Below are 55,333 nucleotides of genomic sequence, written 5' to 3' on the forward strand. Positions count from 1 at the left end.
GGTCCATCCTTTAAAGGGTTTGCGCTGGCGATCTGGTTAGACAGCTTCAACGTGGTCAACGACCAAGAAGTCGTTTGCTTCCAGGTGTGCTATCCATTTCCTGCAAGCAACCGCAACTCGCGTCCCGGTGCACATCAATAGAGAGGGCGTCAGCTTAGGCTGCTGGGGCGCTCAGTATGGCCGCACAGGTGCTCAGCCGGGGGCGGTGTGTTTACTTGACCTGGGTGTGCGCCTTCCCGTCTTCATGCACATGGTTTTTGGAGGAATGGCCTGTTCGATGGTCTGAAGGTGCCTCAGCGGCCTGGTGGCCGCCGTGGTGCTCCGTGAGAGACACCGGTTCTGAATGCGCACTTCCACGGTCATGACCTTCCTCAGCCATGCCATGGCCCGTTGTGGCCTCACGGGTACCTTGTTCGGACTTGGCACTGCCGTGTTGACCTTCATGGTCATGCATATCGCTCTCGCCACCGCCATGCTGGTGGCCGCCACTGGAGGCGACCATCGCTTGGTACTCCTCGGCATTGAGTTGCGGGAGCTTATCCAGAAAGGCGACGATCCCCCAGATGTACTGGTCTTCCATGCTTTTGCCCCATGCTGGCATGCCGGTGGCCTTGATACCGTGCTTGATTATCCAGAACGCAGTTGCGGGGCCGCCGCTTACGCCGCTCTTGCTGAGGTTGGCAGGTGCTGGGTATAGCGCTTGGCTGAGTTCAGTTTTCTGCAGGCCTGGAGCGAGATGGCAACCGATACACATGGCGTTGTAGTTACCTGCTCCGGCCTTGACCAGAGCGGGGTCTTTCAAATTCGGCACCTTGATGTTGCGTGCTCGAACTTCGATCGAGCGATCACGCGCCATGGCCAAAAACGCATGGACAGCCGGGAAGTGCGGATCATCCGCGCCTACGTTCACGAGACCGAAGTAGGCCGAGCCCAGAACTGCCGCGCTACCTACGGCACCTATCGACAACAGCGTTGTAATTGTTCTTTTCATGTCGAGTTCTCAAAACCACATGCGAATGCCGGCAACGAAGCGCGCTTCGTTCACGTCCCCGCCTTCATCACGGATGAAGTCGGCGGTTTTGCCGTAGGAACGACTCCAGGTAACGCCTATGTAGGGTGCAAACTGGCGGACAATTTCGTACCGTAAGCGCAGTCCGACTTCGGTGTTGGCCAGGCCAGTGCCGACCCCGCGTTGCAGATCGTTCTTGCCATAGAAGTTGGCCTCAGCGGTTGGCTGAAGGATCAAACGATTGGTCAGCAGAATGTCGTACTCACCTTCCAGGCGGGCCGCAGTCTGACCGTTCTCACCTATGAAAGCCGTCGCTTGCGCCTCGAAATCGTACAGCGCCATGCCCTGGATACCGAATGCTGCCCAGGTCTGGGGCGATTGGGGTTGGAAGTCCTGCCGCAGACCGGCGACCACATCCCACCATGGGCTGATCGAGCGGCCGTACAGGAGCTGCAGCTGCGCATCTTCAGTTACCCCGTTGGTGCGCTCGCCCTCCGCGCGAATCCAGAGCCGGTTGACGTCGCCGCCCACCCATCCTGATGCGTCCCAGGCAAGCGTGCTGCCTTCATCGGCGTTTTGGTATTCCAGCTGGTCCAGCAAGAAAAACCCGTTGATCCCGCTGTCATCCATTTTGTGCCCGTCGAGCGGGGGGAAGGCAGCCTGGCGGTCGGCGTCCGTCAGCACGGGGATCGGCGTGCGGCTGGTCGAGGCAGGCGAATCGGCCTCCCCGTGTTTCATGTTGGAATGATCCATCGCATCATGGTCCATGTCCTTCATGCTTGTAGGGGCCATCTTGCTGTGGTCCATTGAGGCGGGTTTGGCTTTAGGCTGGCTGTGGCCCATTGCCGAGTGATCCATCCCGGAATGATCCATTTCAGCGGCGATGCTGGGCGAAACGCCCAGCACGCCGAGAAAAACGCTCAATGTCAGCAACGATGGTCGTACAACGCTATTGGCCATTTTTCCCTGCCTTGGCTTTGTCGCTACCCTGTGATTCCATCATTTTGCTGTGGTCCATGCCCTCCATCGAATGATGGTCCATACCTTCCATGGCACCGTGGTCCATGCCTTCATGGTTCATGCCATGGGCTTGCTTGCTCTTTGACGCGTTCGGCTGCGCTGCATCGGGCGACTTTTGCGTGTGCTGATCATGATGCTCACTGGACCAGGAAGTTGGTGGATAAACCGCGAGCAGGCCGACCATCGCGGCACTGAGGAAAAAGGCGCTTCGTTTCATTGGTTTGCTCATCTCGTCTCTCCTGTTCATTCGTCTACGCGCACTTCTCGGAACATGCCCGTTTCCATGTGGTACATGAGGTGGCAGTGATAGGCCCAACGCCCTAGCGCATCGGCGGTTACCCGATAGCTTCGTTTCGCGCCGGGAGGCATATCGATCGTGTGCTTTCGGACCATGAAGTTGCCATTCTCATCCTCCAGGTCGCTCCACATGCCGTGCAGGTGGATGGGGTGAGTCATCATGGTGTCGTTGACCAAGGTGATGCGCAGGCGCTCGCCGTATTTGAGCCGCAGCGGCTGGGCATCAGAGAACTTGATGCCGTCGAACGACCAGGCGAACTTTTCCATATGGCCGGTGAGGTGCAGTTCGATAGTCCGGCCCGGTTCACGGCCATCCGGGTCGATGAAGGTGCTTCGCAAATCCGAATAAGTGAGCACACGACGGCCATTGTCACGAAGCCCGATTCCTGGGTCGTTCAGCTTGGGCGTCGGGGTCATGGTCTGCATGTCGACCAGCGGGTTGTTTGTTTCCGAGGCGGGATGGCTTTGCATGGCACTGCCAGTCGTCATGCTGCCGTGATTCATGCCGGCCATGCTGTCATGGTCCATACCCGCCATATTGTTGTGCTCCATGCCGGCCATGTTGCCGTGGTCCATCCCCATGTCGCTCATGGAGATCAAAGGCCTTGGGTCTAAAGCAGGCACCGGGCCTTGCATGCCCTCGCGAACAGCCAGGGTGCCTCTGGAATAGCCAGTGCGATCCATGGATTGGGCAAAGAGGGTGTAAGCCTGCTCGTTTTCAGGCTCGACAATGACATCGTAGGTTTCGGCAACCGCGATGCGGAATTCATCGATCGACACAGGCTTGACGTACTGCCCGTCGGCTGCGACGACCGTCATCTTCAAGCCGGGTATACGCACGTCGAAATAGGTCATGGCGGAGCCGTTGATAAAGCGCAGCCGGATTTTCTCGCCTGGCTTGAATATTCCAGTCCAATTGTCATTGGGCGCCTTGCCGTTCATGAGGTAGGTGTAGGTATACCCACTCACGTCAGCAAGATCGGTTGGGCTCATCTTCATCTCAGCCCACATCTTCCGATCGGCTACAGCGCCAGACCAGCCTTTCTCACTCACGTCATCGACGAAATCGCCAACCGTCCGCTTGTGGAAGTTGTAGTAGTCCGACTGTTTTTTGAGCTTGGACATGACCTGCGCCGGATCTGCGTCGGTCCAGTCGCTGAGCATGACGACGTAGTCACGGTCGTAGGTGAAAGGCTCTGGATCCTTCGCATCGATCACTAGCGCACCGTAAACACCGATCTGCTCCTGCAAGCCCGAGTGGCTGTGGTACCAGTAGGTGCCGTTCTGGTGAACCTTGAACCTGTATTCATACATGCCATCCGGGGCGATGCCATGGAAGCTCAGGCCCGGTACGCCGTCCATGTTTGCCGGCAGAATGATCCCGTGCCAGTGGATGGACGTATCCTGTTTCAAGCGATTGCGCACGCGCAGCGTGACTGTGTCGCCCTCTCGCCAGCGAAGAATCGGTCCCGGCAGCGAGCCGTTGATGGCCATTGCCGTACGCGCTGCGCCGGTAATGTTCACCGGGAGCTCACCGATGTACAGGTCAAAATCGGTGCCGGTCAGTACGTTGGGTTGGCCAGGGCTGGTCACGGCCCAGACCGGCGTGCGCCACATGCCCAGCCCACCCAGTAGTCCGGTAGCAGCGAGGCCCGTGACGAATGAGCGTCTCGTGGTTTTGCTTTGCATGCCGTTGCGTCCAGTCAGGTAGATCACTGATATCCAGGCTGCGACTTGGGCAACCATCCCGTTTCAATTGAGCTCTCACTCCGCCTGATAGGCGCTGGTCTCGGGTTCAGGCTAGCTACCGGGCGCTGTCAGCAAGCTGAGCCCGACATTACTTTTCCGTCAGCTTCTGGTTGAGTGCCATTCTTGTTGCACACTGAAGGGCAACCAAGGGGGGAAAGGTCTGACCTAACTGGAGCGCGCACAAAACGTTGAAGACCCATTCGATGCCGATTCGGCGGTATTCAAAGTGAGCAGGCCATGAGCACGACTGATTTCGAACATAGCCACAACTTCTTGGGCACCGCCCACGATGACAATGCCAAACGAACATTGTGGGTAGTGATGCTCACCGTGGTGATGATGGTCGGTGAGATTGCCGCAGGCTATGTCACGGGATCGATGGCGCTTTTGGCAGATGGTTTCCATATGGCAACCCATGCGGGCGCGCTGGGGATTGCCGCTGCGGCCTATGCTTACGCCCGCAAGCATTCGGCAAGTGCTGCCTACAGCTTTGGCACCGGTAAAGTGGGTGACCTTGGAGGGTTCGCTTCTGCGTTGATTCTTGGTTTTGTCTCGTTAGGCATCGGTATCGAGTCGGTTCTGCGACTATTTCAGCCTACCCAAGTGCAGTTCGGGATGGCGACCCTGATTGCGATCGTTGGTTTGCTGGTCAATATCATCAGCGCCCTTCTTCTGGCCGGCGGCGGTCATGATCACAGCCATTCGCATGGGCATCACACCCATTCGCATGGAGATAACAACTTGCGGTCGGCTTACCTCCATGTGCTCGCCGATGCGGTCACGTCGGTCATGGCGATCGTCGCGCTGCTGGCCGGTAGATACCTTGGCTGGATATGGCTCGATCCGGTCATGGGGATCATTGGCGCTGTTGTGATTGCACGCTGGGCGTGGTTGCTGATGAAGGATACTGCGGCCGTATTGCTTGATAAGACCGATAACCCTGTCGCCGAAGAAATCAGGGAGTTGCTTGGCCAAGCCGGCGATTTTCAGATCACCGACCTGCATGTTTGGAAAGTGGGGCCTCAAGCGCATGCTGCCATCGTCAGTGTGCATGGCCCAGAGGTGCTCTCTGCCGATGACGTTCGGGCTGCATTGACGCCTGTACATGAGGTCACTCACCTCACGGTCGAATACAGGGCAGTGGCCTGCGGCGTTTTCAAAGGCTCAGGCGCACCGCCAACGCTGCCAAGGTCACCAGCAACACCGGCACAGTCAACAACACCCCAACCTTGAAGTAATACCCCCAGCCGATGGTCACGCCCTTGCGCGCCAGCACATGCAGCCACAACAGCGTGGCCAGGCTGCCGATCGGGGTGATCTTCGGCCCCAGGTCGCAGCCGATCACGTTGGCATAGATCATCGCTTCGCGCACCACACCCTGCGCCTCGCTGGCATGAATCGACAGCGCCCCGATCAGCACGCTGGGCATGTTGTTCATGACCGACGACAGCAGCGCCGCAATCAGCCCGGTACCCAGCGAGGCTGCCCATAGCCCGTGCCCGGCCAGCCAGCTCAGCACATTGCCGAGCGAGTCGGTGAGGCCGGCATTGCGCAAGCCGTAGACCACCAGGTACATCCCCAACGAAAACACCACGATCTGCCACGGTGCCTCGCGCAGCACGCGGCGGGTGGAGATCACATGGCCCCGGGCGGCAACGGCGAACAGTACCGCCGCGCAGGCTGCGGCCACGGCACTGACCGGAATGCCCATGGGCTCGAGCACGAACAGGCTGGCCAGCAATGCCAGCAGCACCGCCCAGCCGACACGGAACGTTGCGCGGTCGCGCACGGCCATGGCCGGCACCTTGAGGTCCTCGGTGGCATAGCGCAGCGCAATGTCGCGGCGAAAATACAGCCACAGCACCAGTAGCGTGGCTGCCACTGCTACCAGGTTCACCGGCACCATCACCGCGGCATAGGCGTTGAACCCCAGATCGAAGTAGTCCGCCGAGACGATGTTCACCAGGTTGGATACCACCAGTGGCAGGCTGGCGGTGTCGGCGATGAAGCCTGCACCCATGACGAAGGCCAGGGTCGCCGCCGGGGAGACGCGCAGCGCCAGCAGCATCGACATGACGATCGGGGTGAGGATCAGCGCCGCGCCGTCATTGGCGAACAGCGCCGACACCGCCGCGCCCAGCAGCACCATGAAGGCGAACAGGCGGCGCCCGTCCCCTCGCGCCCAGCGCGCCACATGCAGCGCCGCCCATTCGAAAAAGCCCGCTTCGTCCAGCAGCAGGCTGATGACGATCAGGGCGATGAATGTGGCGGTGGCGTTCCAGATGATGGCCCATACCGTGGGGATGTCATGCAGCGATACCACGCCGAACACCAGGGCCAGCACGGCGCCGAGTGTGGCGCTCCAGCCAACGCCGAGGCCTTTGGGCTGCCAGATGACCAGGGTCAGGGTGAACAGGAAGATTAGAGCGGCTGGGAGCATGGAAACGCTGTCTCATCTCAGGGGAGAGGGGCAAAAGTGACTGTACACGGGCTGGCTACGCGTCGGAAAAGTTCCGGTGCAAACATGTAAGTTTCGTAAATAAGATTTAAACCCATTTGAGAATAACTATATTTACCAACCCTGTTGGCCCCCGAATAGTGTTTGCGAGGCCGGTGGGCGCGGGCCTTCCGGCTTCCTGGCAGGGATGTGCCCTTCGCTTACCCATCGCAGGAGATGTGTCAATGCAGTGCAGAACTTCACCCAACAGCCTGGCCCTGGCGTTTGTCGCGTTGGCGTCACCGGCCATGATGGCGACCGCCGCTGAAACAGTGGAGCGCAGCCCTGGTGAGGTGCTGGAAATGCCGGTGGCCGACGACGCACTGGTGATCCAGGACACTCTGGTCACTGCAGAGCGCGAGGCACGACAGGCGCTGGGTTCGTCGATCATCACTGAAGAAGACATCAAGCGTCGCCCGCCGGCCAACGACCTGTCCGACATCATCCGTCGGGAGCCGGGGGTCAACCTGACCGGCAACAGCGCCAGTGGTGCGCGTGGCAACAACCGACAGATCGACCTGCGCGGCATGGGCCCGGAGAACACCCTGATCCTCATCGACGGCAAACCGTCCAGCGCGCGCAACGCCGTGCGCTACGGCTGGAACGGCGACCGCGACACCCGCGGCGAAACCAACTGGGTGCCGGCCGAGGCGGTCGAGCGCATCGAAATCCTGCGCGGCCCCGCGGCGGCGCGCTACGGCTCGGGCGCCATGGGCGGGGTGGTGAACATCATCACCAAGCGGCCCACCGAGGCGTTCAAGGGCAGCCTCAACCTGTTCACGCAAATGCCGCAAGACAGCGCAGAGGGTGTCAGCCGTCGTGCCAACTTCAACCTCAGCGGTGGGCTTACCGACAACCTCGGTTTCCGTTTGTACGGTGGCCTGGCCAAGACCGACGCCGACGACCTGGACATCAACGCCGACCACGCCAACAGCGCGCTGGTCGCCGGTCGTGAGGGCGTGCGCAACAAGGACATCAACGGCCTGCTGAGCTGGCGGCTCAACGACGAGCACCGCCTTGAAGCCAGCGCCGGTTACAGCCGCCAGGGCAACCTCTATGCCGGCGATACCATGAACAGCAACGGTGGCAGCAATGTCGACCTGATCTCCAGCCTGTATGGCCACGAGACCAATGTCATGCAGCGCAACACCTATGACCTGACCCACCTTGGCGATTTTAGCTGGGGCACCAGCAAGACCAGCCTGGCTTACGAATACGTACGCAACTGGCGTCTCAACGAAGGCCTGGCCGGTGGCCCGGAAGGTGCGATCAACGACAGCGGTGCAGCCATGTCGCGGCTGCGCAACACTCGTCTGAGCAGCGAAGTGAACCTGCCGTTTGCCATGGGCAGTACTGAACATGTGCTGACCCTGGGCGGTGAGTACCTGTACGAATCGCTCAACGACCAGGGCTCGTTCCGCCCCCAGAGCTTCGACCCCAGCGGCGGTGGCAGTGACGTCATCAGTGGCTTCGACCGCAGCAACTCGAAGATGACCGCCAAGAGCTACGCGTTGTTCGTCGAGGACAACATTGTGCTGGGCGACACCACCGTCACCCCGGGCCTGCGCTTCGACCACCACGAAACCTTTGGCGACAACTTCAGCCCCAGCCTCAACCTGTCGCACAAGCTGACCGATGCGCTGTCGGTCAAGGGCGGTATCGCGCGGGCCTACAAGGTGCCGAACCTGTATCAGTCCAACCCCAACTACCTGCTCTACAGCCGCGGCAACGGCTGCAGTGTGCAGCAGAGCAACTCCGGGGGCTGCTACCTGCAGGGCAATGCCGACCTCAAGCCGGAAATCAGCGTCAACAAGGAAATCGGCCTGTTGTACGACCGCGGCACCTGGCGTACCAGCGCGACGTACTTCCGCAACGATTACAAGAACAAGATCATCGGTGACACCGATGTGCTTTACACTGTCTAGTCCTGAAATAGGTTTACACCAGCTCAGGTAGGCCGACAGGCCTCAAACGCCCGATGCACCGCATCGGGCGTTTTGTTTTTCAGGGCCATATGAGGCCGTTCTGTGTTGTAAATCTGCACTGCCTCGTCAACCATCTGTCTCGCTTGCTCCAGATCTTCAGGGCTGCTCAACAGAAGTTCCATCTTGAGGATTCCATTGACTCGCTCGGCCAGCGCGTTCTGGTAACAGTCATACCCATCAGTCATGGAGCACTGAACGCCGTGCCGTTGATGCAGTGACTGGTATAGCGCTGAGCAATATTGGATTCCTCGATCCGAATGGTGGACCAATGGCTGGCGACGACCTCGCTTTCGTAAAGCCTGCCTGAAGGCTTGCGCTACTGACTCGGCGTGCAGGCTTTCATGGACGTGGTGGCCAACAATTTTCCTGGAGTACGCATCCGTTACCAGGCTCAGGTACAGCGGCCCGTTACGTGCGGGCAGGTAAGTGATGTCGGCAACCCAGACGTGCTCCGGCCTTGTCGGAACGACCTGGCTTGGGCCGGGCTTGAGTAAGTTGGGATGGCGGTAGAAGCGATGAAAGCTCTGTGTTGTCTTGTGGTAGGCCCGCTTAGGCAGCACTAGCAAACGGCGCTCTCCCAAGACCTGGAACAGCCTATCTCGGCCGACCTGGAATCGTCTGTCAGGTTGGCAATGCAGCAGATAGTGCAGCTTGCGTGTGCCTAGACGAGGCTGGCGCATCCGGACTTGCCGTACAAACTCAACCACCTGGTCTGCCTGGCGTTCTTTGTCATCGGCAGCTCGATTACGTTTGTAGTAAGCCTGTCGACTGATACCTAGAAACTGACAAGCCCTGGCAATGCTCAGTCCTGCGACTTGACCTTGCGAGAGGACTTGCCGGATCGCTTTTTTACGATCGAGACACCATAGTCATTTTTCAGAACATCAACGACAGTTTCAAAGAACTGGGCCTTCTGGCTCATCAGCTCAAGCTGCTGCTCAAGCTCTTTGATCCGCTGCTCTGGAGTGAGCGTTTTGGGGTCAGACATCGCGCAGCTCCTCTCGTCGCGGATCGAGGCCCCCTGGCTCCAATCCTGCCGACCGTGCTTACGCAACCATACCAGAACCGTCGACCGCCCCTGGATGCCGTACCGCACCTGGGCCTGCTTGTAGGTCAGTTCGCCTTTTTCAATCTGATCAACCACCGCCAATTTAAAAGACAGCGAGTAATCACGCTGTGTGCGCTTTACACCTTGTTCCATCTGACTCTCCGGAAATTCGGGATGGGAGGTGTAAACCTTATTCAGGACGGGACACACCATCAACAGCGGCCGCCGCGTGACCCAGTGGGAGAACGCCGGCGAGGCACGTGTGGAAGGCATCGAGGGCAACCTGTTCGTCGAACTGACCCCGGTACTGGACTGGAACACCAACCTGACCTGGATGCTCGACAACGACAACCGCGAGACGGGCGAGCCGCTGTCGGTGATCCCCGAATACACGGTCAACAGCACCCTGGACTGGCGCGCCACCGACAAGCTTTCGTTCCAGGTGGCCGGTACCTACTACGGCAAGCAGAAGTCGCCGACCTACAACTACCGCACCGAGGAGAGCTACGACGCCGAGGCGCAGCAGGATGTCGAGGCTTACGGGCTGGTGGATGTCAGCACCGGGTACAAGTTCAACGCCAACTATGACGTGCGGGTGGGCGTGAACAACGTGTTCGACAAGCAGATCTATCGCGGTGGCAATGCCAGCAGCTCGGGTGCCAACACCTACAACCAGCCGGGACGTGCGGTGTTTGCTTCCTTGAATATCTCGTTCTGATACTGGGGCCGCGCTGCGGCCCATTCGCGGGGCAAGCCCGCTCCTGCAGATACCCCACGGGCGCAAGCGCAGTGGCGTACCTGGGGAGCGGGCTTGCCTCGATGTGACTACCAGGAAATACCCCAATGAACACTAAGACCGCCTGGTTGCAGATCCTCTCGCGCAGCAGCGCCGCGCTGTTGGGCGGCTACGCGCTTACCTATGCCGCCAGCGCCTGCCTGGCCCGGCTATTGCCGCTGTCACCTGCCGATGCAGTCATCGTCGCGACCCTGCCGGCCTTCATTTTCTACACCGCAGCCATCCTATGGGCCTTTGCCAGCCGTGACGCGGTGCGCGCCTGGCTACCGCTGGCCCTGGCTGCGCCCCTGGCGTTGATCGGCTTCTGGCCTCAGGCGCTGGAGTGGCTGGCATGAAGAACACCTTCACTCAATCGATGGCCTGGCTGCACACCTGGGGCGGGCTGATCTTCGGCTGGCTGCTGTTCGCCATCTTCGTCACCGGCACCCTGGCGGTGTTCGACAAAGAGCTTAACCACTGGATGCAGCCGGAAATCCCGGCCAGTGAAGTGACCCAGGCCGATGCAGCGCGGCGCGCCATTGCCTACCTGCAAGCCCATGAGCCGCAGGCCGGCAACTGGGGCGTCAGCCTGCCCACCGATCGTTCGCCCGGGCTGCGGGTGTCTACCGGTGAGCGGCGCCATGGCGGCGGCGTACAGCTCGACCCGCAGACGGGCGAGGCCATCGAGGTACGCGACAGTGTCGGCGGCAATTTCTTTTTCCGCTTCCATTTCACCCTCGACCTGCCGCGCAACTGGGGCATCTTCGTGGTCGGTGCACTGGCGCTGGTGATGCTGGCGGCGCTTGTCACCGGCATTGTCATCCACAAGAAGATCTTCAAGGAGTTCTTCACTTTCCGGCCGAACAAGGGCCAGCGCTCCTGGCTGGACTTTCACAACGCCAGTGCAGTGCTGTTGCTGCCGTTCCACCTGATGATCACCTACACCGGGCTGGTGATCTTCATGCTCATCTACATTCCTGCAGGTGTCGATGCGCTGTTCGCCGGGGACAACCGGGCCTACTTCAAGGCCCAGGGCAACGCCCGCCTGGAGCAGCCAAGGGGCATGGCCAGGCAGCCCGCGGAGCTGGCCGATGTGGTACCGCTACTGGCCCAGGCGCAGGCACGCTTGGGGCCCATAGCCGGTTTCAATATCCGCAATCCCAACACTGCCGGGGCACGTATCGAGGTCCGCCCTGAACTGGGTAACCGCATCGCCCTGTCCAAGGGGCAGGCCATGGTATTCGATGGTGTCAGCGGCCAGTTGCTCAGCGATGTGACCGAGTGGCGTGCGGCCCCCTTGACCCTGCGGGTCATGGTCGGCCTGCATTTTGCCCAGTTTGGCGGGTACCCGATGCGTTGGTTGTACTTCGTTTGTGGCGTTATCAGCTGCGTTATGATCGCCAGTGGCCTGGTGCTGTTTTGCGTGAAGCGTGGGCGCAAGTACGCCAGCGCCAGCGCGCAGTTGTCGGCGCGGCGTTGGTACCGGGTGGCCGAGGTGTGCAATGTCGGTTTCGTTGCCGGTTTGCTGCTGGCCTGTGACGGCTTGCTCTGGGCCAGCCGCCTGCTGCCGGTCGAGCTGGTACAGCGCGAAGCCTGGGAGGTGCGGGCGTTCTTTGGTGTATGGCTGCTGGCGCTGTTGCATGCGGGTATCAGGCCTGCGCGCCGGGCGTGGGTGGAGCAGTTGGGACTGACGGCACTGCTGTGCATGGGCCTTGGGCTGTTCGGTGGGCTGGCGGATGCCTTGCGCCTGGGCGTGGCAGCTTGCGCACTGGTGCTGGGGGTATTGCTCGGTGTGGTGGCGTGGCGCGTGCAGAACGCCGAGCCGGCGCCGCTTGCACGCAAGGCAGGGCGCAGCGTGGAGGCAGGCGCATGATGATGCTGATCGCGGGCGGCACGCTGTTCGCCTATGCCGGCATGCTTGGCCTTTGCCAAGGCCTGGAGCGGCACTACAAGCAGGTATGGCAGCGGGCTTGCCCGCGGCCATTGCGCGTGGTGCTGCGTGGCGCTGGCTGGCTGGCACTGATGATCAGCCTGTTGCTCTGTGCCCAGGCCTGGGGCTGGGCCATGGCGCCGGTGGCCTGGTTGGCGATGATGTCGCTGGGGGCAATGCTGCTGGTCGTGCTGTTGCCGTATTGGCCGCGGCTGGCGGTCGGGCTGGCGGGGTTGGTGCCGGGGTGGGTGCTGCTGCAGCTGTTTGCCTGAGCGGGCCCCATCGCCGGCTTGCCGGCGGCAGGGTCAGAGCAAACAGGCCTCTTTAGCCGGGTTTTTGGTTCAGCACGTTGCGTTGCCCAAGCCAGCGCTCGAAGCTCTGGAATGTTTCGATGGCCGCCTGCACGGTGGCGGCCTGCGCTGCAGGTGCTGTCGAGGCCTGGCCAAGGCGGTCGAGAAAGCTGCGCCAGTAGTTGCCGGTCCGCGCACCGTATACATCTAAAAAACCTGTGCCGCTGGCCGGGTCGAGACCCAGGCGTTCGGACATTGCCTTTTTGAGTACCTGGCCGCCCAGGGTCGAGCCTTCCATTACGTACATCACACCCAGCGCGCTTGCCTCATCGTTTATGGCAGGCAGCGCTTGGCACAGGGGCAGGGCATCGATGTCGGCGGCGCTCAGGTGCAAGGCTTGCAGGTCCAGGGTGAGAGCCGGTGTCTTGGCCCTCACGGGTTCCTGATAATTGCCCAGCCGCGCTTCGAGAGGGGCGTGGAACCCGTAGTAGGCTTGCAGTAGCCGGCTGTAGGCAGCGGCATCGAAGTGCGCTTGAAAGAACGGCAGGCGGGCTTCGAGCGACTTGTGGCAGTCGCGTGTACCCTCGCGCAGGGCTAGCAGCAACGGGCTGGGAGAGGAGGAGCTGGCTGGCATTCGGGTCGGCTCTAGTGGCATTTCGCCTAATTTGGACTGGCCATCGTAACGCAGTGTTCCTCCAGGACTGCGACATTGTTGCGGAAAAAATAACCTCGGCGTGCTAAACCAGTCGGCCGTCCCCTGCGAAGAAGCCGCCTGGTGAAAGCCGTACACCTGACCTTGATCTGTCATGCCCTGACAACGGCCCAGAAGACCGGGCGCTTGCACCGCCCTGACGACGGTATCTTGCCGCTGCACGCCCAGCCGTTCGCCGTGGCGCCTGAAACGCGCATGCTGACCGCGCCGGAGCAGCGTGCGAGGGCAACGGCGGCAGGTTTTTCGATGCCGGTGCAGGTCGAGCCAGCGTTGGCCGATTGCGACCTGGGGTGCTGGCACGGGCTGGCATTGAAACAATTGCAGGCTGAGCAACCGCAGGCGCTGGCGTTGTGGCTGGACGACCCGCACAGTGCGCCGCATGGTGGTGAGTCGTTTGCCGAGCTGTGCCAGCGCATGGCGGGGTGGCTGGCGGCATTCGATAAACCGGGCGAGTGGGTGGCGGTGACCCATCCCATGGTGATTCGCGCGGTGCTGGTGCAGGTGCTTGGTTGCCCCCTGGCTGCCCATCGGCAGATTGATGTGCTGCCTTTGTCACGTGTGCAGTTGAGCTTTACCGGGCGATGGCGCTTGCGGCTCGGGTGAGGTGTGGCTTGTGATGGCGTGAGGGCCGGCTAACCCGTCTCACGCCAAACCCTTTCCTCAAAACGCCAGCTTGTACCCGATCAGCAACAGCATCCCCGCCAGGCAGGGCCGCAGCACGCGGTCGGAGATCCGCCCGGTGAGGTGGCTGCCCAGGTAGATGCCGGGCAACGAGCCGAGCAGCAGGTAACCCAGCAGCGACCAGTCCATGTTGCCCATGCCGGCGTGGCCCAGGCCTGCGACCAGGGTCAACGGCACCGCGTGGGCGATCTCGGTGCCCACCAGGCGCCGGGTGACCAGGAACGGGTAAAGCAAAAACAGCGCCACGGTGCCCAGGGCGCCGGCACCGATCGAGGTGAGGGTGACCATGACACCCAGCACCACGCCGGTGAGTACGGTAAGGATGTTTAGGCTACGGTCGCTGAGTTGGTAATGGTCACCGGCATGGCGGTTGGCGAACGCTTGCAGCCGCGACTTGAACAGGATTGCCAGTGCAGTGAGGATCAATACCACCGCCAGGCCCTGCTTGATGATGCCATTGAGCGCCGAGGTGTCGGTGTGCAGGGTGCTCAGGAACCACAGGGTCAGCGCTGCTGCCGGGACGCTGCCCAGGCTGAGCAGGCCGGTGATTCTCCAGTCGATGTTCTTGTTGCGGCTGTGCACCCACACGCCACTGGCCTTGGTGATGGCGGCGTAGAGCAGGTCGGTGCCGACAGCGGTGGCCGGGCTGATGCCAAACCACAGCAGGATCGGCGTCATCAGCGAACCGCCACCGACGCCGGTCATGCCGACGATGAACCCCACAACCAGCCCGGCTATGGTGAAACCGAAAGAACCTACATCCATACGCTACTCGACTGCCCAGCTTTGCCCGTGATCGGATGGGTGCCAGCATATAGGTAGTTTATATAGCCAAATAGACTTGTTCGTTATTAGGTTATAACTGCCTGAGCTTCAGCGCCGGCACGCTCATCCCCTGCAGAAGGCGAGCGTGCCGGCACATCCCCTCAGATGCGGAAGCTGCCCACCAGTTGCTTCAAACGCCCGGCCTGCTGCGCCAGCGCATCGCAATGCTGCAGTGTCTGGTTGAGGTTCTCTACCCCTTGCTGGTTGAGCGCATTGATCTGGGTGATGTCCAGGTTCAGGCTCTCGACCACGGCGGTCTGCTCTTCGGTAGCGGTGGCCACCGACTGGTTCATGCCGTCGATCTCGCCGATGCGCTGGGTCACGCTGGCCAGGCGAACACCGGCCTGGTTGGCGACCTGCACGGTCTGTTCGCTGGACACCTGGCTGGTGTTCATGGTGTGCACCGCCTCACGCGAGCCGACCTGCAGGCTGGTGATCATGCGGTGGATCTCTTCCGCCGATTCCTGGGTGCGGTGCGCCAGGTTGCGAACCTCGTCGGCGACCACGGCAAACCCGCGCCCGGCTTCACCAGCACGGGCCGCTTCGATCGCGGCGTTGAGCGCCAGCAGGTTGGTCTGCTGGGAGATGCCCTTGATCACGTCGAGGATCTTGCCGATTTCGTCGGTGCTGGCATTGAGCGTTTCGATCTGTTCGCAGGATTCGCTGATGCGCTGCGACAGGGCGGTCATGGCGTTGATCGCTTCTTCCACCACTTCGCGCCCGCCATTGGCCTGCTCGCTGGCGCCGCTGGCGTGCTGCGAAGCGTCGGCAGCGTTGCGTGCGATTTCCTGAGTGGCGGCACCCAGTTGGTTGATGGCCGCAGCGACACTGTTGGTGCGCATGCTCTGCTCTTCGGAACCGATGATCGAGGCATTGGAGGCGTTGACCACCTTTTCCGACAGGTCGTGCACCAGCCGCGTGGCCGACGAAACTTCGCTGATCGAGGTGTGAATGCGTTCTACAAAGTGGTTGAACGAGGTGGCCAGCTCGCCGAACTCATCTTTGCGCTGCACGGCAAGGCGGCGGGTCAGGTCGCCTTCACCTTCGGCGATGTCGCGCATGGCGCGGCCCATGGTGGTCAGCGGGCGCATCAGCACCGGGATCAGCAAGCCCAGCAGCCCGGCGATGGCCGCCACGGCAATGACCATGGCGATGATCGCCGAGGTACGGAACTGGCCCAATGCGGCGTAGGCCTTGTCCTTGTCGATCGACAGGCCGATATACCACTGGGCAGACGGCAAGCCGGCCACCGGGGCAAAGGAGATCAACCGCTGTTGGCCATCGAGGGTGACATCCTGCATGCCGGGCTCCACGCGCAAGCCAGCGCCTGGGTAGATGTCCTTGAGGTTCTTCATCACCTGGTCTTTGTCGGGGCTGACGATCACTTGGCCGCTGCTGTCGGCGAGGAAGGCGTGGCCGATGCCGCCGAAGTCGACCGAGTTGATGATCTGCACCAAGGTATCGAGGGTCAGGTCGCCGCCGACCACTCCGAGCATTTCGCCGTCACGCTTCACCGGCGTGGCGATGGTCACCATCAGGCCACCGACGGCGCCCTGGTAAGGGGCTGTTAGCACGGTCTGCCCGGCGTTTGCGGCGGCGCCGTACCATGGGCGCTGGCGTGGGTCGTAACCGGCCGGCATCTGGGCATTGGGGCGCTGGGTGAACACACCATTGGCCTGGCCCAGGTAGGTGAACAGGAAATTTTGCGTGTAGGAAGGCTGCTCGATCAGCCCGGCCAGGGTATCGCCCGTCCCTTGTTCAGCAATGTCCTGGGCCAGGTTCTCCAGCACCAGGATGCGCCCGCTCATCCAGTTCTGCACGCTGCTGGCAGTCAGCGCACCGGACTGCTGCACCGACGATTCGATGTTCTGGGCGATGATGTTGCGTTGCAGGTAATCGTTGTAGAGCGTGAACAGGGCAAAGGCCAGTACCACGACGCCGCACGCGCTGAGGAGGATCTTGTGGCGAAATTTCAGGTTCATGTTTCGAGACCTTGAGCCATGGAGGGAAGGGCACTGCGCGCTTGTGGCGCGATGGGCCTGTCCACTCTGGTATCGGCAAATCTCATAAAAAATTGAAGCACTTACGTCATCAGGCTGAGGCGATTTCGACGGACGGTGCGCTAGCAGTTGGCTAGCTGTTCGATCAGCAGACGCGCCGCTTGGCGCAGCGGTTGCTGCCTGCGCCAGAAGGCATGAATCGGCAACTGAAGTTCGTTGCGGGTATTGCCAAAACGCAGACGTACCAGGCGCCCGGCAGCGATCAGTGGCGCCACCCTGGCCAAGGGCAAATCGCCCCAGCCAAGGCCTGCTTCGACCATTTGCACGGCGAAGTCGAAACTGTCGGTGGACCAGTGCGTGGCGCCGATCAGCGCGCGCGGGTCGGCCAGCGGCAGGTCGCGGCTGCGCACCAGGATCTGACGCACGTTGATCAGGTCTTCCAGGTAGCGGATGCGCCCGTCGCGCAGTGCCGGGTGCGCCGGTGACAGGGTGGCAACCAGCGATTGCGTACCAATGTGCTGGAACCCCCGGCGGGCATCGACGTGCAGGCCGGCGAAGGCCAGGCACAGGTCGGCACGGCCGCTGTCGAGCAACTGCAATGCGTCTTCCTGCGGGGCACTGAGCAGTTGGATGTCCAGCAGCGGGTAGCGTTCACCCAGGCTGGCGATGGCAGTAAACAGCGGGCGCTGATCGATGTCCGGGACCACGGCGAGGGTCAGGCTGCTTTCCAGCCCTTGCGACAACTCCAGTGCGTGCACCTGCAATAGCCCCAGTTGCTCGGCGATCAGCCTGGCGTGTGGCTCTAGCGCCGCAGCCTGGGCGGTGGGGTGAACCTCGCGCGGGCCACGCTCGAACAGGGGGTAGCCCAGTTCGGCTTCAAGGTTGCCGATGGCCATGCTGACGGCAGAAGGTACCCGGCCAAGGGTGCGCGCCGCAGCGGAAAACGAACCCCGGTCGAGCACGGCGAGGAACAGCTGGATATTGTCACTGGAAAAGTTCATGTCGGCCTCCTGTCAGTCAATCTGAAAGCTACAGACTTTTTCTGTCAATAAATTTGAATCATTCTCGCGCCCTTCGCTTGATTCCACATGAGGTAAAACCGGTGCAAGGACTGAAACGCAAACTGGTCTACGTGACTTTCTACGAGCTGATCGGCTTGTGCATGTCGACGCTGGGGCTGGCTTACTTGTCCGATACCCAGGCTTCGCATACCGGGCCGCTGGCGGTGATGATCACCACCATCGCCATGCTCTGGAACCTGATTTACAACAGCCTGTTCGAGTATTGGGAGAGCCGCCAGGCCAAGCGCGGCCGCAGCGTGGCACGGCGGGTGGTGCATGCCGTCGGTTTCCAGCTGACCCTGGTGGTGTACCTGATCCCGCTGATTGCCTGGTGGCTGGGCATGAGCCTGGTCGAGGCGTTCCTGGTGGACCTTGCCTTTATCATCCTGGTGCCGTGCTACACGTTTGCCTACAACTGGGCGTTCGACCGCATCTTCGGTCTGCCGGCATCGGCCATGGCTACCGCCTGAGGGTGTCGGTACCGCTATGGCGGCAGGCGGATCAACAAGGGCTCCTGCCGCGCAGGTTGTTCCGGTTGCACGGCCGGGTCCACTGGCCGCGGCGCACTGGCCAGCAAACTGTCCTCGACCTGCCCCGACAGGTAGTACACCCCCGCCATGGCGCCGCTCTGGCGGTTCTCCATCAATTCCTGCCATTCCTGATTGAGCGCCACGTTGAGGATCACCCGCAATTGCTCGACCATCTCCGGGTGATCGCGATCGTGGGTGATCATGCCGTAGCCGGCTGCCGCCACCGAGATCATCGCCCCGGCCACCTTGCCCACCGCACTGGCCACGGCACTGGCAATGCCGCGAGGGGCCAGGGTGGCGCCAAGCTTTTCGCTGGCGCGGGTGGCCACCGACGACAGGCCTACGTCGGTCTGCCCCGGGCCCTTGGCCGCTTGCCGGTGCAGGTGGTCGCGCAGGGCGAGCCAGGCGGGTTGCTGGTCGAGTGGCTTGGCCTTGAGCAATTGATAGAGGCTGGCGTTGCGCGCCGGCGGCGGCCCCAGGGCAATGGCCGGGACCCGGTTCAGGCGCTGGCTGAGCTGATCGGGTGGGGCGTTGTAGCGCTGGATGATGGCCGGCAGTTGCTGGCCAAAGAGTTGCAGGTACAACTCGCAGGCGCGGTCGCGGATGACTTCGGGGTTGATCTGCTCGGCCACCGGCTCGATCACCCGGTTCTGGTACTGCTCCTGCAGGTACAGGGCCAGGCGTTTTTCCGCAGGCTCGCGGCCCTCACCGCTGTTGAGCTTGTACCAGGCGACCTTGAGGGTCAGCCATTGCTGGGTCCAGTAACCGGTGAACCAGGGAATGAAGTCGCTTTCGGTACGTTGCTGTACCTGTTCTTTCCATACCCGCATCGAGCGCCGCGCATAGTCGTTGGCCGAGCCTGCGGCGCCTACCGATGCATCGATCAGTTCCTGGTCGATGCGTTGCCAGGCGGCGGGGGTCAGCACGGCGGGCGGTGGCGGGGCAGGCGGGCGCTTGCCGGCGCAGCCGCCGAGGGCCAGCAGAAGGCAGAGCAGCACGAGGATGCGTGGGTTCACACGACCGCCTCCCGGGTTTCGAGGCTGGGTGGTTAACCGAGTATAGGGCCGGTGATCGGCTGCGCATGCGCCCTGTCAGGCGAGGTCGAGTTTTTCTTCCAGGCGGTCCAGGTGCTCATCCATCAGTGCAAGCGCGGCTGCCGCGTCACCAGCCTCCACGGCATCGATGATCGCCGCGTGCTCTTGCCAGGCACAGTGGTCGCAGCAGGGCGATTCATAGCGGGCGATGATCAAAGACGTCATTGGCACCAGACCGTTGAGAAAACGTGCCAGCGGTGCATTGGCGGCCACCTGGGCAAGCTTGAGGTGGAATTCGCCGCCCAGGCGGATTGCCGCGCAACGTTCGCCACGCTCGTGGTGCTGGCGCTCGCGCTCCACCAGCGAACGCAGTTGGCGGATCTGCGCCGGCCGCGCGCGTTGCGCTGCCAGGCTGATCAGGGTGGTTTCGGCCAGGCGCCGGGCGCTCAGCACCTGGCGCGCCTGTTGTGGATCAGGGGCGGCCAGGTGCGCGGTGTGGCTGGGGCGCTGTACCACCACTTGCTGGTCCGAGAGGCGCCCGAGTACCCGGCGGATCACCGTGCGGCTGACGCCGAAGGCGTTGCCCAGTGCCTGCTCGGGCAGCAGGCTGCCGGGTGGCAAGCGCTGCTCGAGAATCGCGTCGAACAGGCGGGGGTAGATCTGCTCGGCCGACAGGCGGGTTTCGCCGGCCCCGAGCAGGGCAGGCAGGTGGGGGGCGGCGTGGGCGCAGGCGGTCATGGTCGCTCTCCTGGGGTCATTGGCGCGGATGGTCATCCGGGATGTTCAGTTCGATGCCCATCCGCTGCCCTTCGGCAAGGATGTGCTGGCGCATCTGGGCGCTGGCCTGGGCACTGTTGCGGTCGCGAATGGCGCGTACCACGGCTTCGTTTTCCTTGAGCCGCGCAGCAAGGTGTTCGGGTGAGTTGCGCAGCATGTTGGCGCTTTGCTTGAGGGCATTGCCGGTCTGCTGTACCACGCTCTGGAAAATCGGGTTGGTGGTCAGCGCGAACAGCGCCTCGTGGAAGGCGATGTAGGCCTTGGCCCCGGCATCGCTGTCATCGGCATCCAGCGCTTCGCGCATGTCCATCAGGGTCAGGCGTAGCTGGCCGATGTCCTGGCTGTTGGCCGATTGCGCCACCAGGCCGACGATGAACGGTTCGAGGGTGTAGCGCAGCTCCAGGACATCGGCCAGGCTCGCCGCAGCGCTGCTGTCGACGCCTGGTTCCAGCACGGCCGTCTCGGCATCCAGCACCAGTACGCCCTTGCCCGGCATGGAGCGCACCAGGCCGAGGGTCTCGAGAACGGTCACGGCTTCGCGCAGGCTGGGGCGGCTGATGCCCAATTGTTCGGCCAGCTCGCGCTGGCCAGGCAGCATGTCGCCGGAGCGCCACTGGCCGCGGGCCAGGGCCTGGCGCAGTTTTTCCACCACTGAGTTGACGACGGTCGATGAGCTGATCACGGTTTTCTCCTGAAAGGGCCGGCGTCAGCGCCGGCCACGTGGGCTCAGAATTCCTGTTGATGTGCGTTGGGCTGCTTGCGCGGTGCATGGGCAAAGCCGGGTTTGCCATCGAGCACGTTCTGCGCACGCTCCAGATCGATGTCTTTTTCCCAGCGGGCAATGGCCACGGTAGCCACGCAGTTGCCGATCAGGTTGGTCAGCGCCCGGCCGATGCCCATGAACCAGTCCACTGCCAGCACCAGCACCAGGCCGACCACCGGGATCGCCGGCACGGCGGTGAGGGTGGCGGCGAGGATCACCAGTGCCGAGCCTGGGATGCCGTGAGCGCCTTTGGACGTCACCAGTGACACCAGCAGGATGGTCAGCAGGTCGGTCATCGCCAGCGGCGTACCGGTGGCGTTGGCGATGAACACGATGGCCAGGGTCAGGTAGATGGAGAAGCCGTCAAGGTTGAACGAGTAGCCGGTCGGGATCACCAGGCCAACGGTGGAGCTGCCAATGCCCAGGTGCTCGAGCTTGCGCATGATCTGCGGCAGCACGGCATCGGAGGAAGCGGTGCCCAGGACGATGGTCAACTCTTCGCGCAGGTACTTGATGAAAGGCAGCAACTTGAGCCCCGACACGCGCATCACAGTGCCCAGGATGATCAGCACGAAGCCCGCACAGGTCAGGTAGAACAACGCTACCAGGCCACCCAGGTGCTGCAGCGACTCCAGGCCATATTTGCTGGTGGTGAAGGCGATGGCGCCGAAGACGCCGATCGGCGCCAGGCGCACGATCATGCCCATGATGCGGAAAATCACGTGGCTGAGTTCGTTGATCAACCGCGAAATACCGGCGGCCGAGTCACCCACCAGGTTCAGCGCGCTGCCGAACAGCACCGAGAACAGCAAGACTTGAAGGATGTTGTTGTCGGCGAAGGCGCCCACCACGGAGGTGGGGATCAGGTCCATGAAGAACGCGGTGGCGCCATGGATATGCTGGCCGCGCTCGGCCAGGCCGCTGGCGTCGGCAGCAGAAAGCTGATCCAGGTGGATGTTGGCGCCGCTGCCGATGCCGCTGGTAAAGGCGAACACCAGGCCGATCACCAGGGCGATGGTGGTCAACACTTCAAAGTAGATCACCGATTTCAGGCCGATGCGCCCGACTTTCTTCAGATCGCCGGCACCGGAAATGCCGCTGACCACCACGCAGAAGACGATCAGGCCGATAAGCATCTTGATCAGCTTGATGAAGCCGTCGCCGAGGGGTTTGAGCTGCAGGGAAAGGTCGGGAAAACTGAGGCCGCAGGCGATGCCGAGGGCAAGGCCGAGCACAACTTGCAGGAAGATCGAACGCGAGCACCATTTGAGCATGGGAGTGATCTCTGATCGGTGTCCTTGCTTCGGTGCCGCACGGGGCGAAAGAGCGCAGGACTTATTTATTTTTGTGGTCTTACCGGTTTGTTCAGCGCGAAGTCATAAAAGCGCGAAAAATCCGAATATGCAAGGTTTTTTGGCCTTACCGGTCTGACCAGTTGTGGTGCATTTCGGCTTGCCAGGCTCTAGTTCGGTGCGTGCTGCAGATTGAGGTGATGCGCCGTTGGCCGGCATTTGCCAATACCTGCAGGGTGTTAGCAATCTGCCTGCCAACTTCTGCCCGATCAGGGCGGCGGGGCGATGCTCTTGACCGAAGCCAGTTCAGGGTGGGCCACCAGCTTGTCGATGTGCAGGGCGTCGTCGTTCATCCAGCTTTCGCTCAGCACCCGATAGTGCTCCATGTCACGACAGCGCACGCGCAAGCTGTAGTCGAAATGGCCACTGATCAGTTGGCATTCATGAACGTCAGGGCAGGCCAGCATGGTTGCCTCGAACGCCTTTTGTGCGGACCGCCCGCGCAGGTTGGAAAGGGCTACGAGTACCAGCAGTGACAGCCCTGGTGCGAGCTTCTGCGGGTCGATGATTGCGCCATAACCGCGGATCACGCCGCGCCGTTCCAGCTTGCGTACGCGTTCCAGGCAGGGGCGCGGAGTAAGATGCACCAGGGTCGAGAGCTTTTCGAAGGTGATGCGGCCATCGACGCGCAGTATGTCGATGATGGCTTGGTCGATGCGGTCCAGCGGGGCAGAGGTGGCGTCCTTGGTGTCCATGCGAGGTGCTTCTTTTTTGAAGGCGGGGCATGGACAGGTTAGGCGGTTATCGGGTGATCGTCCTCACGCGCCGGCGATTGGGCTGCGTAGCAGCCCAAGGTCCGTCAGGCGCAGGCGCTGTCGGCCCGGTGCACTGAACGAACCGCCACCACCCGAGGCTGCAGCAGTGCATACAAGTCCCTGGGGTTTTCCAGCACCGGCACCAGCCCGATATCCTGGCCGATCCCTAATGTGAGCGCTGTATCGAGCACGTAGCGCAGTGCCGAATAATCTTCCAGCGCAAAACCTACCGAATCGAACAGGGTCACCTGGTCGGCGTTTTCACGGCCCTGAACAAGGCCTGCGACCACCTGCCAGAATGGGAAGACCGGCGAATCGGCCGGCATTTGCTGGATTTCGCCTTCGACCCGGCTTTGCGGCTCGTACTCAACGATCACCCGGGCCCGCTCGACGATGGCGCGGTGCAGCTCGGTCTTGCCCGGGCAGTCGCCGCCCACGGCGTTCAGGTGCACGCCCGGTTCGATCATGTCCGGCGTGAGGATGGTCGCGTAGGTCTTGTCTGCTGTGACCGTGGTGACGATATCGGCACCGCGCACGGCTTCGGCGACGCTGTGGGCGACGATCACCTTGAGCCCTGGGCGGCCCGCCAGGTTGGCCACCAGCTTCGCCGTGGCTGCAGGGTCGATGTCGAACAGGCGGATCTCGTCGATGCCCAGCAGGGTCTTGAAGGCGATGGCCTGGAATTCGCTTTGCGAACCGTTGCCAATCAGCGCCATGCTGCGGCTGTCTTCACGCGCCAGGTAGCGGGCGGCGAGGGCCGAAGTGGCGGCGGTACGCATCGCTGTGGTCAGGGTCATCTCGCTGAGCAGCAGCGGCGCACCGGAGCCAACGTCGCTCAAGGCACCAAAGGCCATCACCGTGGGCAGGCCGAGGCGGGTGTTCTTCGGGTGGCCGTTGACATACTTGAAGGCATACCGGCTGGAGTCGGAAACCGGCATCAGTTCGATCACGCCGTCCGCCGAATGATTGGCCAGGCGCGGGCACTTCTCGAAATCGTCCCAGCGCAGGTAGTCCTGACGGATGTACTCGGCCATCTCCACCAGGCAGGTGGCCAGGCCTTTGCGGTTGACCAGGCGGGCGAGGTCTTGCACATCGATGAAACGGGTCATGGCATCTCCCTGCAACTTGCGGGTTGGGCTGTAGGGATATTGTCGGGCGATCAGGGCGGGAATGCCGGCTGAAAAAGGCGGTGCGGGCAGCGGGGCCGGCTGACTTCAGGGCGAGGGCAGCAGAATCGGCTGTCGTCCCCCGGTCATTGCTCGCGCAGGCGTTTGTACAGTGTCGTCCGGCTGATCCCCAGGGCCCGCGCCACGGCCGAGAGGTTGCCATTGGCCCGTTTCAGCAGGCTGTGCAGGTCCGTCTCATCGTCACTGCAGTCGCTCACCACCGGGCGCCCTTGTGTTTCAGCCAGAAAGACCCCAGGCAGATGTTCGACGCCGACCGGCCCATCGCCTGCCAGCGCCAGCGCCACCTGCATCACACTCACCAGCTCGCGCACATTGCCCGGCCAGGGGTGGCGGTCAAGCAGTTCGAGGATAGGCTGCCCCAAGCGCTGGGGTTGGTGAGGGTCGCGATAACGTGCGTGGATGTGCTCGATCAATGCTCGCCGGTCAGTGCGCTCGCGCAGCGCCGGCAACACGACCGCCATTGCCGCGATGCGGTAGTAGAGGTCCTGGCGAAAGCGCCCCGCACGCACCTCTTCGGTCAGGTCCCGATTGCTTGCCGAGACCACGCGGATATCCACCGCTACCGGTTCGCCGCTGCCCAGAGGCTGAATGCTGCGCGATTGCAGCACGCGCAGCAGGCGGGCCTGGGTCGGCAGCGGCATGTCGCCGATTTCGTCGAGGAACAGGATGCCCTGGTCGGCCTTGCGGATCAGCCCGGGGTTGCCCTTGTGATGAGCGCCGGTGAAGGCGCCTTTGTCATAACCGAACAACTCCGATTCCACCAGCTCTGCCGGGATCGCCGCACAGTTGACCGCGATCAACGGCTGGCGGGCACGGCTGCTGGCGCGGTGCAGGGCCTGGACGAAGACTTCCTTGCCGACGCCGGTTTCACCCTGGACCAGCAGCGGGATGTCTTTTTCCAGCATCAGGCTGGCCTGGGCCAGGGCCTTTTCCATGCGTGGGTCGCCACTGCCAAGCGCTGAGCGCGGGTGGCTTTGCCGGGGGGCTTGCCACTGGCAGTGGAAGCGGTTGCGCCCGGCTGCCTGCAAAGCGAAGGGTTGCTGCTGGGGGTGGGCAAGCAACTGGCACAAGGGGATCTGGAACAGTTGCTCGACGTTTTGTTGCAGCGGGTTGCCGCCCAGCAGGCTGTCGGCTCGATGATTGGCGGCGAGTACCTGGCCACGCTCATCGAATACCAGCAGCCCGGCCCAAGGGCTGTCGAGGTTGTCGCAAGCGCTGTTGAACAGCAACTGCGCGTGCTGCTCGGCATGCTGCGCAAGGATCAGGCGATTCTCCAGGCTCTGGCCCATCATGCGCACCAGGCCGAGGGTCTGGGTGGCCGGCAGGTAGCCGTCGCTGGCCACATCGAGCACCCCGACCAGTTGCCGCAGGGCATCGTACAGCGGGGCTGCGGCGCTGGACATGTAGCGGTTCTGGCGCAGGAAGTGTTCGTCCTGGCCAACATGGACGGGCTCGGCGCAGACCAGCGCGGTACCCAGCGCATTGGTGCCCACGCCCCGTTCGTGCCAGTGGGCGCCGGCGCTGAAACCGTGCTGGTGCTGGGGGCAGACGAAGCGTCGCGAACCCCAGGTCTCGAGCAGGCAGCCGTTGGCGTCGGCGAGCATCACCAGGTAGCTGGCATTGCCCAGCAGGTGCGCGTACTGCGGCAGCACGCCATCGCGGGTGTGTTGCAACAGTGCCTGGCGCCGCTCCAGCAGGGCGCTGAGTTCGGCCTTGGTCAGGCAATCGAAGTCGGGGGCGCTCTGTGGCTGCAGGCCGTGATCGCGGCAGCGCGCCCAGGAGGCCTGGATCAGTTGGGCATGGGTCGAAGTGGCGGTGGCCATGGGCCTGTCCTGTGTGATTGTTGTTATCAGCCGACCGCTGTTGAGTGTCGTCCACCGTTGTTCATTGTCAAACCCGCCACTGTTCAGGTGTTCAGCGAAAGTGTTCAGTTGTGAATCGCTGCTGGCTTGTCGGCACCGTCAAAGCCGCAGGCCAGAGGGCCAGAGTGGAACTGGCACGGAACTGGCTGTCTGTGCCGGACAACCACAATAACAAGGTCCTGCCATGTCTCTGGTGCTGGAACAGGTCAGCCGCAGCGTCGATAACCAGCCCTGGATCATCGACGCGTCCCTGCAGTTCGAGCCTGGCTCGTTCAACGTGCTGCTTGGCCGGACCCTGGCCGGCAAAACCAGCCTCATGCGCCTGATGGCCGGGCTCGACCGCCCCGACCGTGGCCGCGTGCTGATGGCGGGTGAAGATGTCACTGGCGTGCCGGTGCGCCGGCGCAATGTGTCGATGGTGTATCAGCAGTTCATCAATTACCCGACCCTGAGCGTGTACGAGAACATCGCCTCACCCCTGCGCCAGGCGCGCCTGGCCGAGCCGGACATCCGTCGGCGCGTGCAGGAAACTGCCGAAATGCTGCGTATCGAACCCTACCTGCAACGCTTGCCGTTGGAGCTGTCTGGCGGCCAACAGCAGCGCACGGCGATGGCCAGGGCGCTGGTCAAGGATGCCGGGTTGATCCTGTTCGATGAGCCGCTGGTCAACCTCGACTACAAGCTGCGCGAAGGGCTGCGCCAGGAGCTGCGCGAGTTGTTCGCCGCGCGCAACTGCATTGCCGTGTATGCCACCACCGAGCCCAACGAAGCGCTGGCACTGGGCGGCACCACCACCCTGGTGCACGAGGGGCGAATCGTCCAGAGCGGGCCGACGGCCGAGGTCTACCAGCGGCCCGGCAGCGTGCTGGCCGCCGAGTTGTTCAGCGAGCCGCCGATCAACCTGATACCGGGGCGTATCAATGGCAATGAGGTGAGCCTGGCCCAGGCCGTGCACTTCGCCCGCAATGTCGACCTGCACCGCCTGGGCGACGGCGATTACCGCTTTGGCGTGCGCCCCAGCCACCTCACCCTGGTGCCGGCGCACGATGACGACCTGGAACTGGCGGTGCGGGTGGAACTGGCCGAGATCAGCGGTTCCGAGACATTTCTGCATGTGCGTAACGAGCACTGGCCGATGGTCCTGCACCTGCCGGGGGTGCACGAGTATCAGGTGGATACGCCGATCCGTGTCTTCATACCCACCCACAAGCTGTTCGTCTTCGACAGCGCCGGGGCACTGGTACAGGCACCGGGCCTGCGCCAGGCAAGGAGCGCCTGATGGCCGAAATCCGCCTGCGCCAGCTGGCGCACAGCTACAGCCGGCAACCCACCGCCGAGGGCGACTACGCGCTGCATCAACTGGAGCACGTGTGGGAGCAGGGCGGCGCTTATGCGTTGCTCGGGCCTTCCGGGTGTGGCAAGTCGACCTTGCTGAACATCATCTCGGGGCTGCTCACGCCCTCCCATGGCCAGGTGCTGTTCGACGGCAAGCCGGTCAATGACCTTTCGCCGCAGCAGCGCAACATTGCCCAGGTGTTTCAGTTCCCGGTGGTGTACGACACCATGACGGTGTTCGACAACCTGGCGTTCCCTTTGCGCAACCAGGGCCTGGACGAAGCCAGAGTGCGCACGCGGGTCGAGGAAATCGCCGAGGTGCTCGACCTGGGCGCAGTGCTGAAGAAAAAGGCGCGCAACCTCAGCGCCGACGAAAAGCAGAAAGTGTCCATGGGCCGTGGCCTGGTGCGCGATGACGTCTCGGCCATCCTTTTCGACGAGCCGTTGACGGTGATCGACCCGCACCTGAAATGGAAGTTGCGGCGCAAGCTCAAGCAGATCCATGAGCAGTTCAACATCACCATGATCTACGTGACCCACGATCAACTGGAGGCTTCGACCTTCGCCGACAAGATCGCGGTGATGCATGGCGGGCGCATCGTCCAGTTCGGTACCCCGCGTGAGCTGTTCGAGCGGCCCCGCCATACCTTTGTCGGCTACTTCATCGGCAGCCCGGGGATGAACCTGATCGACGTGCGCGCCGACGCGGCGGGGGTCGCGTTCGGCGATGTGCACCTGGCACTGCCCGACGGCCTGCGCGAACGCTTGGCGGGCACGCGCGGCGGGCGTCTGCAAGTGGGCATTCGCCCGGAGTTCGTGCAACTGTGGGACAGCCCGTTCGAGGGCGCCTTGCCTGCGCGAGTGCTGGACATCGAGGACCTGGGCACCTATCGCATCGTCACCCTGGTGCTTGGCGGCGTGGCGCTCAAGGCGCGCCTGGCAGAAGATCGCCTGGTGCCGGTGGCACATGCCTGGGTCAGCCTGCCGACGCAGTGGCTGCTGCTGTACGTCGACGATCTGCTGCTGGAGGCCGTGCCATGAACAAGGTGCCGAACAACAAGGCCTGGTGGCTGGTGCTGCCGGTGTTCCTGCTGGTGGCGTTCAGTGCCGTGATGCCGATGATGACGGTGGTCAACTATTCGGTGCAGGACATTTTCGACCAGTCCAGCCGCTACTTCGTCGGCGCCGACTGGTACCGCCAGGTGTTGCGCGACCCGGCATTGCACGATGCCTTGCTGCGCCAATTCATCTATTCCGCCTGCGTGCTGCTGATCGAAATTCCGCTGGGCATCGGCATCGCCCTGACCATGCCGACCAAGGGGCGGCTGGCTTCGGTATGCCTGATCGTCATGGCCATCCCGCTGCTGATCCCGTGGAATGTGGTCGGCACCATCTGGCAGATCTTTGGCCGCGCCGATATCGGCCTGCTCGGTGCCACGCTGGCCAAGCTTGGCGTCAGCTACAACTATGCCGGCGACCCGTTCGACGCCTGGCTCACCGTGCTGGTGATGGACGTCTGGCACTGGACATCACTGGTGGCGCTGCTGTGCTACTCGGGCCTGCGCGCCATCCCCGACGTGTACTACCAGGCCGCGCGCATCGACCGGGCATCGGGCTGGGCGGTGTTCCGGCATATCCAGTTGCCCAAGCTCAAGAACGTGCTGCTGATCGCGGTGATGCTGCGCTTCATGGACAGCTTCATGATCTACACCGAGCCGTTCGTGCTCACCGGAGGCGGGCCGGGTAACGCCACCACCTTCCTCAGTCAGACGCTGACCCGCATGGCGGTCGGGCAGTTCGACCTGGGCCCGGCGGCGGCGTTCTCGCTGGTGTATTTCCTGATCATTCTGCTGGTGTCGTGGCTGTTCTATACCGCCATGACCCACGCCGACAAGGACTAGGCCATGAGTACACGCAAGACGCTGGCCCTGCTGCTGTACTTCTTCTTCCTGCTGGTGCCGATCTACTGGCTGCTGAACATGTCGTTCAAGAGTAACACCGAGATACTCGGTGGCCTCACCCTGTGGCCGCAGGCGTTCACCCTCGACAACTACCGGGTGATCTTCACCGATGCCAGCTGGTACAGCGGCTACATCAACTCGCTGTACTACGTGTGCCTGAACACGCTGATTTCACTGCTGGTGGCGCTGCCGGCGGCCTATGCCTTCTCGCGCTACCGCTTCCTCGGTGACCGCCACCTGTTCTTCTGGTTGCTGACCAACCGTATGGCCCCACCTGCGGTGTTTCTGCTGCCGTTCTTTCAGCTCTATTCGTCCATCGGCCTGTTCGATACGCACATTGCCGTTGCCCTGGCCCACTGCCTGTTCAACGTGCCGCTGGCAGTGTGGATTCTCGAGGGGTTCATGTCGGGCGTGCCGAAGGAGATTGATGAAACCGCCTACATCGATGGTTACAGCTTCCCGCGTTTCTTCGTGAAAATTTTCATTCCGCTGATCGGCTCCGGCATCGGCGTGACGGCGTTTTTCTGCTTCATGTTTTCCTGGGTCGAACTGTTGCTGGCGCGCACCCTGACTTCGGTGAACGCCAAGCCGATTGCCGCCGTGATGACCCGCACGGTGTCTGCTTCGGGTATCGACTGGGGCGTGCTGGCGGCGGCAGGGGTGTTGACCATCCTGCCAGGCATGCTGGTGATCTGGTTCGTTCGCAACCATGTGGCCAAGGGCTTTGCCCTGGGCCGGGTGTGAGGAGGGCAACGCATGGAGTGGATGGCCTGGACCTTGCCCACGGCGCTGTTCTTCGCCGTCGTCGGCGTACTGCTGCTGTGCATGACCCTGTTCGAACTGCGCCGCCCCTGTGTGGAGCGGCGCGGCTTTCTGCCGATCGTCACCAGCCGTGGCGACCGGTTGTTCATCGGCCTGTTGGTCAGCGCCTACCTGCACTTGCTGGTAGTCGGGGTCAGCGACTGGCCTTTATGGGTGGCCTCGCTGCTGTCGCTGGGCTGGCTCGTGGTGGTGCTGCGCTGGGGCTGAGCGACGGCTCCGGGGAATAACTCAAACGGGAGAGCACAATGTTCCATAACAAACACAACCGGCGACATTTGACCCTGGCCGCGATGCTGGTACTGGCGGGCGTACACGGTGCGGCGTGGGCCGACCAGTACGAGGATGCGGCGTCGAAATGGATCACCAGCGAGTTCAAACCGTCGACCCTGACGCCGGAGCAGCAGTTGGCCGAACTCAAGTGGTTCATCAAGGCCGCCGAGCCGTTTCGCGGGATGAAGATCAATGTGGTGTCGGAAACCATCACCACCCATGAGTACGAGTCCAAGGTGCTGGCCAAGGCCTTCAGCGAGATCACCGGGATCCAGCTGACCCACGACCTGCTGCAGGAAGGCGACGTGGTGGAGAAGCTGCAGACGCAGATGCAGTCGGACAAGAACATCTACGACGGCTGGGTCAACGACTCCGACCTGATCGGTACGCACTTTCGCTACGGCAAGGTGGAGTCGATCACTGATCTGATGGCCAACGAAGGCAAGGACTACACCTCGCCGACCCTGGACCTGAAGGACTTCATTGGCATTTCGTTCACCACCGCGCCGGATGGCAAGGTTTATCAGTTGCCCGACCAGCAGTTCGCCAACCTGTACTGGTTCCGCGCCGACTGGTTCGAGCGGCCCGAGCTCAAGGCCAGGTTCAAGGAAAAGTACGGTTACGAGCTGGGCGTGCCGGTGAACTGGTCCGCCTATGAGGACATCGCCAAATTCTTCACCGAAGACGTCAAGGAAATCGATGGCAAGCGCGTCTATGGCCACATGGACTATGGCAAGAAGGACCCTTCGCTGGGGTGGCGCTTCACCGATGCCTGGTTCTCCATGGCCGGTGGTGGCGACAAAGGGCTGCCCAATGGCTTGCCAGTGGACGAGTGGGGCATCCGCGTGGAGGATTGCCACCCGGTAGGGTCCAGCGTGACCCGCGGCGGCGACACCAATGGCCCGGCGGCCGTCTATGCCACGCAGAAGTACGTCGACTGGATGCGCGCCTATGCGCCCAAGGAAGCGCAAGGCATGACCTTCTCCGAGGCTGGCCCGGTGCCTGCGCAAGGCAACATCGCCCAGCAGATCTTCTGGTACACCGCCTTTACCGCCGACATGACCAAGCCGGGGCTGCCGGTGGTCAACGCTGACGGCACGCCGAAGTGGCGCATGGCGCCCTCGCCCAAGGGGCCATACTGGGAGGAGGGGATGAAGCTGGGCTATCAGGACACCGGCTCCTGGACCTTCTTCAAGTCCACCCCCGAGAAGCAGCGCCTGGCCGCTTGGCTATACGCCCAGTTCGTCACCTCCAAGACCGTGTCGTTGAAAAAGACCATCGTTGGCCTGACGCCGATCCGCGAGTCGGACATCAACTCCCAGGCCATGACCGACCTGGCGCCCAAGCTTGGCGGGCTGGTGGAGTTCTATCGTAGCCCGGCACGGGTGCAATGGACCCCGACCGGGACCAACGTGCCGGACTATCCTCGCCTGGCACAACTGTGGTGGAGCCATATCGCCGAAGTGGCCAGCGGCGAGAAAACGCCGCAAGAAGCGCTGGATGGCTTGGCCCGCGATCAGGACCGCATGATGGAGCGGTTGCAGCGCTCCAATGCCCAGGCCACCTGCGCGCCTAAGCTGAACCCTGAAAAAGACGCACAGTACTGGTTCGACCAGCCGGGGGCGCCAAAACCGAAACTGGCCAACGAGAAGCCCAAGGGCGAGACGGTCAGCTATGACGAGCTGCTGAAATCGTGGGAGGCGGCGCGCAAGTGACCGGCTAGGGACCCAAATGGGTCATCGTCGGCAAGCTGCTGAATCCAAGGCAAAAAAACGGCACCTGCCAGAGGTGCCGTTTTCATTTCACGCAAGCTTACTTATGCAGCTCTTCTGCCGCATACAGCGTGTTTTCCAGCAGGCAGGCCCGGGTCATCGGCCCTACGCCGCCCGGCACCGGCGTGATCCAGCCCGCGCGGGGCAGGGCGGTCTCGTAGACCACATCGCCGACCAGCTTGCCGTCTTCCTGGCGGTTGATGCCCACGTCGATGACGATGGCGCCTTCCTTGACCCACTCACCCTTGACCAGCCCCGGCTTGCCGGCAGCCACGACCACCAGGTCGGCACGGCCGACATGACCGGCCAGGTCCTTGGTGAAGCGGTGGCAGACGGTCACGGTGCAGCCGGCCAGCAGCAGCTCCATGGCCATCGGGCGGCCAACGATGTTGGAAGCGCCGACGATCACGGCGTCCATGCCATACAGGTCCTGACCGGTGCTTTCGAGCAGGGTCATGATGCCTTTAGGGGTGCACGGGCGCAGCAGCGGAATACGCTGGGCCAGGCGGCCGATGTTGTACGGGTGGAAGCCATCGACGTCCTTGTCCGGACGGATGCGCTCGAGCAGCAGCGATGCATCCAGGTGTGCAGGCAGCGGCAGTTGCAGCAGGATGCCGTCCACTGCCGGGTCGTCGTTGAGGCGGTCGATCAGCTCGGTCAGGGCTTGCTGCGTGGTTTCGCTGGGCAGATCGAAGGCCTGCGAAATGAAACCGACCTCTTCGCAGTCCTTGCGCTTGTGCGAGACATAGACTTGGGAGGCGGGGTCGGTGCCGACCAGGATCACCGCCAGGCCCGGCGTGCGCAGGCCTTGCTGGCGACGCTCCTCGACACGTTGAGCGATCTGCTTGCGCAGGTTGGCGGCGATCGCCTTGCCATCGATTAGGTGTGCAGTCATAGACGCGTGATTAACCATCGAGAAAGGAACAATAAAGAGGGCGCATTCTCGCACGACACGGCCCGAGGGCAAAGGCGGGTGGTCGGGCAAATGCCCTAACCCCTTAAATAATTTAAATTTTTTATAGAAAGGTGTTGACGCTTATACGGGTCGCCTATAAGATTCGCCGCACTTGTCGGGCACAGCCTAGCACTGGTTGGCGAAGTCGGGCAGAATGAGTGGTTTTAGTATTGCTCGTTCGGTTAGGCTTTACGCTTATGCGCCCGTAGCTCAGCTGGATAGAGCATCCGCCTTCTAAGCGGATGGTCGCAGGTTCGAGTCCTGCCGGGTGCGCCATTAGGCAGCTTGGGCAAGCAAGTGAGGCAGTAAAGCGATATGGTGGGCGTAGCTCAGTTGGTAGAGCGCCGGATTGTGATTCCGGTTGTCGTGGGTTCGATTCCCATCGTCCACCCCATATTCTTCAGAGGCGCCTTGATTGTAGATCTGGCGCCTTTGTTTTAAGCGTTATGCGGACGTGGTGAAATTGGTAGACACACTGGATTTAGGTTCCAGCGGCGCAAGCTGTAAGAGTTCGAGTCTCTTCGTCCGCACCATGTTTATGTAAGGTTGTACCGTAACACCGCAATATGGTGGGCGTAGCTCAGTTGGTAGAGCGCCGGATTGTGATTCCGGTTGTCGTGGGTTCGATTCCCATCGTCCACCCCATATTTTCGAAGGCGCCTTGATTGTATGATCAGGCGCCTTTGTTGTTTCTGCGTTATGCGTACGAGCGTGTAACTATGCAGCCTCGTCGGCAAGCCGACTCCTGCAGGGGCGCGCAGTTCTTGAGGCCTGCGCAATACCTCTGACAGCCCTTGCAATCCTCTGGCGACACCCCAATAAAAGCTGATAGATTTCAGTCGGTTGAAATACCGGCTGGATTAGGCCAGCAAAGGATTAATCCAATGATTGCAAAAGAAGCCCGTCAGGCGCTGGCGCTTCAGCGCTTCGCCGAGGCCAATCCGCAACTGCTCGAGGAAATCCGTGGGCTGGATGCGCGCGAACAGGCCCAGCAGATCGAATGGGCGTTCGAGGATGCCGCCGACCAGCAGGGCATCCAGCCTTGGGAGCTGGCGCTGCAGTTGATCGCCGAAAGCCCCGAGCAACTGCAGGCCATGCGCCTGGAGACCCATCGCGAAGTGGCCCAAGCGCTGGGTATGGCTTGGGAAGAGTACTGCCAGTTCAATGAAATCGACCCTGAATAAGGGCGTTTTTGCGGGCTGTAGTTGTTTGACAAAGTATTACGGTTGCGTGCCGCCGACGGCGTTGCGCACCCTGCATATATATAGAGGCCCGGCGATACGCCGTGCGGGCCTTGCAAGCTAATCGACCGGCGTGGTTTCCCGTCGTCCCGGGTGGGGTGACTTCTGGTGCGTGACTCACTAGAATGCTTGCCCTTGATTCTGGAGTCGGGCTAACGCCGGCTAACGTCTGTGCAACGAGGAATATCCATGCAAGTTTCTGTTGAAAACACTTCCGCTCTCGAGCGCCGCATGACCATCGCCGTTCCGGCCGAGCGCGTCGAGAACGAAGTCAACAAGCGTCTGCAGCAGACTGCCAAGCGCGCCAAGGTCGCGGGCTTCCGCCCAGGCAAAGTGCCGATGAGCGTGATCCGCCAGCGTTTCGAAGCCGATGCCCGTCAAGAGGCTTTCGGTGACCTGGTCCAGGCTTCCTTCTACGAAGCCATCGTCGAGCAGAAGCTGAACCCGGCTGGCGCGCCTGCTGTAGAGCCGAAGTCCTTTGAAAAGGGCAAGGACCTGGAGTTCGTCGCCATCTTCGAAGTGTTCCCAGAGTTCGCCGTTGCCGGCCTGGAGTCGATCAGCGTCGAGCGCCTGAGCGCCGAAGTGGCTGATGCCGACCTGGACAACATGCTGGAAGTGCTGCGCAAGCAGAACGTGCGCTTCGAGGCCGTCGAGCGCGCTGCCGAGAAAGACGACCAGGTCAACATCGACTTCGTCGGCAAGATCGACGGTGAAGCCTTCGCCGGTGGTTCGGCCAAGGGTACCCAGCTGGTACTGGGCTCCGGCCGCATGATCCCAGGCTTCGAAGACGGCCTGGTTGGCGCCAAGGCTGGCGAAGAGCGCGTTGTCAACGTGACCTTCCCTGAGGATTACCAGAACCTGGACCTGGCTGGCAAAGCTGCCGAGTTCACCATCACCGTCAACAGCGTTTCGGCACCTCAGCTGCCAGAACTGAACGAAGAGTTCTTCGCCCAGTTCGGCATCAAGGAATCGACCCTGGAAGGCTTCCGCGCCGAAGTTCGCAAGAACATGGAGCGTGAACTGCGTCAGGCGATCAAGACCAAGGTGAAGAACCAGGTCATGGACGGTCTGCTGGCCGCCAACCCGATCGAAGTGCCGAAGGCTCTGCTGGAAAATGAAGTCAACCGCCTGCGCGTCCAGGCTGTTCAGCAGTTCGGTGGCAACATCAAGCCTGAGCAGCTGCCGGCCGAGCTGTTCGAAGAGCAAGCCAAGCGCCGTGTGGTGCTGGGCCTGATCGTCGCCGAAGTGGTCAAGCAGTTCGAACTGAAGCCGGACGAAGGCAAGGTTCGCGAAATGATCGAAGAAATGGCTTCGGCTTACCAGGAGCCTGAGCAGGTCATCGCTTGGTACTACAAAAACGACCAGCAGATGAACGAGGTACGTTCGGTTGTACTGGAAGAACAAGTTGTAGATACTGTTCTGCAGAAAGCGACTGTGACCGACAAATCGGTCTCGTACGAAGAAGCCGTAAAACCAGCGCAGGCTCCTGCCGAAGCTGAGTAAGGCGGCCCTCTCGTAGGAAACCCCCACAAGCCAGCCTTCGCGCTGGCTTGTGCGTATTCAAGCCATGACTATTTGGGAGTGAGCGCAGGACATGTCCCGCAATTCTTATATTCAGCAGAGCTCTGACATCCAGGCCGCAGGCGGCCTGGTCCCGATGGTTATCGAGCAGTCCGCCCGTGGCGAACGTGCCTATGACATCTACTCGCGCCTGTTGAAGGAGCGAGTGATCTTCCTGGTCGGCCCGGTAGAGGACTACATGGCCAACCTGGTAGTGGCGCAGATGCTGTTCCTTGAGGCGGAAAACCCGGACAAGGATATCCATCTTTACATCAACTCCCCAGGCGGCTCGGTAACGGCTGGCATGTCGATCTACGACACCATGCAATTCATCAAGCCGGACGTCTCGACCATCTGCATCGGCCAAGCCTGCAGCATGGGTGCCTTCCTGTTGGCCGCCGGTGCCAAGGGCAAGCGTCACTGCCTGCCTAATTCGCGGGTGATGATTCACCAGCCGCTCGGCGGCTTCCAGGGCCAGGCGACCGATATCGAGATCCATGCCCAGGAAATCCTCAACATCAAGGCGCGTCTGAACGAGCTGCTGGCCTACCACACCGGCCAGGATCTGGAGACCATCAAGCGCGACACCGAACGTGACAATTTCATGAGCGCCTCGCGCGCGGCCGAGTACGGCCTGATCGACTCGGTATACGACAAGCGGCAACTGGCCTCCTGAACCCAGGTGCCAGAGCAGGCAGGCGCCCAAAGCGCCTACCTGCGGACTTGAAAAAGCCCGCAATTGCCTTCATCTTGTGTTGCAAGCCTACCGGATTGGATCGATCGAATGACTGACACCCGTAACGGCGAGGACAGCGGCAAATTGCTTTATTGCTCCTTCTGCGGCAAAAGCCAGCACGAAGTGCGCAAACTGATTGCCGGGCCCTCGGTATTTATCTGCGACGAGTGCGTCGACCTGTGCAACGACATCATCCGAGAGGAGGTGCAGGAAGCCCAGGCCGAAAGCAGCGCGCACAAATTGCCTTCGCCGAAAGAAATCAGCGGCATCCTGGACCAGTATGTGATTGGTCAGGAGCGCGCCAAGAAGGTGCTTTCGGTAGCGGTGTACAACCACTACAAGCGCCTGAACCAGCGTGACAAGAAAGGTGACGAGGTTGAACTCGGCAAGAGCAACATCCTGCTCATCGGGCCTACAGGCTCGGGCAAGACCCTGCTCGCCGAAACCCTGGCTCGCCTGTTGAACGTGCCGTTCACCATTGCTGACGCCACCACCCTGACCGAAGCCGGTTACGTGGGTGAGGACGTCGAGAACATCATTCAGAAACTGCTGCAGAAGTGCGACTACGATGTGGAAAAGGCCCAGATGGGCATTGTTTACATCGACGAGATCGACAAGATTTCGCGCAAGTCGGACAACCCGTCGATCACCCGTGACGTTTCGGGTGAAGGCGTGCAGCAGGCACTGCTCAAGCTGATCGAAGGCACCGTTGCCTCCGTTCCGCCGCAAGGGGGGCGCAAGCACCCGCAACAGGAATTCCTGCAGGTGGATACCCGCAACATCCTGTTCATTTGCGGTGGCGCCTTCTCAGGCCTGGAAAAGGTCATCCAGAACCGCTCCACCAAGGGTGGCATCGGTTTTGGCGCTGAAGTACGCAGCAAGGAAGAGGGCAAGAAGGTTGGCGAGTCGCTGCGTGAAGTCGAGCCGGATGACCTGGTCAAGTTTGGCCTGATCCCCGAGTTCGTCGGCCGTCTGCCGGTTCTGGCAACCCTCGACGAGCTGGACGAGGCTGCGCTGATGCAGATCCTCACTGAGCCGAAGAACGCCCTGACCAAGCAGTACGCCAGGCTGTTCGAGATGGAAAGCGTTGACCTTGAGTTCCGCAGTGATGCGCTCAAGGCCGTCGCACGCAAGGCCCTGGAGCGCAAGACTGGCGCCCGCGGCCTGCGTTCGATCCTCGAGGGCGTTCTGCTCGACACCATGTATGAAATTCCTTCGCAGAAGGAAGTCAGCAAAGTGGTGATCGACGAGAGCGTCATCGAAGGCACTTCGCAGCCGTTGCTGATCTACGAGAACAGCGAGCCGCAAGCCAAGGCCGCACCCGACGCCTGAGTCGGTCAGGTGGCAGCAAGCAAGAAAGGGGCCCATGCGGGCCCCTTTCTGCTTTTCCTGTGCAAGCGCTTGTAATTTCCCAGGCGTGCCCCCACATTAGGTCCAAGCATCATTTCCACCGGTTTCCGGCCATAAGGCCGCTGTAGAGGCGAAATCATGAAGACCACCCTCGACTTGCCTCTTTTGCCATTGCGCGATGTCGTTGTTTATCCGCACATGGTCATCCCACTGTTCGTGGGGCGTGAGAAGTCCATCGAGGCCCTTGAGGCTGCGATGACTGGCGAGAAGCAGATCCTTCTGCTGGCCCAGAAGAACCCCGCCGACGATGATCCGGGCGAAGACGCCCTGTATCGCGTCGGTACCGTCGCTACCGTGCTGCAACTGCTGAAGCTGCCTGATGGCACCGTCAAGGTGCTGGTCGAGGGCGAGCAGCGGGGTGCAGTCGAGCGCTTTACCGAAGTTGAAGGGCACATCCGTGCCGAAGTTTCCCTGATCGACGAAACCGACGCCGCCGAGCGCGAGTCGGAAGTCTTTGTGCGCACGCTGCTGTCGCAGTTCGAGCAGTACGTGCAGTTGGGCAAGAAAGTCCCTGCCGAAGTGCTGTCGTCGCTGAACAGCATCGAGGAGCCTGGGCGCCTAGTCGATACCATGGCCGCACACATGGCCCTGAAGATCGAGCAGAAGCAGGAAATTCTCGAGATCGTCGATCTGTCCACCCGTGTCGAGCATGTGCTTGCGATGCTGGATGCTGAAATCGACCTGCTGCAGGTCGAGAAGCGTATCCGTGGCCGGGTCAAGAAACAGATGGAGCGCAGCCAGCGCGAGTACTACCTGAATGAGCAGATGAAGGCCATTCAGAAAGAGCTCGGCGATGGCGACGAAGGCCACAACGAAGTCGAAGAGCTGAAAAAGCGCATTGAAGCCGCTGGCCTGCCGAAAGATGCCCTGGCCAAGGCTCAGGCGGAGCTTAACAAACTCAAGCAGATGTCGCCGATGTCGGCCGAGGCCACCGTGGTGCGGACCTACCTCGACTGGCTCGTGCAGGTGCCGTGGAAGGCCCAGAGCAAGGTTCGACTGGACCTGTCCAAGGCTGAGGAAATTCTCGATGCGGACCATTATGGCCTTGAAGAGGTCAAGGAACGCATCCTCGAATACCTCGCCGTGCAGAAGCGCGTGAAGAAAATTCGCGGCCCGGTGCTGTGCCTGGTTGGCCCGCCAGGCGTGGGCAAGACCTCGCTGGCCGAGTCGATCGCCGCTGCGACCAACCGCAAGTTCGTGCGCATGGCCTTGGGTGGCGTGCGTGACGAGGCCGAGATTCGCGGCCACCGTCGGACATACATCGGTTCGATGCCAGGCCGCTTGATCCAGAAGATGACCAAGGTGGGTGTGCGCAACCCGCTGTTCCTGCTCGACGAGATCGACAAGATGGGCAGCGACATGCGTGGCGACCCGGCCTCGGCGCTGCTGGAAGTGCTCGACCCTGAGCAGAACCACAACTTCAACGACCACTATCTGGAGGTCGATTACGACCTCTCTGACGTGATGTTCCTGTGCACCTCGAACTCGATGAACATCCCGCCGGCGCTGCTTGACCGCATGGAAGTCATTCGCCTGCCGGGTTACACCGAGGACGAGAAGATCAACATCGCGGTCAAATACCTGACACCCAAGCAGGTCAAGGCCAACGGTTTGAAGAAGGAAGAGCTCGAGATCGACACCTCGGCGATCCGCGACATCATCCGTTACTACACCCGCGAAGCCGGTGTACGTGGCCTTGAGCGGCAAATTGCCAAGGTTTGCCGCAAGGTCGTCAAGGAACATACCGGCCAGAAGCAGGTCAAGGTCAAGGTCACCAGTGAGCAGCTCGAGCACCTGTTGGGTGTGCGCAAGTTCCGCTACGGCCTGGCCGAGCAGCAGGACCAGATCGGCCAGGTGACCGGCCTTGCCTGGACCCAGGTGGGTGGCGAATTGCTGACCATCGAGTCGGTGGTCATCCCTGGCAAGGGCCAACTGATCAAGACCGGTTCGCTCGGCGACGTCATGGTCGAGTCGATCACCGCCGCGCAAACCGTAGTCCGCAGCCGCGCCCGCAGCTTGGGGATTGCCGCCGACTTCCATGAGAAGCACGACGTGCACATCCACATGCCCGAGGGTGCTACGCCCAAGGATGGCCCGAGCGCCGGTATCGGCATGTGCACCGCGCTGGTGTCGGCGCTGACGCAGATTCCAGTGCGTGCAGATGTTGCCATGACCGGTGAAATCACCTTGCGTGGGCAGGTATTGGCCATTGGCGGGTTGAAGGAAAAACTGCTGGCGGCACACCGTGGCGGGATCAAGACGGTGATCATTCCAGAGGAGAATGTTCGCGATCTGAAGGAGATTCCGGAAAATATCAAACAGGATCTGCAGATCAAACCGGTCAAATGGATTGACGAAGTCCTGCAAATTGCGCTGCAATACGCCCCGGAGCCCTTGCCAGATGTGGCTCCTGAGATTGTCGCGAAAGATGAAAAGCGCGACGGCGATGCTAAGGAACGAATTAGCACGCATTAGTAGTTTTTGGCTGGGGGGCTTTCCTTGACAGTATTTTCGGGGCCTTGCTATAAAGCGGCACGCTATTGTCACCAGGCCACCCAGCGCACGTTTCATAAGCTTTTCATTACATACTTAGAAACAAACTCAATAGAGAAATAAGGGGACTTAGAGTGAACAAGTCGGAACTGATTGACGCTATCGCCGCATCTGCTGACATCCCGAAAGCTGTAGCCGGCCGCGCGCTGGATGCAGTAATTGACTCCGTGACTGGTGCCCTGAAAGCAGGCGACGACGTCGTTCTGGTTGGCTTCGGTACCTTCTCGGTCAAAGAGCGCGCAGAGCGCGATGGCCGTAACCCGCAAACTGGCAAGACCATCAAGATCGCTGCTGCCAAGGTTCCAGGCTTCAAGGCTGGCAAAGGCCTGAAAGACGCCGTCAACTAAGTCGTCTCTTTCAGCCGGACCCGGCCTGGCCAGGTCCGAGCACGCTGAAGGCGGGTCGCAAACGTTCCCGCCTGACACGTTTGCTAAGAAAAGGCGCATCCTCGGATGCGCCTTTCTTTTATCAGGATTCTACCCACGCTCCGCGGTTGTCGACGCAGTGGTACAGCCGTTTCTGGGGGACGCATGCTGCAAAATATCAGGGACAATTCACAAGGTTGGATTGCCAAGACCATCATCGGCCTCATCGTCGTGCTGATGGCGTTGACGGGCTTCGAGGCCATTTTCCAGGCCGCCAGCCATAGCCAGGACGCCGCCAAGGTGAACGGCCAGACCATCAGCCAGAACGAGCTGAGCCAGGCGGCCGACATGCAGCGCCGCCAGCTGATGCAACAGCTGGGCAAGGATTTCGACCCGGCACTGCTGGACGAGAAATTGCTGCGCGATGCCGCGCTCAAAGGGCTTATCGAACGCAAGCTGCTACTGCAGGGTGCCGAAGATGCCAAGTTCGCCTTCAGTGAGGCCGCGCTGGATCAAGTGATCCTGCAGACGCCGGAATTCCAGGTTGATGGCAAGTTCAACGCTGACCGTTTCGATCAGGTCATCCGCCAGATGGGCTATGGCCGCTTGCAGTTCCGCCAGATGCTCGCCGAAGAAATGCTGATCGGCCAGGTACGCACGGGTATTGCCGGCAGCAGCTTCGTGACCGACCAGCAGGTCGACGCCTTCGCTCGCCTGGAAAACCAGACCCGCGACTTCGCTTCGTTGACCTTCAAGGCCAACCCGGCTGCGGTCAAGGTCAGCGATGACGAGGTCAAGGCCCATTATGAACAGCATGCCAAGGAGTTCATGACGCCGGATCAAGTGGTCATCGACTATGTCGAGCTGAAGAAGTCGGCATTCTTCGATCAGGTGAAGGTTACCGACGACGAGCTCAAGGCCCAGTACGAGAAGGAAATCGCCAACCTGGCCGAACAGCGCCACGCTGCGCACATCCTTGTCGAGGTCAATGACAAGGTCACCGATGCCCAGGCCAAGGCCCGCATCGAAGAGGTCGAGCAACGCCTGGCCAAAGGTGAAGACTTCGCCAAACTGGCCAAGGAGTTCTCCCAGGACCCGGGTTCGGCCAACAGCGGTGGCGACCTTGGCTTCGCCGGCCCGGGGGTGTATGACCCGGTCTTCGAGGACGCGCTGTACAAGCTCGACGATGGCCAGGTGTCTGCACCGGTGCGTACCCAGTTCGGTTATCACCTGATCAAGCTGCTGGGCAAGCAGGCGCCGGAAGTCCCGAGTTTTGCCAGCCTGAAGGACAAGCTCACGCGAGACCTGAAGACTCCGCTGGTCGAGCAGCGCTATGTCGATGCCAGCAAGCAGTTGCAGGATGCTGCCTACGAGGCTGCCGACCTGGCCCAGCCCGCCCAGGACCTGAACCTCAAGGTGCATACGTCGGCGCCATTCGGCCGTGAGGGCGGTGAAGGCATCACGGCCAACCGTGCCGTGGTCCAGGCTGCGTTTTCCGAGGAAGTGCTGGAGGAGGCTGCCAACAGCACCGCCATCGAGCTGGACCCGGAAACCACGGTGGTATTGCGCGTCAAGGAGCACCGCAAGCCGGAGCAGATGCCGCTCGAAGCCGTGGCCAAGAAAATCAGCGAACACCTGGCCAAGGAGAAGGCAACCGCCGAGCTCAAGGCCAAGGCGGACAAGCTGATCGCCGGTCTGCGTGACGGCTCGGTCGCTACCGATACTGCCCAGGAAGGCCAGAGCTGGAAGGCCTACGAAGCAGTCACCCGCAGCCAGGACGGTATCGACCCGGCCGAGTTGCAGGCACTGTTCCGCCTGGCCAAGCCGCAAGCCAAGGGCAAGCCGGTATATGGCAGCGTGGTTCTGGCCGATGGCAGCCTGGTCGTGCTGCAGCTCAAAGGTGTCAACGAAGGTGCCGCCGCCAGCGCTGAAGAGAAGCAGCAGATCCGCCGCTATCTCGCTTCGCGTGCGGGCCAGCAGGACTTTGCGGCATACCGCAAGCAGCTCGAAGGCAGTGCGGACATCACTCGCTACTGAGTGACTGTCTGGTAATGAAACAGGCCGCATGATGCGGCCTGTTTCGTTTCTGTGGCACGGGCGTAAGCGCCGGGTTCGCCTCAGCGCTTTTCCCCCTCATAGTTATCCAGCGTATCCCGCGCAATCTCCCGGCCCAAGGCAATCAGCTCCGGCGCCTTGTAGAACTCGAAGAAGCGGCATACCCGCTTGGGCACGTTGATCAGCACGTCCGGTGGATACCCCGCGATCTTGTATTGCGCCAACGACGTCTGCATGACCTCGAAACTCTGGTTGATCAGGTCCAGCAGCGAAGCTGGCCCTACGTTGTCGACGATGATCGACCCTGTGGCTGATTTTGGCGCGCCCTCGCTCTGCGGTGCCGCCGTCGGTTGCTGCGCTTCGGGGTCGGCCGTATCGGCCAGCCAGGGGTTGGGTGGAATCAGGCCCTCGCCGGTGATCTCCTGTTCGATGCGCATCAGTTCCTCGACGGGCTTGCGCCGAAACGGCATGCGCGACCCCAGCGAATTGATCAGCGCGTCAAAGCGCATCCTGAATGCTGCCGGCCGCTCGATGACAGGCAACTGGTATTGCTTCTGGTTGGTGGAGTTGAGGTTCACCGCAATGATCATGTCGCAGTGGCTGGACACCACCGGCACGATCGGCAGCGGGTTGAGGATGCCGCCGTCGACCAGCATGCGGTTGCCTTGCATTACCGGCGTGAACAGGCTTGGAATTGCCGCCGAAGCGCGCATTGCCTGGTGCAGGCAGCCTTCCTGGAACCAGATCTCCTGCTGGTGGGTCAGGTCGGTGGCCACTGCCGTGTAGGGGATGCGTAATTGCTCGATATTGATTTCGCCAACGATCTTGCGGATTTGCCCAAACACCTTGTCGCCGCGAATGGCACCAAGGCGGAAGCTGACATCGACCAGACGCAGTACGTCCAGGTAATCCAGGCTTTCGATCCAGTTGCGGTATTCATCGAGTTTGCCCGCCGCGTATATGCCCCCGACCACCGCGCCCATCGAGCAACCGGCAATGCAGGCGATCTCGTAGCCGCGCCGTTCGATTTCCTCGATCACGCCGATATGGGCATAGCCCCGAGCGCCCCCCGATCCCAATACCAGTGCTACACGTTTGCTCATGATCATCCCCGGCTTTTGCATCCATGGTCCTACAATGCACCGAGCGTTGCCTGTGCTTCAATGTAGACTCTAGGCAAAACGTGCCGGGCGCGGCACTTTTCAGGTGCCCACGCGTCGAACAGCCATTCTATTTGAACCTCTGAGGTATTACCGATGAAAGCCTGGATCTGCCTTCCTCTGATTGCCCTGGCCCTTGCCGGCTGTGCGGGCAAGACGGCTTACCGTGACAGCTGCGCGTCGCAGCTCGATGCCGCCTGGAAGGAGCTTGACCTGGCCAAGGCTGAAGGCTTTGCCGGTACTGTCAGCTATTCCAAGGCTTTGTCGCTTTTGACCGGGGCCAAGACCCAGCAGCAGTTCGAAGGCTTCGAAGGTTGCACCAATAAAGCCGAAAAGGCGCGTTTCTACATTCGTGAGTCGCGCGCCGGGCGCTGACCGAGGAGCGCTGTATGTCCAGCATGCTCGACCATGTGGTTGCCCAGGTAGTGGCCTTGCAGGTGCGCCTGCTGGCCTGTCGCGAGCGTCTTGCTGCCGATACCGACAGCGAAGCCTTGCACGATCTGCGCATAGGCCTGAGGCGCTTGCGCAGCCTGTTACGGCCGCTGAGGGGCTTGCCGGGGGTCGAGCAGTTGGAGGGCGCTGCGAAAGCCCTTGGTACCTTGACCACGCCGCTACGTGACCGTGAGGTACTGGCGGCCGAGTTGATCAAGCGCGGCGTTGCCCAGGCGGGGCAGCGGCGTCTGCAAGGGCGGGCTGCCACCTTTGCCGGCGTGGCCACCAGCGCGCAGCTGAGCCGTGTACTTGCCATCCTCGATGCCTTCCCGCTGTTCCTGCGCGCAGCGGGCCGTGAAGGGTTGGCGAAGTCACTGCGCAAGCGTGTCGACAAACGCCTGGTCAAGCAATGGCGCAAGCTGCAGGAAGCCTTGCAGGACCCGGCCCACGACCGCCACCGCCTGCGCCTGTTGATCAAACGTGTGCGCTATGGCGACCAGGCCTATCCGCAACTCGATCATGCCGGCAAGCCGCTGCAGCGCATGCTAAAACAAGCCCAGAGCGATTTGGGTAACTGGCATGATCGCTTGCAATGGCTGTTGCAGGCTCAATCGCATGCGGATCTCGCGCCCTGCAAGGTCGATTGGGAGCAGGAGCTGGATGACGCCGAACGCCAGTCCGACGTGACACTGGATGCCTTGCAGGCAGCGCTGCAGCGGCGCAAGCCCGGCAAATGACCGATATGCGGGCTGTTCGACGCAAGGTTGCTCGCTAGTATTGGCTGACACCTTTCGCTGCTGCAGGAGCCGGCCCATGAACTTCAACCAACTGCTCGACGCCGTGCGAGCACACCCCGACGGCGTCAGTGTTCCGCCCAACTGGGCCCAAGGGCGTGCCGCATTCGGTGGCCTGATGGCCGCCATGGTGTATGAGGCCATGCGCCTGAAGCTCGCCGATAGCCGCCCGGTGCGTTCCCTGGCCATCAGTTTCGTCGCCCCCGCCGCTCCCGACGTGCCAACCCGTTTTGAAGTCGAAGTGCTGCGCGAGGGCAAAGCCGTCAGCACCCTGCTTGGTCGAGCGATTCAGGATGGCCAAGTGGTGACTTTGGTGCAGGGCAATTTCGGCGCCGGGCGGGCATCGGTGGTGAATGTTCCTGCAGTGCCGGCCATGGAGATGAAGGCGCTTGAGGATGCCGCCCCTGAGCTTCCTTACATCAAAGGCGTCACACCTGAGTTCATGCGCCATGTTGCCCTGCGCTGGGCGGTTGGTGGGTTGCCGTTCAGTGGCAATCAGTCACGGCACATGGGCGGCTGGGTGCGCTTGCGGGATGTTGCCCAGGAGCAGGTCAACGAGGCCCACCTGTTAGCGCTGGTCGATGCCTGGCCGCCCAGCCTCATGCCTTACCTGAAGCAGCCCGCAGCAGGCAGTACGCTGACCTGGACCATCGAATTCATCCAGCCGGTTGCCAGGCTGTCGACGTTGGACTGGTGCCGCTACTGCGTCGAGACGGAACACGCCCGCGATGGTTATGGGCATGCCGCAGCTGCCCTGTGGACGGCTGAAGGTGAGTTGCTGGCATTGAGCCGGCAGACGGTCACAGTGTTCGCTTGAGATTCAACGCCGATGTTTGTGCCGTTCGCGCCAGGCGCGCCACCAGGCACCACTGAGCACAAAACGCGGGAAGGTGATGAATTGCTCGGTCAGCAGGCGCTGCACGGCGTCCTTGCGGTTGGCGAACGGTTCCGGCTGCTCGGCCTCCAGGCGGTGGCCCTGACGCTGCAGGCCCAGGCCGGCGATCAGGGAAATGATGCCGACAGCAATCTGGCCAAGGTCCAGGGCGAACAAGCCTGACAGCACCAGCAGAGCGCCAAGGATGAACAGCGGCACGGCAATCAGGTGCAGCACCAGGTTGGTCGGGTGGCGGTGGTTGTGGTGATAGCCGCGCCATTGCCAGGCGGGCAAGTTGGGCAGTCGTTTGCTCATGGGCAGTTCCTCGCGGTCATGCCCAAAGCTTAGTGCGGCCCTGTGTTCACAGCCAATCGAGGCTGGCTATGGTGACTATAGTTTGAGCTGGCCGATGGCCTTGTTCAGCTCGCCGGCCAGGGTCGCCAGTTCGCTGCTGGTGGTGGCCGAATCGACAGTCTGCTGCACGGTTTCCTCCGTGACGTCACGGATGCTGACTACTGCCCGGTTCATTTCTTCCGCCACCTGGCTCTGCTGCTCGGCGGCGACGGCTATCTGGGTGTTGCTCTCGCGCATCTGCGCCACGGCGCCGGTAATTTCGGCGAGCGCTGCGCCGGCTTCCTTGGCCTGGCGCACGCAGTCGTCAGCTTTGTAAGAGCTTTCCTGCATGAACTCCACCGCATCGCGGGTACCGGCCTGCAGGTCGGCCACCATGCCGGTGATCTCGTCGGTGGAGGTTTGCACGCGTTTGGCCAGGCTGCGCACTTCATCGGCGACCACCGCAAAGCCACGGCCCATTTCGCCGGCGCGCGCTGCTTCGATGGCGGCATTGAGCGCCAGCAGGTTGGTCTGTTCGGCAATACTGTGGATGACGTTGACCACGCCATTGATCTTCTGGCTGTCCTCGGCCAGTTGGCGGATCATTTCGGCGGTCTGCTGCACACCGCTGGATAGCCCGGCAATCGAATCCTGCACCCGGTTGACCACATTCTTGCCGCTACCAGCGAGGGTGTCGGCGGTCTGCGACAGGTCGCGGGTGGCGCCGGCATGCTGGGCGATATGGTGCACGGTGGCGGACATCTCGTTGATCGCCGTGGCTGCCTGGTCGGTCTCGCTTTGCTGGCCGAGCATGCCGTGGCGAACTTCGTTCATGCTCGTGGCCAGGCGCGCGGCGCCCGAATCGAGTTGCGCGGCTGTGCGTGCCACGGTGCTGACCACGCGGTGGTAGGTCGACTGCATGGCGTTGAACGCGCCTGCCATCTGGCCCACTTCGTCTCCGCAAGCCAGAGGCACGCGGGCCGACAGGTCACCGGTTTTTTCCACGTGCAGCATGACGTCCTTGAGGGTGTTGAGTTGGCTCAGCAGGAAGCGGATCAAAAGTTGCGAGGCGCAGAGCATGGCCAGCATCAGGATCAGCACACAAACCGCGTAGTTGGCAAAACGCTCGAAGAACACCTGGCGCACGCTCGGTGCCTGGGCCAGTACCGCCACCTGCTCGTCGCCATGGCGCAGTACCTGAGCACCCCGCAGCGGGTTGTTGCCGAAGAGCCAGGCGGCCGGGAGTGCTACCCAGCCTTGTGCATTACGCAGTGCATCCAGGCTTTGGCCGGCAAAGGTCGGGGTTTGGCCGGGTTGCCAGGTGATCACGTTGGCCTGGCGGGGCAGGGCAAGCCCTTGCGGCCAGGCGGCCAGCAGCTGTGCCTGGGATTGCGCCTGGATCTGCACAGCTTCGGCGCGGGCTCGCTGCTCCAGGTGCACGGCATAAAGCACCAGCATCAAGGTGGTGACAAAGGCCACTGCGTTGACGGCCCAGAACTTGTACTTCAGGGAAATATTGCTAAGCCAGGCACCCATGGGTAGGTCTTCTCTGAGTTGAGCGGAAACATTATTGGCAAGGTGCCATCATTGTGCCCGCTCACGCCTGGGAGGTTTTGACGTGTATCAACAAACCGTTTATGCCCGATCAAGCTCAGGTCAGCTGGAAAAATGCCCGAGCCGTTGCAGTGGTGTGCGCCGCGGTATCTTCAACACGTTCACCTCGGTGCAACGCTACCTCCCGCAGCACCTCTGGCAGAAACGCCGACTCGTTGCGCCCGCTCTTCGGTTTCGGTCGCAGACTGCGCGGCAGCAGATACGGGGCATCACTCTCCAGCATCAGGCGCCCTTGTGGGATATTGCCCACCAGCGGATGCAGGTGCGTGCCGCGGCGTTCGTCACAAATCCACCCGGTGATGCCGATGTGCAGGTCCATGTCCAGGTAGGCGAACAGTGCGTCGCGCTCGCCGGTGAAGCAATGCACCACGGCGGCTGGCAGGTGGTCGCGGTAGTCCTTCACAATCGCCAGCAAGCGCTCGCTGGCATCACGCTCATGCAGGAACACAGGCAGGCGCAACTCGGCGGCCAGCGCCAATTGAGCTTCCAAGGCTTTTTCCTGGAGTGGGCGAGGGGAGAAGTCGCGGTTGAAGTCCAGCCCGCATTCGCCTACGGCGCGCACACGCGCTTCATTCAGTAACTGGCGCAGTCGTTGGTCGCTGTTGGCGTCCCACGCTTTGGCGTCGTGCGGGTGTACGCCGGCTGTGGCGAACAGGTGCTCGCTGGCGGGGTCCAGCTGCTGGCACAGCTCTAGCGCCTGCTCGCTGACCGCGAGGCTGGTGCCGGTAAGGATCATCTGCACTACGCCGGCTTCGATGGCGCGCTCGACGATGGCGGCCTGCTGGTCGTGGAAACTGCTATTGGTCAGGTTGACGCCGATATCGATCAGTTGCATGGTGCTACCTCGTGCCGCGGGACGGCCAGCATAGCAAAAAGCGCGATTTCCGGGAAAAAGCCAAGAACTTCAGGCTTTTGCGATGGTCTTTTGCCGTCATTTATCACGAGTTGCTCGCACACATGGATGCTGCCCACCGACCTCGGATACGTCTTCGCATGCTGCGATACCTGCTCGCCCTGCTGCTGGCGCTTGGCCTGATGAGCGTCGGTCCCGCCTACGCGCGCCTGCCGGGGCCACAGCAGAACGTGCCGGTGAGCAAGGCCCGTGACCTTGAACAGATCCGCAGCAGCAAGGTGCTGCGGGTACTGGTCAACCAAAGTCGCAACAGTTCCGGTGAGGTCAAGGGCGAGCCCGTCGGCATCGAGTACTACCGCTTGCGTGCGCTTGAGCATTACCTCAACGCCCGGGCCGGCGACGGGCAACAGGTGCGGCTCAAACTCATCCCCAGAGCCAAAGAGCAACTACTCGGGGCCCTGCAGCGCGGTGAGGGCGACCTTGCCGCCCCGGGCGAATTGCTCGACCCGAGCCTGGTCGGTGGCGTGAACAGCAGTGCTCCGGTCCTGGACCAGGTGCCGTTGTGGCTGGTCGGGCGCAAGGGCGAGCGCAGTTTCACCCGCGTCGAGCAGTTGTCCGGGCGCACCGTGGCGTTGACCAGTGCCAGTGCCGCCGGCGCGCTGATCCAGCAGATCAACCAGCACCTGGCGCTGCGCAAGCGCCCGCCCGTCAAGATCGAGTGGGTCGATTCGACCCTGGCGGTGGAGGACGTGCTGGAGATGGTCCAGGCCGGCATCTATCACCTGACCGTGGTGGAGCGGCCGATCGCGCTGCGCTGGGCCCGGGTAATGCCACGCCTGCGCCTGGATAGCCGACTGCAACTGGGCCCGCCACAAGCCATGCGCTGGTATGTGCGCCGAGATGCGACGCTGCTGCAGGCCACGGTCGATCGTTTTCTGCAGGGCTACCGCGCGCCGGAGAACCAGGACGCTGCCTTCGAGCGCATCTACCGGCGCCAGTACCGCGTGCACAACCCGCTTGCGCGCAAGGACCGTCAGCGCCTGGCTTCTGTGCGCGCGGTGCTGCAGAAACATGGCCAGGCGCAACAGATCGACTGGCTGAACCTTGCTGCGTTGGCCTTCAAGGAGTCGACCCTCAACCCGGCGGCGCGCGGCAGTGGCGGGGCGCATGGCCTGATGCAGATCACTCCTGCAGCTGCCCAACGGGTCGGGGTCAGCAATACCGCAACGGTGGATGGCAATGTCCAGGCCAGCGCCCGTTACCTGGCGTTGATCCGCCGCAAGTTCTTTGCCAGCCCGAAGATCAACGAGCGTGAGCGCATGGCCTTTGTGCTGGCCGCCTACAACCTTGGGCCCGAGCGGGTCCAGGCCATGCGTGTCGAGGCTCGCAAGCGTGGGCTCAATGGCAATCAATGGTTCTTTCAGACTGAACGGGTCGCGATGGAGCAGGTGGGCATGGGGCCGGTGAACTTCGTCAACAGCGTGAACAAGTACTTCCTGGCGTTCAACCGTGAGCGTGCGGTGCTGGAGCGGAGGGGGAATCGCTGATAAATCGATTTATTTGATTGGTATGCTGGGTTTTTTGCGATTTATATATCTCTCATGTCGATTATTATGGCGCCCATCCCAACACAACATCCCAGCCTTCAAGGAAGTCACCCAATGAACAACGCAATCATCAAACTGCTCTCCACCCACGCTGGCCTGGGCCTGAGCGTGGTTCGCATCCTGGTCGGCATCATCTTCATGGCGCACGGTGCGCAGAAACTCTTCGGCCTGTTCGGCGGCTACGGATTGGAGGGCACCGGCCAGTGGATGGAGAGCATCGGCCTGGCCCCCGGCTACCTGATGGCCCTGCTGTCCGGCAGCGCCGAGTTCTTCGGCGGCCTGGCCCTGGTGATTGGCCTGCTGGCTCGCCCGGCGGCGCTGGCACTGAGCGTAACCCTGGTGGTGGCAATTTTCTCGGTACACATCGGTAACGGCCTGTTCATGTCCAACAATGGCTATGAGTTCGCCCTGGCGTTGCTGGCGGGTACCGTCGCGGTACTGATCGAAGGCGCTGGTCGCTTCTCCGTAGACCGATTGATCGCCCGCTGACAGCTCATGCTGCAGGCCTCAAGTTGATGACTTTCAGCTTGGGGCTTGCAGCTTGCCGCGTGTAGCTCTAGCATACCGCCTGCGCCGATTTAAACAGCTACTTGCGGGGCGCAGGAAAACCCAGCCCCGGGTCATCCGAAATACCGCTAAAGCGCTGGTTCGGTGACGCCTCCCACCGCTGCCCAGCGGGATTTGCGAGGCGGAGAAACACTCCATGAGTTGCCCACGTACCAGTGTCTGCTTGAGCCCACTGCCTGCCAGCCAGGCCACCCGCACACCGCGCATTCTGCTCGGTGGCCAGCATCAGCCTACTCTTTTGCGTCATCTCGAAGGCTTGTCCCGTCGCAAAGGCCAGGCCCGCGCCTTCCTCATCCAGTTTGCCGAAACCGCGTGCCGGCTGGAGCAGTTTGGCAACGACCGCTTCGATCTGGCGGTGATCCAGGCACCTGCCGCGCAGGATGCTGCCGAAGTGATCGGCCACCTCACCCGCATCGCACGCCAGGGCCTGATTACCCGACGCTGAGGAACCCGCTGTTGAGTACCAATATCATCACGACAGAAGGCCATGAAGCTCTGAAGAAAGAGCTGGACCATCTGTGGCGGGTGTATCGCCCGGAAATCACCCAGAAGGTGGCTTGGGCTGCCTCGCTGGGGGATCGCAGCGAGAATGCCGACTACCAGTACAACAAGAAGTTGCTGCGTGAGATCGACCGTCGGGTCCGATACCTGCGCAAGCGCCTCGAAGACGTCAAGGTGGTTGCCTATTCGCCGCAGCAGGAGGGCAAGGTCTTCTTCGGTGCCTGGGTGGAGATCGAAAACGATGACGGCGAAGCCCTGAAGTTTCGCATCGTCGGGTACGACGAGATCTATGGACGCAATGACTATATCTCGATCGATTCGCCCATGGCGCGGGCCCTGCTCAAGAAAGAGGAGGGTGATGAGGTGCTGGTGCATACACCTACTGGCGAAGCGACCTGGTATGTAAGCAGCATAAGTTACGAGCAGTAAGCGTTCAGCTGCAAGCCGAGGCGTATCTGCTCATGCTTGCAGCTTGCAGCTTAAGGCTATCCCTCCCGCAGCACCGCCAACGGGCTGGCATTAAGCGCCCGCCGAGTCCCCAACACACCAGCCCCTCCTACCAGTAGCGCGCCCGCTAGCGGCAGTATCAGCAGCCACGGATGCGGGCCCCACTGCAGGTCGAACGCATAGCGGTAAAGCACCAGGGTAATCAACTCACAGCCTAGCGCTGCCAGGGCGCCACTGGCCGCACCCAGCAGCCCGAACTCGATACGCCGCGCTTTCACCAGCAACGGTAGAGCAGCGCCAAGCGCGCGCAGCAATGCGCCTTGGCGAATGCGTTCATCCAGCGTTGCCTGCAAACCTGCGAACAGCACGGCCAACCCCGCTGCCAGGACGAACAGCAATACATATTCCACCGCCAGGGTAACCTGGGCGAGGATGCTGCGCAGCTGCTCCAGCAAGGCATCGACTTGCAGGATGGTCACCGCCGGGAACGCCCGCGACAGGGCCACCACATCCAGGTCATGACCCGGCGCGAGGTAGAAGCTGGTCAGGTAGGTGGTCGGCAGCCCCTGCAGGGTGCCGGGCTGGAAAATCATGTAGAAGTTCGGCTGGAAGCTGTCCCAGTGCACGCTGCGCAAGCTGCTCACTCGCGCCTGGCGTTGTTCGCCGCCAATGTCGAAGGTCAGCAGGTCGCCCAGTTGCACCTTCAGGCTGGCGGCAAGTTCCGCCTCGACCGAAACGCCGGGGATTTCATCACCAGCCGGTAGCGCCCGCCACCAGTTGCCGGCGGTCAAGGCATTGCCTGCGGGCAGGTCGGCGGCCCAAGTCAAGCTGAGGTCGCGCTGAACGGCGCGCTCGCCGGCGGAATCCTTGCTGACGATCTGTTGCACGGGTTGCTCGTTGATCTGGATCAGCCGGCCAGGCGTCACCGGGTACAGCGGTGCGGAGGCTGCGTTCACCTCGTGCAGGCGCTGGGCGAAAGGCTCACGGTCGTCGGGCAGGATGTTCAGGGCGAAATGGTTGGGTGCGTCCTTGGGCAGTTGTGCCTGCCAGGTGTCGAGCAGCTCGGCGCGCAGCAAGGCGACCAGGGCCATGGCCAGCAGGATCAGGCCAAACGCCAGTGCCTGGCCCGCGGCAGCCATGGGGTGGCGCAGCAACTGGCCCAAGCCCAGGCGCCAGGGCAGCGGGGCGCCTGCCAGCAGTTGCCGCAGGCTACGTAGCCCAAGCAGCAGCAGGCCGCCCAGTGCCAGCGCGGCAAGCAACCCGCCGCCTAGCAGGGCGAAGGTCAGCAGCAGGTCGAGGCTCAGGCGCCACATGATCAGGCCCAGGGCGAACAGGGCGGCGCCGTAGACCAGCCAGCTGCTGGGTGGCACGGGCAGCAGGTCGCGGCGCAGTACACGCAGTGGCGGCACCTTGCCCAGAGCGGCGAGCGGGGGCAGGGCGAAACCGGCCAGTGCGACCAGCCCGGTGGCGATGCCGGCCAATGCCGGGAGGATGCCGCCAGGCGGCACCACGCTCGGCAGCAGGCCGTGCAACAGGCGGAACAGGCCCAGTTGCGCCAGCCAGCCGAGCAAGGCACCGACCAGCGCGGCCAGCAGGCCGAGCATGGCCAGTTGCAGGCAGTACAGGCCCAGCGCTTGGTGGCGGGACAGCCCCAGGCAGCGCAACAGTGCGCTGGCGTCCAGGCGCCGCGCCGCATAGCGGCTGGCCGACAGTGCCACGGCGACGCCTGCCAGCAGCACCGCTACCAGGCTGGCCATGTTCAGGTAGCGTTCGGCCTTGCCCAGGGCCCCCCCGATCTGCCGGTTGCCATCGCGGGTGTCGAGCAGGCGCTGGTTCGCCGCCAGGTTCTTCTCCAGCCCCTGGCGGTACTGCGCCAGGGCCTGTGCATCGCCGCGCCACAGCTCTCGGTAGCTGACCCGGCTGCCGGGCTGAATGACCCCTGTGGCCTCCAGGTCGGCGAGGTTCATCATCACCCGCGGGGTGAGGCTATAAAAGTTGTTGGCACGGTCCGGTTCGTAGGTCAGTACGCGGCTCATGCGCAGGGTCTTCATGCCGACATCGATGCTGTCGCCGATGCTCAGGCCAAGGGCAGCCAGCAGGCGCGGTTCGACCCAGACCTCGCCCGGCGGCGGGCCGCCACCGGGTGTTTCCATGGCATACGGCGCCGGTGCACTGCGTACCTGGCCACGCAGGGGGTAGGCGCCATCGGCGGCCTTGATGCTCGACAGCTGGATGCCGGCATCACCACCGACCACGCTGGTGAACTCCACCACCCGGGCGTGGCGCAGCCCCAGGGCGGTGCCGGCGTCTACCTGTTCCTGACGCGCCGGCGCACTGCCTTGCAATACCAGGTCGGCGCCAAGGAACTCGCTGGCGCGCAACTGCATGGCGCCATTGAGGCGGGCACCGAAATAGCCGATGGCGGTGCTGGCGGCAACAGCCACCAGCAGGGCGAAGAACAGCACGCGCACTTCGCTGGCGCGGATGTCGCGCAACAACTGGCGCAGCGCCAGGCCGCACAGGCGGGAAAGCGGCATGTGTTTCATCAGGCCTCCACCGGCGCCACCAGGCGGCCTGCTTCCAGTCGTATCAGGCGCCTGCAGCGGCTGGCCAGGCGCTCGTCATGGGTGACCAGAACCAGGGTGGTGCCGCGCTCCTTGTTCAGGTCGAACAGCAGGTCGCTGATGCGCTCGCCGGTATGGCTGTCGAGGTTGCCGGTAGGTTCGTCAGCGAACAGCACCGCCGGTTGGGCGGCGAAGGCGCGGGCGATCGCCACCCGTTGCTGCTCGCCACCGGACAGCTGGCGTGGCGTGTGGGTCAGGCGCTTGCCCAGACCGACCCGTTCAAGCAAGGTGCGGGCTTGTTCGCGAGCATCGCGACGGCCGTCCAGCTCCAGTGGCAACATGACGTTTTCCAGTGCATTGAGGCTGTCGAGCAGCTGGAACGACTGGAACACAAAGCCGACATGTTCGGCGCG

General features: G+C 62.1%; 50 protein-coding genes, 4 tRNA genes and 3 pseudogenes (1 of these 57 cut by a window edge). 32 read left to right on the forward strand and 25 right to left on the reverse strand.

Features of this window, described 5'->3' with window-relative positions:
- Nucleotides 1–42: 42 nt before the first annotated feature.
- The 5 genes and pseudogenes from JOE27_RS24725 to JOE27_RS00020 all read right to left on the reverse strand — a co-directional run.
- Nucleotides 43–196: pseudogene (locus tag JOE27_RS24725) on the reverse strand (DUF411 domain-containing protein); the annotation flags it as partial.
- 15 nt (nt 197–211) lie between these two features.
- A complete protein-coding gene (locus JOE27_RS00005) occupies nt 212–991 on the reverse strand; it encodes a cytochrome c (RefSeq protein ID WP_204917485.1) in 780 nt (259 codons plus the stop codon).
- Between the two features lie 9 nt (nt 992–1,000).
- Nucleotides 1,001–1,969 carry a copper resistance protein B gene (locus JOE27_RS00010; protein ID WP_119688587.1) on the reverse strand — a complete coding sequence of 323 codons (969 nt, stop codon included), beginning with the start codon at nt 1,967–1,969 and terminating at the stop codon, nt 1,001–1,003.
- Nucleotides 1,959–2,258, reverse strand: a complete 300-nt coding sequence (locus JOE27_RS00015; protein WP_182445270.1) for a hypothetical protein — start codon at nt 2,256–2,258, stop codon at nt 1,959–1,961. The genes JOE27_RS00010 and JOE27_RS00015 overlap by 11 nt, the downstream gene beginning before the upstream one ends.
- Before the next feature lie 14 nt (nt 2,259–2,272).
- Nucleotides 2,273–4,015 (reverse strand): copper resistance system multicopper oxidase, encoded by a 1,743-nt coding sequence (locus tag JOE27_RS00020; protein WP_119689139.1) that lies wholly within the window; start codon nt 4,013–4,015, stop codon nt 2,273–2,275.
- Nucleotides 4,016–4,312: 297 nt separating this feature from the next.
- On the opposite strand from JOE27_RS00020, the gene dmeF reads away from it, so the two are divergent.
- On the forward strand, nt 4,313–5,308 hold the full coding sequence (gene dmeF / locus JOE27_RS00025; RefSeq protein ID WP_204917493.1) for a CDF family Co(II)/Ni(II) efflux transporter DmeF: 996 nt from the start codon (nt 4,313–4,315) through the stop codon (nt 5,306–5,308).
- On the opposite strand, the gene JOE27_RS00030 is transcribed toward dmeF, so the two are convergent.
- Nucleotides 5,232–6,515 carry an arsenic transporter gene (locus JOE27_RS00030; RefSeq protein WP_196914193.1) on the reverse strand — a complete coding sequence of 428 codons (1,284 nt, stop codon included), beginning with the start codon at nt 6,513–6,515 and terminating at the stop codon, nt 5,232–5,234. The genes dmeF and JOE27_RS00030 overlap by 77 nt on opposite strands.
- Before the next feature lie 242 nt (nt 6,516–6,757).
- Here JOE27_RS00030 and JOE27_RS00035 point away from each other — a divergent pair.
- Nucleotides 6,758–8,494, forward strand: a pseudogene (locus JOE27_RS00035) (FepA family TonB-dependent siderophore receptor); the annotation flags it as partial.
- 26 nt (nt 8,495–8,520) lie between these two features.
- On the opposite strand, the gene JOE27_RS00040 reads toward JOE27_RS00035, so the two are convergent.
- Nucleotides 8,521–9,758 (reverse strand): IS3 family transposase gene (locus JOE27_RS00040; RefSeq protein WP_125924402.1). Its coding sequence is split into 2 segments (ribosomal slippage): nt 8,521–9,410 and nt 9,410–9,758, totalling 1,239 coding nucleotides; the frame shifts between segments, so codons are not numbered across the junction.
- A 52-nt stretch (nt 9,759–9,810) separates the two neighbouring features.
- On the opposite strand from JOE27_RS00040, the pseudogene JOE27_RS00045 reads away from it, so the two are divergent.
- The 4 genes and pseudogenes from JOE27_RS00045 to JOE27_RS00060 all read left to right on the forward strand — a co-directional run.
- A pseudogene (locus JOE27_RS00045) lies at nt 9,811–10,323 on the forward strand (TonB-dependent receptor); the annotation flags it as partial.
- A gap of 125 nt (nt 10,324–10,448) precedes the next feature.
- Nucleotides 10,449–10,736, forward strand: a complete 288-nt coding sequence (locus JOE27_RS00050) for an iron transporter (protein ID WP_161871180.1) — start codon at nt 10,449–10,451, stop codon at nt 10,734–10,736.
- Complete coding sequence (locus JOE27_RS00055; protein ID WP_204917496.1) at nt 10,733–12,253, forward strand: PepSY-associated TM helix domain-containing protein; 1,521 nt, start codon at nt 10,733–10,735, stop codon at nt 12,251–12,253. Before JOE27_RS00050 ends, JOE27_RS00055 begins: the two co-directional genes overlap by 4 nt.
- Nucleotides 12,250–12,582, forward strand: coding sequence for a DUF3325 domain-containing protein (locus tag JOE27_RS00060; RefSeq protein ID WP_046787912.1), 333 nt, complete (start codon nt 12,250–12,252; stop codon nt 12,580–12,582). The genes JOE27_RS00055 and JOE27_RS00060 overlap by 4 nt, the downstream gene beginning before the upstream one ends.
- Before the next feature lie 52 nt (nt 12,583–12,634).
- On the opposite strand, the gene JOE27_RS00065 is transcribed toward JOE27_RS00060, so the two are convergent.
- On the reverse strand, nt 12,635–13,234 hold the full coding sequence (locus JOE27_RS00065; RefSeq protein ID WP_204917498.1) for a biliverdin-producing heme oxygenase: 600 nt from the start codon (nt 13,232–13,234) through the stop codon (nt 12,635–12,637).
- Between the two features lie 141 nt (nt 13,235–13,375).
- Between JOE27_RS00065 and JOE27_RS00070 the strand changes: the two genes are divergently transcribed.
- Nucleotides 13,376–13,915 (forward strand): histidine phosphatase family protein, encoded by a 540-nt coding sequence (locus JOE27_RS00070; protein WP_119688594.1) that lies wholly within the window; start codon nt 13,376–13,378, stop codon nt 13,913–13,915.
- A 57-nt stretch (nt 13,916–13,972) separates the two neighbouring features.
- Here JOE27_RS00070 and JOE27_RS00075 read toward each other — a convergent pair whose 3' ends face one another.
- The 3 genes from JOE27_RS00075 to JOE27_RS00085 all read right to left on the reverse strand — a co-directional run bounded on the left by JOE27_RS00075 (nt 13,973) and on the right by JOE27_RS00085 (nt 17,819).
- Entirely contained in the window at nt 13,973–14,758 is a 786-nt protein-coding gene (locus JOE27_RS00075) for a sulfite exporter TauE/SafE family protein (protein ID WP_012313625.1), read from the reverse strand.
- Nucleotides 14,759–14,919: 161 nt separating this feature from the next.
- A complete protein-coding gene (gene mcpA, locus JOE27_RS00080) occupies nt 14,920–16,800 on the reverse strand; it encodes a methyl-accepting chemotaxis protein McpA (RefSeq protein WP_125923200.1) in 1,881 nt (626 codons plus the stop codon).
- A 140-nt stretch (nt 16,801–16,940) separates the two neighbouring features.
- Nucleotides 16,941–17,819: a LysR family transcriptional regulator gene (locus tag JOE27_RS00085; RefSeq protein ID WP_046787916.1), complete on the reverse strand. Its 879-nt coding sequence runs from the start codon at nt 17,817–17,819 to the stop codon at nt 16,941–16,943.
- Between the two features lie 101 nt (nt 17,820–17,920).
- Here JOE27_RS00085 and JOE27_RS00090 point away from each other — a divergent pair, with 101 nt between their 5' ends.
- Nucleotides 17,921–18,349: a PACE efflux transporter gene (locus JOE27_RS00090; protein WP_012313628.1), complete on the forward strand. Its 429-nt coding sequence runs from the start codon at nt 17,921–17,923 to the stop codon at nt 18,347–18,349.
- A 14-nt stretch (nt 18,350–18,363) separates the two neighbouring features.
- Here JOE27_RS00090 and JOE27_RS00095 read toward each other — a convergent pair whose 3' ends face one another.
- The 7 genes from JOE27_RS00095 to JOE27_RS00125 form a co-directional block, all read right to left on the reverse strand.
- The gene (locus tag JOE27_RS00095; protein WP_119688597.1) at nt 18,364–19,425 is read right to left on the reverse strand and encodes a hypothetical protein; all 1,062 of its coding nucleotides are present in this window, start codon (nt 19,423–19,425) and stop codon (nt 18,364–18,366) included.
- A gap of 75 nt (nt 19,426–19,500) precedes the next feature.
- Nucleotides 19,501–20,181, reverse strand: a complete 681-nt coding sequence (locus tag JOE27_RS00100) for a GntR family transcriptional regulator (protein ID WP_046787918.1) — start codon at nt 20,179–20,181, stop codon at nt 19,501–19,503.
- Between the two features lie 16 nt (nt 20,182–20,197).
- Nucleotides 20,198–20,902, reverse strand: a complete 705-nt coding sequence (locus tag JOE27_RS00105; RefSeq protein WP_046787919.1) for a FadR/GntR family transcriptional regulator — start codon at nt 20,900–20,902, stop codon at nt 20,198–20,200.
- Nucleotides 20,903–20,946: 44 nt separating this feature from the next.
- Nucleotides 20,947–22,257 (reverse strand): C4-dicarboxylate transporter DctA, encoded by a 1,311-nt coding sequence (locus JOE27_RS00110; RefSeq protein ID WP_046787920.1) that lies wholly within the window; start codon nt 22,255–22,257, stop codon nt 20,947–20,949.
- Between the two features lie 287 nt (nt 22,258–22,544).
- Complete coding sequence (locus JOE27_RS00115; protein ID WP_046787921.1) at nt 22,545–23,030, reverse strand: Lrp/AsnC family transcriptional regulator; 486 nt, start codon at nt 23,028–23,030, stop codon at nt 22,545–22,547.
- A gap of 104 nt (nt 23,031–23,134) precedes the next feature.
- Nucleotides 23,135–24,199 (reverse strand): ornithine cyclodeaminase, encoded by a 1,065-nt coding sequence (locus tag JOE27_RS00120; RefSeq protein ID WP_174141613.1) that lies wholly within the window; start codon nt 24,197–24,199, stop codon nt 23,135–23,137.
- Nucleotides 24,200–24,342: 143 nt separating this feature from the next.
- Complete coding sequence (locus tag JOE27_RS00125) at nt 24,343–26,100, reverse strand: sigma-54-dependent Fis family transcriptional regulator (RefSeq protein ID WP_204917500.1); 1,758 nt, start codon at nt 26,098–26,100, stop codon at nt 24,343–24,345.
- A 223-nt stretch (nt 26,101–26,323) separates the two neighbouring features.
- Here JOE27_RS00125 and JOE27_RS00130 point away from each other — a divergent pair, with 223 nt between their 5' ends.
- From JOE27_RS00130 to JOE27_RS00155, 6 genes are read left to right on the forward strand one after another with little or no spacing between them, the layout of a single operon-like run.
- Entirely contained in the window at nt 26,324–27,418 is a 1,095-nt protein-coding gene (locus JOE27_RS00130) for an ABC transporter ATP-binding protein (protein WP_204917502.1), read from the forward strand.
- The gene (locus JOE27_RS00135; RefSeq protein ID WP_204917504.1) at nt 27,418–28,515 is read left to right on the forward strand and encodes an ABC transporter ATP-binding protein; all 1,098 of its coding nucleotides are present in this window, start codon (nt 27,418–27,420) and stop codon (nt 28,513–28,515) included. The genes JOE27_RS00130 and JOE27_RS00135 overlap by 1 nt, the downstream gene beginning before the upstream one ends.
- Nucleotides 28,512–29,375, forward strand: a complete 864-nt coding sequence (locus tag JOE27_RS00140; protein WP_039603432.1) for a sugar ABC transporter permease — start codon at nt 28,512–28,514, stop codon at nt 29,373–29,375. The genes JOE27_RS00135 and JOE27_RS00140 overlap by 4 nt, the downstream gene beginning before the upstream one ends.
- A gap of 3 nt (nt 29,376–29,378) precedes the next feature.
- Nucleotides 29,379–30,179, forward strand: a complete 801-nt coding sequence (locus tag JOE27_RS00145) for a carbohydrate ABC transporter permease (RefSeq protein WP_039603433.1) — start codon at nt 29,379–29,381, stop codon at nt 30,177–30,179.
- A 12-nt stretch (nt 30,180–30,191) separates the two neighbouring features.
- Nucleotides 30,192–30,464: a DUF2160 domain-containing protein gene (locus JOE27_RS00150; RefSeq protein WP_046787926.1), complete on the forward strand. Its 273-nt coding sequence runs from the start codon at nt 30,192–30,194 to the stop codon at nt 30,462–30,464.
- Nucleotides 30,465–30,502: 38 nt separating this feature from the next.
- A complete protein-coding gene (locus JOE27_RS00155; protein WP_119688604.1) occupies nt 30,503–32,242 on the forward strand; it encodes an ABC transporter substrate-binding protein in 1,740 nt (579 codons plus the stop codon).
- Nucleotides 32,243–32,339: 97 nt separating this feature from the next.
- Here the strand turns inward: JOE27_RS00155 and folD are convergent, their stop codons facing one another.
- Entirely contained in the window at nt 32,340–33,194 is an 855-nt protein-coding gene (gene folD, locus JOE27_RS00160) for a bifunctional methylenetetrahydrofolate dehydrogenase/methenyltetrahydrofolate cyclohydrolase FolD (RefSeq protein WP_039603436.1), read from the reverse strand.
- 259 nt (nt 33,195–33,453) lie between these two features.
- Here folD and JOE27_RS00165 point away from each other — a divergent pair.
- The 11 genes from JOE27_RS00165 to JOE27_RS00215 all read left to right on the forward strand — a co-directional run bounded on the left by JOE27_RS00165 (nt 33,454) and on the right by JOE27_RS00215 (nt 43,156).
- Nucleotides 33,454–33,530: transfer RNA gene (locus tag JOE27_RS00165), tRNA-Arg, on the forward strand.
- A 42-nt stretch (nt 33,531–33,572) separates the two neighbouring features.
- Nucleotides 33,573–33,648: transfer RNA gene (locus JOE27_RS00170), tRNA-His, on the forward strand.
- 54 nt (nt 33,649–33,702) lie between these two features.
- A tRNA-Leu gene (locus tag JOE27_RS00175) sits at nt 33,703–33,787 on the forward strand.
- A 36-nt stretch (nt 33,788–33,823) separates the two neighbouring features.
- Nucleotides 33,824–33,899, forward strand: a tRNA-His gene (locus JOE27_RS00180).
- A gap of 239 nt (nt 33,900–34,138) precedes the next feature.
- Nucleotides 34,139–34,438, forward strand: coding sequence for a DUF6388 family protein (locus JOE27_RS00185; protein WP_046787928.1), 300 nt, complete (start codon nt 34,139–34,141; stop codon nt 34,436–34,438).
- Nucleotides 34,439–34,684: 246 nt separating this feature from the next.
- Complete coding sequence (gene tig / locus JOE27_RS00190; RefSeq protein ID WP_046787929.1) at nt 34,685–35,998, forward strand: trigger factor; 1,314 nt, start codon at nt 34,685–34,687, stop codon at nt 35,996–35,998.
- Nucleotides 35,999–36,089: 91 nt separating this feature from the next.
- Entirely contained in the window at nt 36,090–36,731 is a 642-nt protein-coding gene (gene clpP / locus JOE27_RS00195; RefSeq protein ID WP_009683825.1) for an ATP-dependent Clp endopeptidase proteolytic subunit ClpP, read from the forward strand.
- A 108-nt stretch (nt 36,732–36,839) separates the two neighbouring features.
- Entirely contained in the window at nt 36,840–38,123 is a 1,284-nt protein-coding gene (clpX, locus tag JOE27_RS00200; protein WP_012313645.1) for an ATP-dependent Clp protease ATP-binding subunit ClpX, read from the forward strand.
- A gap of 156 nt (nt 38,124–38,279) precedes the next feature.
- A complete protein-coding gene (gene lon, locus JOE27_RS00205) occupies nt 38,280–40,676 on the forward strand; it encodes an endopeptidase La (RefSeq protein ID WP_046787930.1) in 2,397 nt (798 codons plus the stop codon).
- A gap of 152 nt (nt 40,677–40,828) precedes the next feature.
- Nucleotides 40,829–41,101 carry an HU family DNA-binding protein gene (locus JOE27_RS00210; protein ID WP_012313647.1) on the forward strand — a complete coding sequence of 91 codons (273 nt, stop codon included), beginning with the start codon at nt 40,829–40,831 and terminating at the stop codon, nt 41,099–41,101.
- A 183-nt stretch (nt 41,102–41,284) separates the two neighbouring features.
- On the forward strand, nt 41,285–43,156 hold the full coding sequence (locus JOE27_RS00215) for a SurA N-terminal domain-containing protein (protein WP_125923208.1): 1,872 nt from the start codon (nt 41,285–41,287) through the stop codon (nt 43,154–43,156).
- Nucleotides 43,157–43,236: 80 nt separating this feature from the next.
- Here the strand turns inward: JOE27_RS00215 and JOE27_RS00220 are convergent, their stop codons facing one another.
- Nucleotides 43,237–44,277, reverse strand: coding sequence for a patatin-like phospholipase family protein (locus tag JOE27_RS00220; RefSeq protein ID WP_115275574.1), 1,041 nt, complete (start codon nt 44,275–44,277; stop codon nt 43,237–43,239).
- A gap of 153 nt (nt 44,278–44,430) precedes the next feature.
- Here JOE27_RS00220 and JOE27_RS00225 point away from each other — a divergent pair, with 153 nt between their 5' ends.
- The 3 genes from JOE27_RS00225 (at nt 44,431) to JOE27_RS00235 (ending at nt 46,377) form a co-directional block, all read left to right on the forward strand.
- Complete coding sequence (locus JOE27_RS00225) at nt 44,431–44,709, forward strand: hypothetical protein (RefSeq protein ID WP_012313650.1); 279 nt, start codon at nt 44,431–44,433, stop codon at nt 44,707–44,709.
- Nucleotides 44,710–44,723: 14 nt separating this feature from the next.
- A complete protein-coding gene (locus JOE27_RS00230) occupies nt 44,724–45,503 on the forward strand; it encodes a CHAD domain-containing protein (RefSeq protein ID WP_204917507.1) in 780 nt (259 codons plus the stop codon).
- Between the two features lie 76 nt (nt 45,504–45,579).
- The gene (locus JOE27_RS00235; RefSeq protein WP_046787934.1) at nt 45,580–46,377 is read left to right on the forward strand and encodes a thioesterase family protein; all 798 of its coding nucleotides are present in this window, start codon (nt 45,580–45,582) and stop codon (nt 46,375–46,377) included.
- Nucleotides 46,378–46,380: 3 nt separating this feature from the next.
- Here JOE27_RS00235 and JOE27_RS00240 read toward each other — a convergent pair whose 3' ends face one another.
- From JOE27_RS00240 to JOE27_RS00250, 3 genes are all read right to left on the reverse strand, one after another.
- Nucleotides 46,381–46,749, reverse strand: coding sequence for an Mpo1-like protein (locus JOE27_RS00240; protein ID WP_046787935.1), 369 nt, complete (start codon nt 46,747–46,749; stop codon nt 46,381–46,383).
- 75 nt (nt 46,750–46,824) lie between these two features.
- On the reverse strand, nt 46,825–48,303 hold the full coding sequence (locus JOE27_RS00245) for a methyl-accepting chemotaxis protein (protein ID WP_046787936.1): 1,479 nt from the start codon (nt 48,301–48,303) through the stop codon (nt 46,825–46,827).
- A 115-nt stretch (nt 48,304–48,418) separates the two neighbouring features.
- Nucleotides 48,419–49,216: a TatD family hydrolase gene (locus tag JOE27_RS00250; protein ID WP_204917509.1), complete on the reverse strand. Its 798-nt coding sequence runs from the start codon at nt 49,214–49,216 to the stop codon at nt 48,419–48,421.
- Nucleotides 49,217–49,374: 158 nt separating this feature from the next.
- On the opposite strand from JOE27_RS00250, the gene JOE27_RS00255 reads away from it, so the two are divergent.
- The 4 genes from JOE27_RS00255 (at nt 49,375) to greB (ending at nt 52,338) form a co-directional block, all read left to right on the forward strand.
- On the forward strand, nt 49,375–50,781 hold the full coding sequence (locus JOE27_RS00255) for a transglycosylase SLT domain-containing protein (RefSeq protein ID WP_115275364.1): 1,407 nt from the start codon (nt 49,375–49,377) through the stop codon (nt 50,779–50,781).
- A gap of 114 nt (nt 50,782–50,895) precedes the next feature.
- Complete coding sequence (locus JOE27_RS00260) at nt 50,896–51,330, forward strand: DoxX family protein (protein WP_046787939.1); 435 nt, start codon at nt 50,896–50,898, stop codon at nt 51,328–51,330.
- A gap of 214 nt (nt 51,331–51,544) precedes the next feature.
- Complete coding sequence (locus JOE27_RS00265; protein ID WP_046787940.1) at nt 51,545–51,853, forward strand: hypothetical protein; 309 nt, start codon at nt 51,545–51,547, stop codon at nt 51,851–51,853.
- Nucleotides 51,854–51,864: 11 nt separating this feature from the next.
- Nucleotides 51,865–52,338: a transcription elongation factor GreB gene (gene greB, locus JOE27_RS00270; RefSeq protein ID WP_115275363.1), complete on the forward strand. Its 474-nt coding sequence runs from the start codon at nt 51,865–51,867 to the stop codon at nt 52,336–52,338.
- A gap of 56 nt (nt 52,339–52,394) precedes the next feature.
- Here the strand turns inward: greB and JOE27_RS00275 are convergent, their stop codons facing one another.
- Complete coding sequence (locus JOE27_RS00275; protein WP_204917512.1) at nt 52,395–54,902, reverse strand: FtsX-like permease family protein; 2,508 nt, start codon at nt 54,900–54,902, stop codon at nt 52,395–52,397.
- Nucleotides 54,902–55,333, reverse strand: the 3' portion of a protein-coding gene (locus tag JOE27_RS00280; RefSeq protein ID WP_012313661.1) for an ABC transporter ATP-binding protein. Its footprint extends 252 nt past the window's final position; only the last 432 of its 684 coding nucleotides appear in the window; its start codon lies beyond the right edge, outside the window; it ends in the stop codon at nt 54,902–54,904. The genes JOE27_RS00275 and JOE27_RS00280 overlap by 1 nt, the downstream gene beginning before the upstream one ends.

It is taken from the genome of Pseudomonas sp. M5, assembly GCF_016907075.1.
Lineage (GTDB): Bacteria > Pseudomonadota > Gammaproteobacteria > Pseudomonadales > Pseudomonadaceae > Aquipseudomonas > Aquipseudomonas putida_E.

Excerpts from the sequence above, each read along its gene's own strand:
- JOE27_RS00085 (WP_046787916.1), bottom strand. The coding sequence starts at position 17,819 with ATGAACTTTTCCAGTGACAATATCCAGCTGTTCCTCGCCGTGCTCGAC.
- JOE27_RS00030 (WP_196914193.1), bottom strand. The coding sequence starts at position 6,515 with ATGCTCCCAGCCGCTCTAATCTTCCTGTTCACCCTGACCCTGGTCATC.
- JOE27_RS00005 (WP_204917485.1), bottom strand. The coding sequence starts at position 991 with ATGAAAAGAACAATTACAACGCTGTTGTCGATAGGTGCCGTAGGTAGC.
- JOE27_RS00010 (WP_119688587.1), bottom strand. The coding sequence starts at position 1,969 with ATGGCCAATAGCGTTGTACGACCATCGTTGCTGACATTGAGCGTTTTT.
- JOE27_RS00075 (WP_012313625.1), bottom strand. The coding sequence starts at position 14,758 with ATGGATGTAGGTTCTTTCGGTTTCACCATAGCCGGGCTGGTTGTGGGG.
- JOE27_RS00150 (WP_046787926.1), top strand. The coding sequence starts at position 30,192 with ATGGAGTGGATGGCCTGGACCTTGCCCACGGCGCTGTTCTTCGCCGTC.
- JOE27_RS00140 (WP_039603432.1), top strand. The coding sequence starts at position 28,512 with ATGAACAAGGTGCCGAACAACAAGGCCTGGTGGCTGGTGCTGCCGGTG.
- JOE27_RS00265 (WP_046787940.1), top strand. The coding sequence starts at position 51,545 with ATGAGTTGCCCACGTACCAGTGTCTGCTTGAGCCCACTGCCTGCCAGC.
- JOE27_RS00245 (WP_046787936.1), bottom strand. The coding sequence starts at position 48,303 with ATGGGTGCCTGGCTTAGCAATATTTCCCTGAAGTACAAGTTCTGGGCC.
- JOE27_RS00260 (WP_046787939.1), top strand. The coding sequence starts at position 50,896 with ATGAACAACGCAATCATCAAACTGCTCTCCACCCACGCTGGCCTGGGC.
- JOE27_RS00220 (WP_115275574.1), bottom strand. The coding sequence starts at position 44,277 with ATGAGCAAACGTGTAGCACTGGTATTGGGATCGGGGGGCGCTCGGGGC.
- JOE27_RS00015 (WP_182445270.1), bottom strand. The coding sequence starts at position 2,258 with ATGAGCAAACCAATGAAACGAAGCGCCTTTTTCCTCAGTGCCGCGATG.
- mcpA (WP_125923200.1), bottom strand. The coding sequence starts at position 16,800 with ATGAACCTGAAATTTCGCCACAAGATCCTCCTCAGCGCGTGCGGCGTC.
- JOE27_RS00130 (WP_204917502.1), top strand. The coding sequence starts at position 26,324 with ATGTCTCTGGTGCTGGAACAGGTCAGCCGCAGCGTCGATAACCAGCCC.
- JOE27_RS00250 (WP_204917509.1), bottom strand. The coding sequence starts at position 49,216 with ATGCAACTGATCGATATCGGCGTCAACCTGACCAATAGCAGTTTCCAC.
- JOE27_RS00235 (WP_046787934.1), top strand. The coding sequence starts at position 45,580 with ATGAACTTCAACCAACTGCTCGACGCCGTGCGAGCACACCCCGACGGC.
- JOE27_RS00135 (WP_204917504.1), top strand. The coding sequence starts at position 27,418 with ATGGCCGAAATCCGCCTGCGCCAGCTGGCGCACAGCTACAGCCGGCAA.
- tig (WP_046787929.1), top strand. The coding sequence starts at position 34,685 with ATGCAAGTTTCTGTTGAAAACACTTCCGCTCTCGAGCGCCGCATGACC.
- JOE27_RS00065 (WP_204917498.1), bottom strand. The coding sequence starts at position 13,234 with ATGCCAGCCAGCTCCTCCTCTCCCAGCCCGTTGCTGCTAGCCCTGCGC.
- JOE27_RS00155 (WP_119688604.1), top strand. The coding sequence starts at position 30,503 with ATGTTCCATAACAAACACAACCGGCGACATTTGACCCTGGCCGCGATG.
- JOE27_RS00145 (WP_039603433.1), top strand. The coding sequence starts at position 29,379 with ATGAGTACACGCAAGACGCTGGCCCTGCTGCTGTACTTCTTCTTCCTG.
- JOE27_RS00115 (WP_046787921.1), bottom strand. The coding sequence starts at position 23,030 with ATGGACACCAAGGACGCCACCTCTGCCCCGCTGGACCGCATCGACCAA.
- JOE27_RS00225 (WP_012313650.1), top strand. The coding sequence starts at position 44,431 with ATGAAAGCCTGGATCTGCCTTCCTCTGATTGCCCTGGCCCTTGCCGGC.
- JOE27_RS00020 (WP_119689139.1), bottom strand. The coding sequence starts at position 4,015 with ATGCAAAGCAAAACCACGAGACGCTCATTCGTCACGGGCCTCGCTGCT.
- JOE27_RS00110 (WP_046787920.1), bottom strand. The coding sequence starts at position 22,257 with ATGCTCAAATGGTGCTCGCGTTCGATCTTCCTGCAAGTTGTGCTCGGC.
- folD (WP_039603436.1), bottom strand. The coding sequence starts at position 33,194 with ATGACTGCACACCTAATCGATGGCAAGGCGATCGCCGCCAACCTGCGC.
- JOE27_RS00215 (WP_125923208.1), top strand. The coding sequence starts at position 41,285 with ATGCTGCAAAATATCAGGGACAATTCACAAGGTTGGATTGCCAAGACC.
- JOE27_RS00230 (WP_204917507.1), top strand. The coding sequence starts at position 44,724 with ATGTCCAGCATGCTCGACCATGTGGTTGCCCAGGTAGTGGCCTTGCAG.
- JOE27_RS00185 (WP_046787928.1), top strand. The coding sequence starts at position 34,139 with ATGATTGCAAAAGAAGCCCGTCAGGCGCTGGCGCTTCAGCGCTTCGCC.
- JOE27_RS00050 (WP_161871180.1), top strand. The coding sequence starts at position 10,449 with ATGAACACTAAGACCGCCTGGTTGCAGATCCTCTCGCGCAGCAGCGCC.
- JOE27_RS00120 (WP_174141613.1), bottom strand. The coding sequence starts at position 24,199 with ATGACCCGTTTCATCGATGTGCAAGACCTCGCCCGCCTGGTCAACCGC.
- JOE27_RS00125 (WP_204917500.1), bottom strand. The coding sequence starts at position 26,100 with ATGGCCACCGCCACTTCGACCCATGCCCAACTGATCCAGGCCTCCTGG.
- JOE27_RS00240 (WP_046787935.1), bottom strand. The coding sequence starts at position 46,749 with ATGAGCAAACGACTGCCCAACTTGCCCGCCTGGCAATGGCGCGGCTAT.
- clpP (WP_009683825.1), top strand. The coding sequence starts at position 36,090 with ATGTCCCGCAATTCTTATATTCAGCAGAGCTCTGACATCCAGGCCGCA.
- JOE27_RS00255 (WP_115275364.1), top strand. The coding sequence starts at position 49,375 with ATGCTGCGATACCTGCTCGCCCTGCTGCTGGCGCTTGGCCTGATGAGC.
- JOE27_RS00060 (WP_046787912.1), top strand. The coding sequence starts at position 12,250 with ATGATGATGCTGATCGCGGGCGGCACGCTGTTCGCCTATGCCGGCATG.
- clpX (WP_012313645.1), top strand. The coding sequence starts at position 36,840 with ATGACTGACACCCGTAACGGCGAGGACAGCGGCAAATTGCTTTATTGC.
- JOE27_RS00275 (WP_204917512.1), bottom strand. The coding sequence starts at position 54,902 with ATGAAACACATGCCGCTTTCCCGCCTGTGCGGCCTGGCGCTGCGCCAG.
- JOE27_RS00100 (WP_046787918.1), bottom strand. The coding sequence starts at position 20,181 with ATGACCGCCTGCGCCCACGCCGCCCCCCACCTGCCTGCCCTGCTCGGG.
- dmeF (WP_204917493.1), top strand. The coding sequence starts at position 4,313 with ATGAGCACGACTGATTTCGAACATAGCCACAACTTCTTGGGCACCGCC.
- JOE27_RS00055 (WP_204917496.1), top strand. The coding sequence starts at position 10,733 with ATGAAGAACACCTTCACTCAATCGATGGCCTGGCTGCACACCTGGGGC.
- lon (WP_046787930.1), top strand. The coding sequence starts at position 38,280 with ATGAAGACCACCCTCGACTTGCCTCTTTTGCCATTGCGCGATGTCGTT.